Origin of the sequence: Pandoraea anhela, from assembly GCF_902459655.1 — a bacterium.
Taxonomy (GTDB): Bacteria; Pseudomonadota; Gammaproteobacteria; order Burkholderiales; family Burkholderiaceae; genus Pandoraea; species Pandoraea anhela.
The window spans coordinates 1-57,671 of record NZ_CABPSB010000021.1 but is presented as its reverse complement, the minus strand read 5'-3'; the positions used below and the strand labels follow the sequence as shown (position 1 = coordinate 57,671).

The following is a 57,671-nucleotide window of genomic DNA, read 5'->3' as shown; positions in this document are numbered from 1 at the left end:
ACCGAGTATGGCAAAATGACCCCAACCCTTCGGGTTCGTCGCGCATTTGTCCTTTATCCACAACCCCGCGCGCGACTTTCTTTCCTTTTCACCACTTGATGCGCCGTCAAGCGGCGCAAAGCGAGCATTAATGACGTCGGAACTGTCCCTTTTTCCGGGCTGGCCGCCGGCGCCCGACCCCGTTTTCTTCGCTGGGCTGGCATTGGTATTTGCCGGTCTTGCCGGGGAAATCTGTTTCCGGAGACTGCGCCTGCCGCGCATCACCGGTTACGCGGTAGTCGGGCTGGTCGGTGGCACCCTGGGTCTTTCGTCCATGCTGGACGCGCAGACGAGCGCGGCCATCCGGCTGCTGATCGATCTGGCGCTTGGCCTGCTGCTGTTCGAACTGGGCAGCCGCCTCAACCTGAAATGGATGAGAGCCAACCCCTGGATCATCGTCACCAGTGCACTCGAAGCTTTGCTCACGTTCATCGCGGTCTACGCGGTGTTGCGAGTCTTCAACGTATCGCCGCTCACGGCGGTCCTCATCGCATCCATCAGCATGGCGACCTCCCCGGCGGTCGTCATCCAGCTGAAAAACGAGCTTCGGGCCGAGGGGCAGGTGACGGAGCGTTTGCTGGCGCTGGCCGCGCTCAACAGCGTGTACGCGGTGGTCGCGGTCAAGCTGGTCTACGGCTGGATGCACCAGGCGTACCACTCCAGCTTCTGGGTCGTGCTGTTCCATCCGCTGTATCTGCTCATCGGCTCGATCGTGCTGGCGTTCGCGCTCGCCAAGGCCTGCAATCTGGTCTTCCGGAAGTTCGGTAGTCAGGACCATCACGCGTTCGTGATGCTCATCGGTCTGATCATGCTGATGGTTGCCCTGGTGCATATGCTCAAGCTGCCGAACTCGCTCACGCTGCTGCTCGCCGGGATCATTTTCAGGAATCTGGATGAGCGGCCGCAGTTATGGCCCGCCTATTTCGGCACGGCCGGATGGCTGCTGGCCGTGGTGCTGTTCGTGCTGACGTCGCTGGCGTTCCAGTGGGAATACCTCGTCCTCGGCGGACTGGCGGCGTTGGCGATCATCGTCATTCGCGGCGCGGCCAAGGTCGTGGGCACGGTGGCCGTCGCGCACCAGGCCGGTATCAGTTACAAGCAGGCCGTCGCGCTCGGGTTGTCGCTGTGCCCGATGGCCAGTCTCGCGTTCGTACTCGTCGCCGACACGTACGACATCTACCCTCAATTCGATCCGATGCTCAAGGCTGTGGTTATGTGCGCCATTGCGCTGCTGCAACTGGCCGGACCGCTGGTGGTCTATTGGGCATTGGCCCTTGTCGGTGAACGGAAGGATTAAGCCATGTCACTAGAAGCATTCATTCCCTCCAAGCCCTGCACCTTCGGGGTGGAGCTGGAGATGCAGATCGTCAATCGGCACGATTACGATCTGACCAAGGCGGCGGCCGACGTCATGCGGCTCGTCGCCAAGGAATCGCATCCGGGCGATATCAAGCCGGAAATGACCGAAAGCATGATCGAGCTTTCCACCGATATCTGCCATCACCATAGCGACGCCGTCTCCCAGCTCACCCGCGTGCGCGACGTGCTGGTGGCGGCGAGCGAGCAACTAAACGTCGGGTTGTGCGGTGGGGGCACGCACGCCTTTCAGCGCTGGAGCGAGCGCACGATCTACGATTCGCCACGCTTTCACTTTCTCTCCGAGCTCTACGGGTATCTGGCCAAGCAGTTCACCGTGTTCGGTCAGCACGTCCACATCGGTTGCCCGGATCCGGACAGCGCGTTGTACCTCCTGCACGCCATGTCGCGCTACATCCCCCATTTCATTGCGCTGTCGGCCTCGTCGCCCTACGTGCAGGGGGTGGATACCGGCTTCCATTCGGCGCGCCTGAACTCCGTTTTTGCGTTCCCGTTGTCGGGTCGCGCGCCGTTCGTGCTCAAGTGGTCGGACTTCGAGACGTACTTCGACAAGATGGTAAAGACCGGTGTGGTCGAGAGCATGAAGGACTTTTACTGGGATATCCGTCCTAAACCGGGCTTTGGCACGATCGAGGTTCGGGTGATGGATACCCCCTTGTCGGTCCATCGGGCGGCCGCTATCGCCTGTTATATCCAGTCTCTGGCCCACTATCTGCTCAACGAGCGCCCGTTCGAGCTTAGCGAAGACGATTACCTCGTCTATACGTTCAATCGCTTCGAGGCCTGCCGTTTCGGTCTGGAAGGCGCTTACGTCGATCCGCAGACCGGCGAGCGCTCGATGCTGGGCGACCACATCGCGAAGACCCTGGACCTCATCAAACCTCATGCGGTGAAACTCGAAGCCGAAGCGGCGTGTGACGACATCCGTCAGTTGGTGGCGTCCGGCAAAAACGACGCGGTCTGGTTGCGCGAGATCCACGCCGAGGCCAAGTCGCTCAACGAGATGGTTCGGCAGCAATGCCTGCGATGGGCGGCATGACCTGAAAGTCTGCCATGGTCCGCACTGGCTTTACGCGTCTGGTGCGCGATCGGTGTGAGGAAACCCCGCCTTGGCGGGGTTTTTTATTGCCTGCACGGTGAGCTGGGGGCCTCTCGGTAAGCGGTTATGCGGTTATGCGGTTATGCGGTTATGCGGTTATGCCGTTAGGCGGCACACCGCAGGATTCGCTTCCCCGTTGTGCCGCTATCGAAGGCAAAACACAGGGCAATTGCCGCCTGAGGGCCTTCAGCAGGACAACCGACGCATCGCGAGCGCTGCGTTTTCCACTGTTCGGGACGACAGCGTTTTGCCGTTTTCGCGTCGCTCGTAGCAAGGTTTTAAGGTTTTAATAGGTTTACTGTATGTATACATAGTAGTAGTTAACAAAGGCAGCCAACTCCTGTGGATAACCACAGTTAACGTTGTGTAAACAGGAAGTTGCCGGAATGAGAACTGGATGGAAAAACAGCGGGTATCCGAAGAACAACTCTGAACAGTTTTTGGCCCCTGTGGAAACATTCGCGACTTATCCCGAACCCATGCACAACTAGTTCGATAAGTTATCCAGAAAGTTATCCACAGGCGCTTAAATATTGTGCAAGACACCCCCGAAAACGGGGTTTTGTGGATAATTTTGACGTTCTCGCTTTGGCCGACCGGTTCACGGCTACAATCTCGCCACGCTGTTTTCGTGTGATCTGCCGTACGTGGTGTAAGAAGTGAATGATGTTGGTTTTGCTGACCGTAACGAGCGACATCGTCCGTACCGTCAAATTTCTCACTTCGCGTGTCCCGAAGCCTTCGCCTGCGGACCCGCCGAACAGTTCTTTCCCTTTTTTTCCGCACAACACGACCCTCGACGACTGACGACCGACGGTTGTGTTTCAAATCATTTGCGTTCTGTCCGAAACGCAGGACGGTCTGCGGCCATTCGTCGCGTCGCGAGAAACGCACACATGTCTCGAATATCGAGAGATTTTCTTAGGGGACGTAATAGGGACGCTGCGCTCGGAAAATGCATCGCTCAAGTCTGTGAGCCACGTCTGATGAGGCTTCGCGGGACAGTTGAGAATTGGTGCGGGGTACGACGCGCTTGGGCGTGCCGCAACCCGTTACACCAATTCAGCAAACGGTGTAATTCGCATGGGATGCGAAATGATTTTTTCGGTGCGATGCTTCGCTCCGCAAGTGCGCAGGACACCAATATTTTGTAAACATCCTGAGTAGGATTTGGGAGATCAGTACAAGAACTGATACGCCAAAATTCAACTCAGAACACACAATGGAATCGTGGTGGGGCGGCGTGTTCAACAGCGACTCGCCGTCGAGTATCGACACGGAAGTAGCTTAGGGTTTCCCCCGGGCGGGGCGCCAAAATATACGATGCACAAGGTAGAGACGTGTGATGCACCGCCCGTGAGTTCATTTGACAAGCTGTTTTATCGACGTATAGTTTTTAGAAATCCTAACGAAAATCATGGCTACCCCGACCCCACTTGATGAAGCGCTCTCCAAGCGCGTAACGGCAGGCTTGTTGCGCATGGGAACCGCGTTACGGAGCCACGCCTGGGAGGGCGCGGCACTGTCTGGATTGACGCCGACGCAGGGTGAGATTCTCACGCTCCTGCTCATGCGCGGCGTGCCGATGCGATTGGGCGAGATTGCAGAGGACGCCGCCCTGACATCGGCCACGGTCAGCGAGGCCGTGAGTACGCTCGAAAGCAAGGGACTTGTCGAAAAGCGACGGGATGCCAACGACGGTCGTGCGCTGGCGTTGCGTCTGACCGCGAAAGGCCGCACATCCGCCAAGCGGGCGTCGCAATGGGCGAGTTTCGTGACGACGGCGGCCGATCTGCTCAGCGAGAAGGATCGGGCCCAGCTCTACCGCATGCTCGTCAAACTCATCTCCACGATGGAGAGCCGCGGGGACATGCCGCAGCAGCGCATGTGTCTGACGTGCGAGCACTTCGAGACGGCCGCGCGTGGCAAGGGTTCGTTCCACTGCAACCATTTCAATACCACGTTCGACGATTCGCGACTCGCGCTCGATTGCAATGCGCACGTTGAAACCGACCTCGCGACGCGCAACAAAGTCTGGAAGCTCTACAGCAAGAGCTGAGTGTCGGTCCGGTGTTCGCTGTGCCCGGGCGTCATGCCTGAGCGGCGCGAATCAGGGGGAGAACGTCATCCGCGACCGGGTGACGTTTTTTTTTCGTCGGGAGTTGTCACGCACATGACCGTCGCGTGCCTGTACACTGCGCTTTTTTGCATCCACGAAACCTCATCGCATAGAGATGGCAGCCAAGCGCAGAATCGAAGTCAGGAAGTCAGGCGTGCACGGAAAGGGTGTGTATGCGGTCAAGCGTCTCAAGAAGGGGGATCGCGTGATCGAGTACAAGGGCGAGATCATTTCGTGGCGCGAGGCGTTGCGTCGCCATCCGCACGATCCCGCGCACCCGACGCACACCTTTTATTTCAGCCTGGAAGACGGTCGCTGCATCGACGGCAAAGTCGACGGCAACAATGCCCGCTGGATCAACCACGCGTGCTCGCCGAACTGCGAGGCGCGAGAAGAGGGGGAGCGCGTCTACATCTATGCGATGCGCGATATCGACGCGGGCGAAGAGCTTTTTTACGATTACGGTCTGGTGATCGACGCCCGCTATACCGCAAAACTCAAACGCGAATACGCCTGCCACTGTGGCAGCAAAGCGTGTCGCGGCACGCTGCTCGCGCCGAAGCGCTGAGCATGTGCGTGACGCACGGCGTGCCGGGAGGGATCAGCGCGACGTTCGGTCGCCGGCGAACTGGTCGATGGCCAGCGCCAGCTTGACGTCGCGTGCGGTCAGACCTTCGGCGTCGTGCGTCGAGAGGGTGATGTCCACACGGTTGTAGACGTTGAACCACTCCGGATGATGGTCCATCTTTTCCGCTTTGAGCGCGACTTGTGTCATGAAGCCGAAGGCTTCGTTGAAGTCGTGAAACGTGAAACTGCGCTGGATGGCATCGCGGCCGACGACCTGATGCCACTCGGGCAGCACTTCGGCCAGCGTGGCGCGTTCCTCGGATGAGAGTCGTGTTGTCATGGCATTCCTTTCAAAGCATGTAGTGCAAGCCGGGCGGTATCTGCGTCACCGATGCCAGCGCGGCGCCGGTGACGATCCCGTCAAGGGCCGTGAGCGGACTCGGCGGTTCCTGACGTAATGCCCGATGAGTCGGCTGGGTGCCGTCTCATCGGAGCATTGTTCCACAGGCGGGCAGTGCATGTGTGTCAGCGCTGTCCGATTGCGCGCGCCAGATCTGAAAAATCGGAATCGGCCGCCGCCGAATGCGGCGCAGATCAAGGCTGATGAATGTTTTTGGAGGTCGCGGCCCGAAAGGTTGCGGGCCGTGCCATCATGCCGGCAGCAGAATTTGCGTATCTTCGGGCCGGCGAGCGTTGGCCTCGAACGACGGCTGTTCGGCAAACGCCTTGAACAATGCCGGCAGATCGGTGCGCATGGCGTCGAACAACTGGGCAAAGTCGTCGATCACGAAGTACGTTTGCTGGAAGGTGTCGATGCGGTATTGCGTGCGCAGCACACGTTCGAGAGAGAAACCTATACGGTTCGGCGCGCGCGACGTCAGCGAGAATTCGGTTTCGCCCCGGCTCGAGACGATGCCCGCGCCGTAGATGCGCAGGCCGTCGCCGTCGCGCATCAGACCGAATTCGACCGTGTACCAGTACAGACGTGCCAGCAAGGGCAACGCGCCGAGCGACTGCGCGACCTTACCGGCGTTACCGTAGGCTTGCATGAAGTCCGCGAACACCGGGTTGACGAGTAGCGGCACGTGACCGAACACGTCGTGGAAGCAGTCGGGTTCCTGGAGGTAGTCGAGCTGATCCGGCCGACGCATCCACCATGTGGCAGGAAAGCGCCGGTTGGCGAGGTGGTCGAAGAAGACGTCGTCCGGCACGAGTCCGGGCACCGCCACGACTTGCCAGCCGGTGGCCGCCGTCAGTTTTTCGTTCAGGCGTTCGAACTCCGGCACGCGACGCGCGTCCATGTCGAGAGCGCGAATGCCGTCCATGAACGCATCGCAGACACGGCCCGGCAGCATCGCCGTCTGACGTTCGTAGAGTTGCTGCCACACCGCGTGATCCACCGCGCCGTATCGCTCGACGGGTTGATCGATGGTGAAATCGGGGCGGGTCGCGAGACCGGCGTCGAATTGCTCCTGGAGCATGGCGGTGAGGGACATGGTACGAACGTCTCAATCAAGTGGTGACAATGATTGAAAGTGTATTGCGCATGGCCCGCGAAATGGGCGCATAATGCGCCTGTGGTGAAAGTCGTTTGCATAAATTTCGCATAAAAATGTGATTTATTGCGGAGAATCGTCATGCTTGATCTGGATAGCTTCGATTTGGCCCTGTTGGACGCCTTGCAGAAGGAAGGACGGGCCACCCATCACCAGTTGGCGGAACATGTGGCGTTGTCGGCGTCGCAGATCGGCCGACGCCTGCAACGGCTTGAAGCCGCAGGCGTCATCGAGGGATACCGCGTGGTGTTGCGGCCCGAGGCATTGGGTCTGGCGGTGACGGCTTTCACGACGCTGCGTTTGCAGCACCATGGCGATCAGGTCATCGAGCGTTTCCAGGCAGAAATCGATCTGCTGCCCGAGGTGCTCGAATGTCATGCGGTTGTCGGCGAGGCGGACTACTTGCTGAGAATCGTGGTGCCGGATCTGAACGCGCTATCGGCGTTCGTCATGAAACGGCTGATGCAGGTGCCGGGCGTGGAGAACGTGCGTTCGAACATCGTGCTGAGCGCGTTCAAGCGCAGCAACGCGCTGCCGCTGAGCTATCTGTCGAACAACCGGCCGGCGCAACGCTGAGCGCAGGCGGCGTTCGCCGCCTCGCTGCCTCGTTGCCTCGCCGTGCGCGACACGACGGCCGTTCGGCCGTTGCGCCCCCTCAGTCCTCCGGCATCAGCCAGGGCTTCACGTAACGTCCGTAGATCAGCGACTGGATCAGCGCGACGGTGGAGCCGACCAGCACTTCGATCACACGCAGCATGGCGAGGCTCAGTTCTTCGTGCAGGCCCTGTCCCTGTCCGCTGAGCGCCGCCGACATCAGAATCACCACCGTAGCCGGCCCGAGACGCCAGTTCGCCGGATAGTTCTGCACCAGCATCGCGGCCAGCGTGGCGATCGTGATTCCCACGAGCATCGCGGCCAGCCCAGGTCCCATCATCAGCAAGACGATACATGCCACGATCGCCCCAGTAATCGTGTTGATCGAGCGTGCCTTGAAGTTTGTGCGTGCCTGCAACGGATCGGGTTCCGTCACGATGATGAGCGAGATCATTGCCCAGTAGGGTTCGGGAAAGCCTGCGGCCCGCAGACCGAACCACACGATCAGCGAACCGCTGAGAATCTTCACCAGATAGACCAGTGCGTTCTTCTTGGGATGGAGAAAGGCGACGGACATGACAGACGCACACAGCGATTACGGAAAGACGCCAGTGTGACATAGGGCACCGGCCCGGCTTCGATCATGCAGTGATTGACTCGACGATTGAGACGAATTCCGAGGGGATCGATCGGATATTTCCGAGCGATGCCGGGCGCGCATCCCAAACATCGAATTCCGTCCCGGTTCTGTTGGGAAACGGTTCGAGATGCCAAGGATCGCGGAGTAGAATCGTCTGACCAGAACCTGGGGAGGAGTCCGGCATGCATAGCCGAACACAACGCGTCTGGCCGGCTGCGCCGTTGGCGTGGGCGGCGCTTTGTCTTGGAATGGCGGCGATGTCGACGGCGCAGGCCGCGCGCGTCGTGAGCGTCAGCCCGCAGGGCGAGGTCGCCGGCGTCGATCAGGTGGTCGTCAAGTTCGACGAAGCGATGGTGCCGGCCGGCGACCCTCGTGCGACGGCGCCTGCGACGGTGCGATGCGCCGAGGCGTCGGTGACGGGAGACGGCCATTGGCTCGAACCCAAGATCTGGGTCTACGACTTCAAGGACGCACTGCCACCGGGAGCGAAGTGCTCCGTCGAGATGCGCAGCGGGCTTACCGCCGTCTCGGGCACCGCGCTTTCCGGTACCACGAAGTACGCCTTCAACACCGGCGGCCCGGCCGTCTCGTCTATCCGCCCGTCGTATGGTCCCATCGACGAAAACCAGATATTCATTCTGACGCTCAATGGCGCTGCCACGCCTGATAGCGTGCGTCGGAACGCGTGGTGCGAGACCGAAGGGGTCGGTGAACGCATCGGCGTGAAGTGGATTGAGGGCGATACGCGCGCCGCGCTGCTCAAGCGATTCAATCTCGACAAGTCGTCGGCGCGTGTCGTGATGCTGCAATGCAATCGCACGCTCGCCGCTGGTGCGAAGATGCACCTGGTCTGGGGCGCGGGTATCGCGACGCCGTCGGGGGTGCCGACCAGGCAGGCGCGTCGTTTCGAATACGACGTTCGCGAGCCGTTCACCGCGAGCTTCAGTTGCGAGCGTGAGAACGCCAACGTGCCGTGCACGCCGCTGCGTCCGATGCGTCTGTCGTTCAATGCTCCTGTCGCGCGCGATGTCGTGGCGAAAATTCGTCTCGAGGGTGCGGGGACTGAGCGCGCCCCGAAGTTCGCGGATTCGGATCGCGCGTCGAGCGTGACCGATGTCACATTCGAAGCGCCGTTCCCCGAGAAGGCCGACCTGACGCTTACGCTGCCCAAGGGTTTTACGGACGACAGTGGTCGTGCGCTCGATAACGCCAGTGAATTCCCGCTCAAGACCAAGACGGCGACAATGCCGCCGCTGGCCAAATTCGCTGCGGCGCCGTTCGGCATCGTCGAGCGCTTTGCCGAGCCGGGGATGCCGCCGATGTTGCCGGTCACGCTGCGCAAGGTCGAACCGGCGCTTCAAATCAGCGGGCTCGGCGTGGCGGGTGAGGCGGCGAATGGACGCACGTTGCAGTTGCGTGTGGACGATGACGCCGAGGTGCTGACGTGGATGTCGCGCGTAAGGCGCTTCGACGAAACCACGATGACGCGCAAGCAGATCGCGCAGGAAATGCCGTCGATTCTGACGGGGCCAGCGGCGAAGGAGACGTTCGGACCCAACGCGGCGGTCATCGTCGAAGACAAGGTCACGCGTTACGACACGCGAAGCCTGTCGTTGCTCTCCGGTTTGCAAGGCGTTCAGGCGCTCACGTTGCCGGTGCCGAAGGAAAAGGACCCGCGTCCGTTCGAGGTCGTGGGCATTCCGTTCCAGAAGCCGGGATTCTACGTCGTGGAACTCGCGTCGCCATCGCTCGGGGCGGCGCTGCTGGGCAAGTCGTTGCCGATGTATGTGCGCACCACGGTGCTCGTCACCAATCTCGGCGTGCACTTCAAGATGGGGCGTGAGAATGCGGTGGCATGGGTCACGACGCTCGACAAAGGGCAACCCGTCGCCAACGCCAAGGTCCGCGTGCTCGACTGCGACGGCAGTGAAGTCGCGACCGCCGTGACCGACAAGACGGGAGTGGCGAAGATCGATAAGGCGCTCGAACGTTACCGGTATTGCCAGAAGACGGGGCGCTCCGGGTATTTCGTGGTCGCGCGCACGCAGGGCAACGATCCGGATATGGCGTTCGTGTCGTCCGATTGGGATCGCGGTATCGAGCCGTGGCGTTTCCATGTGCCCACCGATGGCGGAAATTCCCCGACCGTTCGCGCGCAGACTGTCTTCGACCGCATGCTGTTCCGCGTTGGCGAAACGGTCTCGATGAAGCACTTCATTCGTCAGGAGACGATGCAGGGGCTGGCGTTGCCGGCAAGTCTGCCCTCGCAACTGACGATAACGCACGAGGGCTCGGGGCAGACCTACACCCAGCCCATCACGTGGCGTAACGGCCGGTTGGCCGAGAACACCTTCCAGATTCCGCAAGGCGCAAAGCTTGGACAGTATGCGGTGACGCTGGATTACACGGACAGCGATTCACGGCCGAAGACCTATCCGCAATCGCTCGATGCGGGGCATTTCCGCGTCGAGGCGTTCCGTCTGCCGGTGCTGGCCGGCGCGATCGGTGTACGCGACGCTGCCAAGTCGCCGCTGATCAACAAGACGGAAGCACCGGTGAACGTGCAGGTGAATTATGTCGCCGGCGGTCCTGCCGGCAATTTGCCCGTGCGGGTGTCGGCGCTCATGCGGGTGCGCGATCTGACGTTCGACGGCTACGACGATTTCAGCTTCACGCCGTATCGTCCGCCTTCGGCAGGCGCCGGACCGGACGACGAGGATCAGGGCAGTGACGAGAGTTCGGGATCGAGCGATCAAAAGCTCGTGGCGGACAAGCAGCGGCTGGTGCTCGATCGAAATGGCGCGGGCAGTCTGACGCTCAAGGATTTACCGAAGGTGGATCGTCCTAGCGATCTGGTGCTGGAGGCCAGCTTCGCCGATCCGAACGGCGAAATTCAGACGCTTCGCGGCAACGCGACGCTGTGGCCGGCCAATGTGATCACCGGCGTGCGCAGCGAAAGCTGGGTGTCGGTGACCAACAAGTTGCCGGTCAAGGCGCTGGCGCTCGATTTGCAAGGCAAGCCCAAGTCCGGCGTGGCGATGGAGGTGCGTGCCGAGGCTCGCATCACGACCAGCAGCCGCAAGCGCATGGTGGGCGGTTTCTACGCCTACGACAATCGCACGGAAGTGAAGGATCTCGGCACGGTCTGTAGCGGCAAGACGGACGAGCGCGGCCAGTTGTCTTGCGATGTCTCGCTCTCGCAGCCCGGCGAAATCACGCTGGTGGCGCAGGCGAAAGACGATAAGGGCAATCTGAGCACGTCGACGACCGGTGTCTGGGTCACGGGACGCGGCGAGGTCTGGTTCGGCGGCGACAACACCGATCGCATGGACGTGTTGCCGGAGCGTCGGGCGTACGCGCCTGGGGAGACGGCCAAATTGCAGGTCCGCATGCCGTTTCGCTCGGCCACTGCGCTGGTGGCGATCGAGCGCGAGGGTGTGATGCAGACGCGCACGATGGAGATTTCAGGCAAGGACCCGAACATCTCGCTGAAGATCGATCCGGCGTGGGGACCCAATGTCTACGTGTCGGTGCTGGCCGTTCGCGGCCGCATTCACGAAGTGCCGTGGTATTCGTTCTTCCAGTGGGGGTGGAAGCAGCCGCTCGAGTGGTTCCGCGCGTTCTGGTACGAGGGGCGCGAGTATCAGGCGCCGACGGGTCTCGTGGATCTCGGCAAGCCCGCCTATCGCTTCGGCCTGACCGAGTTGCGCGTCGGCACCGCAGGGCAGCGTTTGACCGTGGACGTGAAACCCGATGCGGCGACGTACCCGGTACGTGGACATGCCAAGGTGCGTATCAAGGTCACGCAGCCGGACGGCAAGCCGATGGCCGCCGGTGCTGAAGTCGCGGTCGCTGCGGTGGACGAAGCGCTGCTGGAACTGGCGCCGAACACCAGCTGGAATCTGCTCGACGCCATGTGGCAGCGCCGCAGCTACAGCGTGACGACGGCCACCGCGCAGATGGAAATCATCGGTCGTCGCCATTACGGCCGCAAAGCGGTGCCTGCCGGCGGCGGCGGGGGCAAGAGTCCGACCCGGGAACTGTTCGACACGCTGTTGCTGTGGCAACCGCGCGTAGTGCTCGACGACAAGGGCGAGGCGACGGTCGACGTGCCGCTCAACGACTCGCTGTCGAGCTTCCGCATCGTGGCTGTGGCGGACGATGGCAAGCCCGGGGCGTCCGCTGCGCAGGCGCTTGGCTGGTTCGGCACGGGCACCGCGACGATTCGTTCCACCCAGGATCTGCAACTGATCTCCGGATTGCCGCCGTTGGTGCGAGAGGGCGACAACTACCGCGCCCAGTTCACCGTGCGCAATACGACGCAGCACGCCATGCAGGTGCAGTTGACCGCACGGGCAACGCAACTGACGCTGGCGCCGCAGCGCGTCGATGTGCCAGCGGGCGAGTCGCGGGAGGTGGCGTGGGAAGTCACCGCGCCGACAGGCCTGGCCGACACGCGAGCGCAGCGGGTGCTATGGGAGGTCAGTGCGCAGGCACCGGCCGCCGGCGGTGCGCCTGCGGCCAGCGACGCCATCAAGGTGGGGCAGGACATTCAGCCGTCGTTACCCGCGAGTGTGCAGCAGTCGGTGCTGATGCAGGTCGAAGGCAGTCTGACGCTGCCGATGGCGCCGCCCGCCGGGGCGGTCGCCGACAGCACGGGTAAGTTGCGCGGTGGGGTGCGCATCAACATGCAGCCGCGTCTGTCGCAGGGCCTGCCGGGGGTGAAGCGCTGGTTCGAACTGTATCCCTATGCCTGTCTGGAGCAGCAGGCGTCCAAGGCGCTCGGCTTGCGAGATACGGCGCAGTGGAAGCGGGTGATGGGCACGTTGCCGTCGTATCTGGATGAAGACGGCCTTGCGAGCTATTTCCCTCCGCAGGAGGGTTTCGCCAATCAGGGCAGCGACACGTTGACCGCTTATCTGCTGGCAGTGAGCCACGAGGCGAAGGCGCTCGATCCGGCGTACGGGCTGCCGGACGACGCACTCGCCCGCATGCAGGACGGTCTGACGGCGTTCGTGGAAGGGCGTCTCACGCGTCGCTTCTGGGCGCCGCGTGACGACCTGACCATACGCCAGCTCAACGCGATCGAAGCCCTGTCGCGTTACGGGCGCGCCAACGCTCGCATGCTGAGCGCGCTCACGATCGCGCCGAACGATTGGCCGACCTCCGCCGTGATCGACTGGTACGCGATTCTGCAACGTCTGCCCGACGCGCCGCAGCGGGCCGAGCGCATGGCGCAGGCCGAGCAGATTCTGCGAGCGAGGCTGTCCTATCAGGGCACGCGCGTGGGCTTCTCGACGCAAGGCAGCGACGGCCTTTGGTGGCTCATGGTCGGTCCGGAAACCAATGCGGCACGACTGGCGTTGCTGATGAACGCCAACCCGGCGTGGAAGGACGAGATGCCGCGTCTGGTGATCGGTCTGCTGGGCCTGCAATCGCGGGGCGCATGGTCGACGACGACGGCCAACGTCTGGGGTGGTCTGGCCGTGGATCGCTTCTCGGCACGATTCGAACGGGATACGCCGAGTGGCCAGACGTCGATCCAATGGCAGCGCGACAACCAGACGAGCGGTGGCGTGCAAAGCGTCGATTGGGACAAGCTCAAGGCAGGCACGTTGCCGCCGACGGTCTCGCTGCCGTGGCTGACGAATGCTGCCGCCGGCACGGACAACGGGCGCGATGTCTTGCGTCTGGAGCAGACCGGCGCCGGCAAGCCGTGGGCGACGATCCAGAGTCTGGCCGCCGTGCCGCTCAAGGCGCCGTTCGCCGCCGGCTACCGTGTGACGCGCAGCGTTCAGGTGCAAGACGCCGCGGAGCGCTCGGGCGACAGCTTCGTGCGCGGCGCGGTGTTGCGGGTACGTCTCGATATCGATGCGCAGGCTGACATGCGCTGGGTCGTGGTGAGCGATCCGCTGCCGGGCGGTGCGACGGTGTTGGGCGGCGGACTGGGGCGCGATTCGGTGATTGCGACGCAGGGTGAGCATCGTGATGGTGCGATGCCGGCGTTCGAGGAGCGCGCGCAGGACGCTTACCGGGCGTACTACGACTATCTGCCGAAGGGGCAGCATCGCATCGAGTACACCGTGCGTCTGAACAACGTCGGCAAGTTCGCTACGCCGCCCACGCGCGTCGAGGCGATGTACGAGCCGGCGATGTATGGCGAGACGCCGAATGCACCGGTGCAGGTGGTGCCCGCCAAGCCATGATGCGCGGTCATGGGTAACGCCAGCTGCGAACATGGCAAACACGACATGATGACGAGCACCGACGAACGGGAGACGCGCTGACATGACGTCGAACAGCTTTGCGCCTGCTGCGGCGCTGCCACGAGAGGCACGCCGCTTCTGGTGGCTCGCCGCCATCGCGGGAACGGCTTATGCCCTCTCACTGCGTGGCGCGCCTTATGCGGATCAGGCCGTCGCCAAAGCGCTCCTGTGCGCATTGCTGCTCTTCGCCGCGATGTATCACCGGGAGCGACGCGAGCGCGTCTGGCTGTGTGCGGCGTTGATCCTGTCGGGCGCCGGGGACGTGCTGCTCGCCATCCCGTCGCTGGCGCAGAACTTCGTGATGGGGCTCGGCGCCTTCCTGCTGGCGCACCTCGCGTATTTCGCCTTGTTCTGGCGTCTTCGTCGCCCATGGGCGCAGGCCCCCGCCTGGCATCGCGTCGCGATTGTGGTGGTGTGGATCGCGGCGGCGCTGTCATACGCGATGTACTGGCCCGGCATGGAAGCACTCAAGGCGCCGGTAGCGTGCTACGTGATCGTGTTGGCCATGATGGCGTCGGCGGCGCTGCTGGCCGATCTGCGAGGCGAGTGGGCTGCCGTCGGAGCGTTGCTTTTCACCATATCGGACGCTCTCATCGGCACGACGACGTTCGTCGGCACGATTCCGGCGCAGGAGTACGCCATCTGGATTCTGTACGCGCTCGCGCAATTGCTGCTGGTCGCGGGGATCATGGCGGTGCGCGCGTCGCCGCAGGCGTCGCGGTGACACCGCAACGAACGCTCGGTAAAGGATGAGGGGAATGGTGGCGGGAAAAATCGCGGGAATGGTGGCGGGAATGAGCGCGGTTCCGGAAGGTCGTCGCTGGGGCGGTGCGCGTCGCGCAGTGCATGCGGTGCTGAGCGTCGTGCTGTCGCTCGGCAGTCTGGCGACCTCTGCGCCTGCGCGAGCGGTGCCGTCGTTCGACGAGGTGCGCCAGGATTGGCGGGCCTCGGACTGGATCCTGCTGGATCGCAGTGGCGAGCCGTTGCAGCGGTTGCGCGCGGATATGCGCGCGCAACGCGGCGACTGGGTGACGCTCACAGACGTATCGCCGGCGTTTCGTCAGGCGTTGATCGTCTCCGAGGACAAGCGTTTCTATGCGCACAGCGGCGTCGACTGGCGAGGCGTGGCCGCCGCTGCGTGGGGCAATCTTTGGCATTCGCGAACCCGTGGCGCGTCCACGTTGACGATGCAGCTGGCCGGGCTGCTCGACGACGATCTGCGCCCGAGCGCGCGCAATCGCTCCGTTACGCAGAAGGTCGGCCAGGCGGCGACCGCCGTATGGCTGGAACAGCGCTGGCGCAAGGACCAGATTCTCGAGGCGTACCTGAACCTCGTGCCCTTCCGGGGCGAACTCGTGGGCATTTCGGCCGTCTCGCAGACGCTCTTCGGCAAGCTACCCATCGGCCTCGATGCCCGCGAGGCGGCGCTGGCCGTCGCCTTGTTGCGCGCGCCCAATGCGTCTGCGGCGCGCGTCTCGCAACGGGCGTGCGGCATTCTGAAGGATATCGGGCAAGCGGCCGATTGCAGTGGACTGGAAGGCTATACGCAACTTGTGTTTTCACGACCTGCCAGCGTGATGACGACCCGCGATGCCGTCAATCTCGCGCCGCACTTTGCGCGTCGCGTGTTCAGCGAGCGTCGTCCGCCGGCGGGCACGCGTATCACCAGTACGTTGGACGCGAATCTTCAGCGCATGGCCGTGAGCACGCTTCAGCAGACGTTGCGGGAGCTGAGCACGCCGGGCCGTTCGCGCAACGTGCAGGACGGTGCGATCGTCGTGATCGACAACGCCAGCGGCGACATTCTGGCGTGGGTCGGCTCGTCGGGAGCGGCGTTGTCGTCGGCAGCGCAGGTCGACGGTGTGACCTCGCTGCGACAGGCCGGCTCCACGCTCAAACCGTTCCTGTATGCGCAGGCGATTGCCGAACGGCGTCTGACGGCGGCCTCCTTGCTCGACGATTCGCCCATCGACTTGCCGACAGGTGGCGGGCTGTACATTCCGCAGAACTACGACCGTCACTTCAAGGGATGGGTGAGTGCGCGCACGGCGCTCGGCTCGTCGCTGAATGTGCCCGCCGTGCGTACGCTCGTGATGGTCACGCCGCGCCGGTTCGCGCAGACGCTCGTCTCGCTCGGTTTGCCGCTCACGCAAAGCGGGGATTACTACGGCTTCAGTCTGGCGCTGGGCAGCGCCGACGTCACCTTGCTCACATTGACCAACGCCTATCGGGCATTGGCGAACGGGGGCACGGCCAGCGGCGTGAACGAACGCATGCCGGCACGTTCGCCGTCGTCGGCGAAGGACCGTGCCGACGGGCACCCGCGCACCGCTGTCTTCTCGCCCCAGGTGAGCTTCATCGTGTCGGACATGCTTGCCGACCGGCAGGCGCGAACCCGCACGTTCGGACTCGACAGTCCCCTCTCCACACGCTATTGGACGGCTGTGAAGACCGGCACGAGCAAGGACATGCGCGACAACTGGGCCGTCGGGTATTCGCGTCGCTACACGGTCGGTGTCTGGGTCGGCAATGCGGACGGCGCCCCGATGTGGGACGTCTCCGGCGTGTCCGGCGCCGCACCGATCTGGCATCGGGTGATGGACTATCTGCATCGACGTACCGCGAGTCTGCCGCCACCGGCGCCGCCGGACGTCGAACATGTCGCAGTGCAGTATGCACAGCACGTGGAACCCGCGCGCGAAGAGTGGTTTTTGCCAGGGACGTCGCAGAACACGATTGCGCTATCCGCACTCGCGACGAAAGCCCCCAGCGGTCCGCTCTGGCGTATTGCGGGGCCGACCGACGGGACCATCGTCGCACTCGATCCGGATATCCCGCCGGCGAACCAGCGACTGTGGTTTCAGGTCGCCGCGGCGTGGCCCAAAGGCGCCGTCTGGCGACTCGACGGCAAGCCGCTGGCGGGTAGTGCGCGGGTGAGCTGGTTGCCCTGGCCGGGGCGGCACACGCTCGAACTCGTCGATGCGTCCGGCACTGTTCGCGACAGTGTGCGTTTCGAGGTACGCGGTGCGACTGTCAACGACGACAAACGCATGCGCAATGCGAGCCGCTGAGCGCATGTGCGCGATGCCATGCGACGCGGCGGACCGATTCTCGACATCGCCGGATGGCACTTGTGGACGCCATGACACGAATTGTCACGATTAAATTTTGATGTGGCAGACGCGTTCTCGCGATGCGCGCTACACTGAATTCAGACTTAGCAAAAGCGTGACGCGATGTAACGACGACGAGTGAAAGCTCTGCCGCCGACGGCGCACGCCCCCGAAGCGGAGACATATCGATGATCACGCTGGATGCGCAGCAAACTGCGCAGTTGTTGCCCTATCCTCAGTTGGCCGATGGCATCGAGTCCATGCTCATGGAGATGCGTTCGGGCACCGCCCGCGCGCCCGAGCGTCTGCACTTTCCCCTGACCGAACCCGAACGCGGCCGCCGAGGCGGCGTGCTGCTCGTCATGCCCGCCGTCAATCGCGATGTGGCAATGACCAAACACATTACCGTGCATCCCGAAAACTGTCGGGCCGGGAAGCCGTCGATCATCGGCGAAGTGATGGTATTCGATCCGCATACGGGCGAACGTCTGATGTTGCTCGACGGGCCGACCGTCACAGGCCGGCGCACGGCCGCCGTTACGCTGTTCGCCGCCCGCAAATTCGCGCCGAGGCCCAAGGGGCCGGTGCTCATCGTCGGTGCGGGCGTGCAGGCGAGGGCGCATCTGGAGGCGTTCGCTGCCGGTATGGGAACGCGTCACTTCATGATCTACTCGCGCAGCCCGGAGCGGGCACATACGCTCGCGGAGCATGCGGCGACACTCGGTGTCGAGGCGACCGTCGTCGATGCCATCGAGCCGGTACTCGGCACCGTGAGCATCGTGATTACGGCGACGACCAGCAGCGAGCCCGTACTGCCCGACACCGATGCGGTGCGTTGGCGCGACGACATCTTCGTGGCGGGCGTCGGCGCGTTTCGTCCGGACATGCGCGAGTTGCCGCCGCAGTTGTGCCGCGACGCCGCCGTGCGCGGAACGCTCGTCGTCGATACGTGGGAGGTCAAACACGAGGCTGGCGACCTGTTGCACGCCGCCATCGATTGGGGACGCGCTGCGCCGTTGATGGACGCGATCATCACGCCCGACCGGTTCCGCGCGAGCGGGCCGGTGCTCTTCAAGAGCGTGGGTTACGCGCTGTGGGATCTCGCCGCCGTGCTGTGCGCGCGCGCGAATGTGGCGAAAGACGGGGTTCCGTCGGCCTGATTCCGCTCGCCCGAGCCGGTAAGCGCAGGCGGGGCCGACATCATGCCGGGAGTGCGAACGGCACGCCCGCCGATACGCCGCGCATGGTGGCGTGATCCGGCAGGTTTTGGGGGGTAATCACCTGCACGGGAAGCCCGAGCGTCGTCTCGATGAGATCGGCGCGCATTACCTCGTACGGGGTGCCCGTGGCGAGAATTCGACCGTCGGCGAGCAGCGCCATCCGGTCCGCGTGACGCGCGGCGAGATTCACGTCGTGCACGATCGCCATCGCACCGAATCCCCACGACTTGGCGAGTTCGCGCGTGAGCGCCAACAGGTGATGCTGATGTGCGAGGTCGAGCGCCGCCGTCGGTTCGTCGAGCAGCAGGTAACGCGGCACCGACGGCGCCCCGGCGCTTTCGTCCGGCCACAACTGCGCCAGCACCCGTGCGAACTGCACCCGCGCCCATTCGCCGCCCGAGAGCGTCATCACGTCGCGATGCATCAGCGATAGCGCTCCCGCCTGTTCCAGCGCGAGCATTGCGATGTCCTCATCGCTCTTGCGCTTGCTGCGCGCACCTGATGTCGTCGATCTGGTGGCCGATCCCGGAAACGGCAGCCGGCCCATCGTGACGATTTCCAGCGCGCTGAACGGGAACGACAACTGCGCCGTTTGCGGCAGCACCGCACGCAGGCGTGCCAGCGCCGCCGAGGTGTATTGCGACAGCAACGCGCCGTTGAGCGTGATGGCGCCGCGCATGTGCGCGCGCGGCGGCAATGGCTCCCCGGCCAGCGCTTTGAGCAAGGTACTTTTGCCGGCGCCGTTGCGCCCGAGCAGCACCAGCAATTCGCCGGGACGAATGTCGAGCGACAGGCCGTCGAGCACGGGGGATTCGGTGTGAGCAATCGTGAGGTCGTGAGCGCTGAGCATGGTGATGTGCCGGTGTGGTCAGTGGGCGATGCGTCGCATGAAAACCGCTCGGGTCGTCACAACCCGAACTGGCCGCGGCGTCGCCACAGCAGCATGAGGAAGAAGGGCGCGCCGAGCAGCGCTGTCAGAATACCGAGCGGCAATTCGGCGGGAGCGACCCACGTGCGGGCGACGAGGTCGGCGAGCAGCGTCAGGATCGCGCCGAAGAGCGCCGCCGCCGGCAGCACGGCGCGCGGATCGGGACCGACCACCAGGCGCACGATGTGCGGCGCGACCAGCCCGATGAATCCGATCATGCCGCTCGACGCGACCAACGCCCCTACGCACAGTGCGCAAGCCACCATCACGCGTCGCTTGACTGATTGCACGGCCACGCCCAGATGCAACGCCTCGGCTTCGCCGAGCAGTAACGCGTTGAGCGAACGGCACTGCGAGGCGAGGGCGACGATCCCCAGCGCCACGGGCCACACGATCACGGCGAGCATCGACCATTGCGCCCCGCCGAGACTGCCGAGCGTCCAGAACGTGAGGGTGCGTAGTTGCGTGTCGCTGGCGAGATAGGTCAGCAACCCGATGGCGGCGCTGGCGACGGCGTTGATCGCGATACCGGCGAGCAACAGCAGCGGCAGAGCGAGACGTCCGCGCCCGGCCGCAAGACGGTAGACCAGCGCTGTCACGCCCAGCGCGCCGACGAACGCCGCCACCGGCAGCATCCACACCCCGAGCGACGCCGCGAGTGCCGCAGGCAACAGCACGCCGCCGAGGACGATGACGCCAGCCGCGCCCAGCGCCGCACCGCTGGCCACGCCGATCAACCCCGGGTCGGCCAGCGGATTACGAAAGAGCGCCTGCAATGCCGCACCGGCCGCACCGAATCCGGCGCCGACCAGAATGCCGAGCACGATGCGCGGCAGACGAATCTGCAACATCACATTGCGCGCCTGATCCTGAGCGAAGTCGCCCGTCGCCCCCCGGAACAGCGCGGCAATGGCGTCGCCCGGCGCGATACGGTAAGCGCCGCCACACAACGCCGCAAGAACGGTCGCCGTCAGCAATCCGACGAGCAGCGTCATCACCAGCCATCGAGGCGGACGCCGACGCGCGGCGCTCTGACGGGCCAAGCCGCTGCCGGTGTAGCCTGCGCGGCCCTCTCGACCATCGCGACCATCGCGACCCTCTCGAAGGGGTGCCGGCAACCCGGCAGGCGAAGCGTCCGGTGCGACACGGGGTGGCGAAGCGGCGTTCGACATCGGCGGCCGGTGGCGGGCGGACGACGAAGGCTTCGGAATCGGAGGCGCGGCTGACATGGCGTCGTTTACTGGCGAATGGCGGGTTGCAGTCGGGGCGTCAGGGTAGCGCGGGGAGGGAGACGTCGAGCAATCACTCGTCACACCTGCCCGGCCTTGCAGACGCCGTTACGTGGTTACGCGGTTAGGCGGTTAGGCGGCATGTACGCGCCGGGCGAGATCGGCGACGGCCTGCGGCAGACGCGGGCCAAAACCGAGCAGGTACAACGCGTCGAAGCTGACCACGCGTTTGGCGCGCCCTGCAGGCGTATTCGCCAGCCCGGGCTGCGCGAGCAACGACGCGCTCGGATCGGCGGCGGACGGCCCCGCCGTGGTCGTGAGCAGCACGTCGGGCTGAGCGGCCACGGCGGCCTCCGCCGTGAGCGGCCGATAGCCGTTGAAGCCGCGCAGGGCGTTCTCGGCGCCGGCGTAGGCGAGCATGGCGTCGGCGGCCGTGTCCTGCCCGGCGACCATCACCTGATTGCCGGTGTGACCGAGGATGAACAGCACACGCGGACGTCGTGCAGCCCCGTACTGTTGCTCGACCTTGCCGCGCACTTGCATCCAGTCGGACATGAAGCGCTCGGCCATCCGCGCGCCGTCGTCGCCCAGCGTCAATGCGCCGGCGACGCCACGGATGTTGTCGCGCACCAACTCGGCGGTATAGCCGTGCTTGAAATGCCGGACCGGCACGCCGGCCGCTTCGATCTGCGTTAGCACGTTAGGTGGGCCGGCTTCCGCGCCCGCGAGGAGCAGATCCGGATGCAGCGACAGCACGCCTTCGGCGGACAACGTCCGCAGATAGCCGATCTTCGGCAGCTTGGCGGCGGCATCGGGATAGAGGCTCGTGAGGTCGTTGGCGATGACGCGTTGCTGAGCGCCGAGCGCGTAGACGATTTCCGTGAGCGCACCGCCGGCGACGATCACGCGCTTCGGCCCGTCTTTCGTCGCCGCCTGCACCAGCGAGACCGGCAGCAGCGAGCCGAGCCACGCGCCCGTCGCCAGCGTGGCGCCCGCGCTCAGCATGGTGCGGCGCGATACCCGGGGTCCGCCGAGGGTGTCGAGAGTTGATTTCACGCCGATGCCTCCGCAACGCCTTGCGAGCTTTCCACGCGAACCAGCGCGGCGCGCCAGTCTTCGCGTTCGGTCTGACCCGGTTTGCGTTCGCCGAAGAACATGGCGATCACCATGCCCGAGGCGTCGAGCAATTCGAGCGACGAGACGATGCCGTCGGCGGTCGGCTTGCGTACGATCCACGCCGTATCGATGAGGTCTTCACGCAAGTGCAGGTTGAAGCCCGGATCGAGCACGTTGACCCACGGGCCCATCACCTTGATGTTCTGCACCGGGCCGGTGTGGATCTGGATCATGCCCGCGTTGCCGACGAACACCATGATCGGCAGGTCGGTGCCGGCGGCGTCTTCGAGCAGGGCGCGCGCCGACGTGGCTGCGACACGTTTGGCGTGACCTGCGGGGGCAAGGCGCAGTGCCTGGGCGCGCGAGACGCCGTGACGCCTGAGCATGTCGAAGAACTGGTGCGTGTCGGTCATCGCCAGCCAGTCGCGCTGGAACGCCGCCGCGTCGATATCGGCATCGGGCGTTTCGGCCTTCGGCGCGTCGGCGGCTACGACATGCTGACCCGGCGTTTGATCGTCGGCGCGAAAGCGCGCGACGAGGGCCTCGAACGCGGCGACGTCGCTGTGATCGCGCAGGAACATCTTGTGCACCGCCGTGCCGGACTTGTCGAAGAATTGCAGCGAGCGACGCGGGCCGTTTTCCGCCGGCGTCTGCACGGCGTAACCATACGCCCACTGGTGGTAGAAGATGCGCAGGTCGAGGTCCTTGCCCAGACCGAGGCCCATGGTGCCCTGATGCGAGAGCTTTTCGTACTGCCCGTCTTTTTCGTGGACGGCGCCATTGTTGCGCGTGAGCGCCATGACGCGTCCGAGCGCAGGCAGCGCCTCGACGATCTCGACGAACGCCGGACGCAGGCGCACGACGTGCTCGCCGACGAAGGCCGCAACCGTCTCGCCTTCGGACACGCCGAGTGCGGCGGCGGCGTCGCGATCGCGCAGGTTCTGTTCGGTCTTCATTCGTTGAAATTCGCTGCGCAGACGGGTGACGTCGGCGAGCGCAGGGAATGCCGGGCGGGCGGAGGAAGTGGCGTTTTGAGCGTTCATCATGGCGATTCCTTGAAAGCGTATTGGCTAGCGTGAAGTGATAGTGGCTGGCATGCGCCGACGTGCGAACCGTTCGAAAAATTCGGGCGGGCAGGCGCGTCGGCGCGGTTCCGATGGTCGATCCGCAGGATCAGTACTGAAGCTTCAGGCTCACAGCCATGCTGCGGCCCGGTGCCGAATAGGCGTCCTTGACGGTCGAGCTATCGGCGAGGTTGCGAACGTCCGACCAGTTCCAGTACTTGCGGTCGAACACGTTGTAAATGCCGGCGTAGATCGTCGCGTTCTTGTTGACGTGATATCCGCCCGAGAGGTCGAGCACGATCGACGACGGCGGGGCCCAGCACTTCTGCTTCTGCTGCATGCCCGCCGTACAGGTTTTCGCGATCTGGCTCTGCGACTTAGCCGCCTGGAACATCAGATCCGCTTGCGCGAACCAGGTGCTGTTCGGCTCGTAGCGCACGCCCACGACCATCGAGAACGGGTTGACGGTGTTGAGCGGCTGGCTCGCCGCGCCGTTGTCTTCGGTCGTGCCGTGCGTGTAGGCCATGGCCGTGCGCAGGGTGACGCCCCCCTTGAGCGCCCAGGTGGCGCGGCCTTCCCAACCCTGAATGTTGGCGCGGCTGAAGTTCACGTACTGGTACACGAGCGGATCGTTCGGGCGGCCCGAGCCGCTGATGCTCTGCTGCGAGATGAAGTTGCGATACTTGCCCGCGAATACGGCGGTGCTGTACGTGACGGGACCGAGCGTGGTCGCCAGACGCCCGCGCAGACCCAGCTCGACGGTGTCGCTCGTCTCGGGCTTCAGGTCCGGATTCGCGATCGACATGTAGCCGTAGATCGGGTTCGAGAAGCCGTTGTTGACCTGATCGGGCGTGGGGGTGCGGAAGCCGCGTGCGTATTGCACATACGGAATCAGCGACGGGGCGATCTCGTACATGATCGCCAGACGCGGCGAGAACGCCGAGTCGTTCGACGACGTGGGTTGCGTCGGCTTGCCCGAACTCGTCTGCGAGACGTACAGCGGATCGTTCTGCTTCGGCGAGAGCCAGTAGGCGTCGTAGCGAATGCCCGGCGTTACCGTGAGTGCACCGTAGCGGATTTCGTCCTGCAAGAACGCGCCGAACAATGTGTAGTCGGTGTCCGGGAACGCCTTGTTCGGGAACGATTCGCCCACGCCCGGCACGGTGCCGTTGCGGTAGCTGGTCACGTAGGCGAGGCTCGCGTCGGTGCCGTACACCAGCTTGTGCGCGAGCGGACCGGTGTCGAAATGGCTCTCGGCCTGCAACGAGCCGCCGACGGTGCGCTCCTTGTAGGTGTTGTCGCGCGTGCGGTCGCCCGCGGTGCGCTTCTCGTACGAGTACTGGCTGTTCTTGGCGTCCTGGAAATAGAGCAGGGCGTGCGCGTTCTGGATGTACGCGTGCGACGCGTCGGCGAAGTCGTAATCGAGACTCACGCGGTTGCGTTCGAGCCTGTCGCTCGTGTGCAGACCGAGGGTGGTGGGCGGGTTGACGGCGGACAACACGTCCGAGTCCGTGCGGCGGCGCACGTTTTCCGCGGTGAGCTTGAATGTCGAGAACGGCGTCGCCTTGAAGACGAGCTTGCCGAGCACCGAGTCGCCGTTGGTGTCCTGCGGGTTCGCCGTCGTGCGTGCGGTGCTTGCCGAATCGTTCGTGCCCTTGCCGTCGAGCTCATGCCCCTTGTTGCCGTCGACGATCAACATGCCCTGCCACTGCTCGCCACCCCACGCCGCTTGCGCGGTCGTGCCGAAGCTGCGGTTCATCGAGTTGTAGTACGGGCGCAGCGAGAAGTAGGTCGACTTGCCGAACACGTCGAGCAGGTCCTGCGGATCCTTGGTGAGGAAGTTGACGACGCCGGTAAGACCGTCGCTGCCATAGAGCGATGACGCCGGGCCGCGCAGGATTTCGATGCGGCGTAGCAGGTCCGTGCTCATGTAATCGCCCCGGCCGGCTTCGAGCGGGCCGAACGAATACGACGACGGTAGGCGGATGCCGTCTTCGAAGAGCGCGACGCGGTTGCCTTCCAGGCCGCGTATGTTGATGCTCGAATTGCCGTCGCGACCGCCGCCGGCTGCGGCCGACGCGGGACGATACGGCGCGCGGGACACGGTCACGCCCGGCTCGTAGCGCAGCGCTTCCTTGATGTCCTGCGCCTGCTGCTCTTCGAGATCCTGATCGGTGATCACCGAAATGGACGCCGGCGTGCGTTCCGCTTCGGTCGGTGTGCGGGTGGCCGTCACGTTCACCTCACGCAGATTGGCTTCGGCGAGTTGCACCGGTGCGCCGGGCGATGCTTGCGCGAGTTGAAGGGTCTGGGTGGACTGACCGGGCCTGGCGGGCTGCGCCGAGGCGTCGGCCGGCGCCTGTTGCGCGAAAGCGGCAGGCAGCCAGAACGCGGCAAACACCGCGCCGGCGAGCGGATGCAGACGCCGACGTGGCTCGGACGCACGCTGGCGTCGCGAGGCTGAGATGCGTTGCGCCTTACCGGCGAACGAATCGATGGCGCCCGAATCCCCGATCTCCCGGCGCGTTGACATGACAAAGGCGCGGCCCCCGCCGCTCGACGACTGCTTCACTGCTGGCTCCCAGTGCAAAAAACCCCGTTGCTGGCTGGCAAGCGCTCGTGGCAATCGGCGTGCGGGCAGCGTCTCTCGACGCTTCTCGACACGCTGGCAGGCGCGGCTGGCGAAAAATCTTGCGCCACCGTGCCGTCGATGTTCGGCCTTGGGACGAAGAGCTTTAACGAACTATTAAATGAGAATCATTTGCATTTTTAGCGAAGATCCTCCGAGGCGTCAAGAGGGATGTTGCGCAATGTCATCCGACGGGAAGGGCGTGAAAGGCCGCCGATGCTGCTCGAACGTGCCTGTAGCGATGCAGACGTCGGACGTAGGGTGTCAGATCGGCAGGCTCGTGTCGAACTTGATTTCGCGCAGCACGACGCTGGTTTTGACGTTCGATACGGCAGGCAACCGGAAGATGTGCTCGTGCAAAAACGCGTCGTAGGCCTTGATGTCCGGCGCCACGATCTTGAGGATGTAATCGGCTTCGCCGGTGGTGCTGTAGCACTCGGTGACCTCCGGGCAAGAGCGGATCTCGCGCTCGAATTGCTCCGTGCCGCCTTCGGTGTGACGCGTGAGCTGCACATGCGCCAGCGCACACACGTGCAAGCCGAGCTTTTCGCGGTCGAGCAGCACCGTGTAGCGTTGGATCACGCCGCTTTGCTCCATGTCCTTGATGCGGCGCCAGCAAGGCGTGGCCGACAAACCGACGTTTTCGGACAGTTCCTGCGCCGAGCGGCGCGAATCGATCTGCAACAACCGCAAGATCTGACGGGCGAAGTTGTCGAGTAATTCCATTTTCCAAAACCGCCTTTTGCGAAATAAACGTTTCTTATTGTGCGCCAGATCGAGTGAAATAGTAAAAATCTTTCTCCTGCCTCCCCATACACTGCTTGCATCACCGACGTCGATCCGATGGATGCGCGCATCCTTTGTCCCGGCGTCGAAACGAACAGAACGAATGTCCCCGAAGCAACGCCGGTACGTCGAATCCGGGAGGATGCGACACGCTCGGCGCGGGGTTCAGGAGATACCCGATGAATGCCCCCATGCGCGCCGCGCTCGCGACGCCGACGACCCACCCGCTGGCCCATCCCGATTACCAGCTCTCCGACGCGCTCACTGCCCGTAGCGGCCAGATTTTTCTGACCGGCACGCAGGCGCTCGTTCGCATCCTGCTCATGCAACACCAGTTGGACGCCGCGCGTGGCCTGAACACCGCCGGTTTCATCAGCGGGTATCGGGGCTCGCCGCTGGGGGGGGTGGATCAGCAGTTGTGGAAGGCGAAGAAACTGCTCGACGCCGCGAACGTCAAGTTCCTGCCGGCGATCAACGAGGAGTTGGGCGGCACGGCGGTGATGGGCACGCAACGGGTGGAAGCCGACCCGGAGCGCACCGTCGAAGGCGTATTCGGCATGTGGTACGGCAAGGGGCCCGGCGTGGATCGGGCGGGCGACGCGCTCAAGCATGGCAACGCGTACGGGGCGTCGCGTCATGGCGGTGTGCTCGTGGTGGCGGGCGACGACCACGGTTGCGTGTCGTCGTCGATGCCGCATCAGAGCGACTTCACGATGATGTCGTGGAGCATGCCGGTGCTCAATCCGGCCGACATCGGCGAACTGGTCGAGTTCGGTCTCTACGGTTATGCGCTCTCGCGCTTCTCCGGCGCGTGGGCGGGCCTCAAGGCCATCTCCGAGACGGTCGAGTCCCGTGGCACCGTCGATCTCGACAAGATCCGCACGGACTGGGCCGAGCCGCTCAATTACGTCGCACCGGCGGGCGGTCTGCACAATCGCTGGCCCGATCTGCCGAGCCTCGCGCTCGAAGCGCGTCTGGCGGACAAGCTCGACGCCGTGCGTGCGTTCTCGCGCGTGAACAGCATCGACAAGTGGATTGCGCCGTCGCCCGAGGCCGACATCGGCATCGTGACGTGCGGCAAGGCGCACCTCGATCTGATGGAGACGCTGCGCCGTCTGGACATCACCGTCGACGATCTCGCGGCAGCGGGTGTACGCATCTACAAGGTGGGGCTGTCGTTCCCGCTCGACATGTCGCGTCTGGACACCTTCGTTGCAGGGCTGAAGGAAATTCTCGTGATCGAAGAGAAGGGCCCGGTCGTCGAGCAGCAGATCAAGCAGTCCCTCTACAACCGCACGACCGGCGCGCGTCCGGTCGTGCTCGGCAAGACCGACGCCGATGGCCGTGCGCTGCTCTCGGCGCTGGGCGAGTTGCGTCCGTCGCGCGTGCTGCCGGTGTTCGCTGAGTGGCTTGCGAAGCGTCGTCCGTCGCTGGACCGCCGCGAACGGGTGGTCGATCTCGTGGCGCATGAGATTTTGTCGAATGCGGCGGACGGCGTGCGTCGCGTGCCGTACTTCTGTTCCGGCTGCCCGCACAATACGTCGACGAAGGTGCCTGAGGGCTCCATCGCGCAGGCGGGTATCGGGTGTCACTTCATGGCGTCGTGGATGGATCGCGACACGACCGGCCTGATTCAGATGGGCGGCGAAGGGGTGGACTGGGCGGCGCATTCGCACTTCACGAAGCGCCCCCACGTTTTCCAGAATCTGGGCGACGGCACGTACTTCCACTCGGGCTTGCTGGCGATTCGCCAGGCGGTCGCGTCGAAGGCGAACATCACGTACAAGATTCTCTACAACGACGCCGTGGCGATGACTGGCGGCCAGCCGGTCGACGGTTCGATTTCGGTGCCGCAGATCGCACGTCAGGTGGAAGCCGAGGGTATTGCGAAGCTGGTGGTCGTGAGCGACGAGCCGGAGAAGTACGTCGGTCACGAGGGGCAATTCCCGAAGGGCACCACCTTTCACCACCGCAGCGAACTCGATGCCGTGCAGCGCGAATTGCGCGAGATTCCCGGCGCGACCGTGCTTATCTACGATCAGACGTGCGCGGCGGAGAAACGTCGTCGTCGCAAGAAAAACGAGTTCCCGAATCCGGACCGGCGACTGTTTATCAACGAAGCCGTTTGCGAGGGCTGCGGCGATTGCGGCGTGGCGTCGAACTGCCTGTCGGTCGAGCCGGTGGAGACGGCGATGGGGCGCAAGCGTCGCATCGATCAGTCGTCGTGCAACAAGGACTTCTCTTGCGTGAACGGCTTCTGCCCGAGCTTCGTTTCGGTCAAGGGCGCACAGTTGAAGAAGGCGCTCGCTGCCGCGTTCGATCAGGCGGCTTTCGAGGGACGTCTGAACGCGCTGCCGCAACCGGTGGCGCTCGCGGGCGATGCGCCATTCGACATCATGGTCACGGGCGTGGGCGGCACGGGCGTGGTGACGATCGGCGCGCTCATCACCATGGCGGCGCATCTCGAAGGCAAGAGTGCGTCGGTGCTCGACTTCATGGGCTTCGCGCAAAAGGGCGGTGCGGTGCTGTCGTTCGTGCGGTTCGCGAACACGCCGCAGGCGCTCAATCAGGTGCGTATCGACACGCAGCAGGCCGACGTGCTGCTCGCATGCGACATGGTCGTGGGCGCGAGCGCCGATGCGCTGCAAACCGTGCGTCGCGACCGTACGCGCGTCGTGGTCAACACGCATGCCATTCCGAACGCAACGTTTGTGCAGAACCCCGATGCGAACCTGCATGCCGGCGCGTTGCTGGAGAAGATGCGCCACGCGGCGGGCAATGACAAGCTCGATGCCTGTGACGCACAGGCCCTCGCGCAACGCTTCCTCGGCGATACGATGGGCTCGAACATCATCATGCTCGGTTACGCATGGCAACTGGGGCTCGTGCCGGTGCCGTTGCATGCCCTGCAACGCGCCATCGAACTGAATAACGTGGCGGTGCCGATGAACCAGTTGGCGTTGGCCATCGGTCGTCTGGCCGCGGGCGACCCTGCGGCACTGACGGAAACGACGGCGAAGTCGGCGCACGCGCCGATGCATGCGCCGGTGGCGGACGACATGACGTTCGATGCGCTCGTCGCGCATCGTGTGGACTTGCTGACGCAATACCAGAGCGCGGCTTATGCGTCGCAATTCACGGCCTTCGTGAAGCAGGTTGCCGATGCGGAGACGCGTGTGGCCGGTGCGCCGGGACGCCTGTCGCGAGCGGTCGCGCAGCAGCTCTCGCGGCTGATGGCGTACAAGGACGAGTACGAAGTGGCGCGGCTGTATGCGCAGCCGGCGTTCACCGACGCGCTGGGCGAGACGTTCGAAGGCAAGCCGGGCAGCGACTTCCGTCTCGAATTCCACATGGCGCCGCCGCTCATCGCGCGCGGCAAGCATGGCGGTGTCCCGAAGAAGGTGACGATCGGGCCATGGCTGTGGCCGGTGCTGCGGGGTATGGCGAAGTTGCGCGGTTTGCGTGGCGGTGCGCTGGACGTTTTCGGTTACACGCTGGAGCGCCGCATGGAGCGTCAGTTGATAGCCGATTACCGCACCACGCTCGACCGTGCGCTGGCGGGACTGTCGGCCGACACGCTGGCGGATGTGATCGCGCTGGCCGAAGCGCCGGCAAAGATTCGTGGCTACGGTCATGTGAAGCTGGCGAATCTGGCGATGGCCAAGCGTGTCGAGGCGACGATCGCGGGGCGGCTCGGCATCGCAGCGGCCACCGGCGACGCCGTCGAGCAGGCCCTCGCTCACGCCCGCAGCAGCGGCAAGTCGCTCAAGGGTATTCCGGTGGTGACGTCGCGCTGACGGTGGGACGCCGACGTCGGAAACGTCATAGATGAAGGAAAATGCGCACGGGGGCTTCGGCCCCCGTGGTTCATGGCGCCGCGCACGCCACGCGCGTCTCGCCGTAGGGGCGCGGCGCGAGACAACAGGGTTTCTGTACCGCGATCGGGCCGACGCGCTACCATTCAGGGTAGTGACGCTTGATTACGGAGAGGAAAATGAGTGTTTCGAAGGCGCCTGCGGATCGCAAGGTGATCCTCACGGGTGACCGTCCGACGGGTCCGCTGCATCTGGGCCACTACGTCGGTAGTCTGAAAAACCGTGTTGAATATCAGCACGAGTACAAGCAATACATCCTGGTCGCCGACGCACAGGCGCTGACCGACAACACCGATGACGAAGGCAAGGGCCGCGACAAGGTCCATCGCAATGTCTCCGAGGTGGCGCTCGACTATCTGGCCGTGGGCATCGACCCCGACGTCACGACCATCTGCGTGCAGACGTGGTTGCCCGAACTCACCGAGCTCACGTTCTACTACCTGAATCTGGTGACCGTGGCGCGCCTGGAGCGCAATCCGACGGTCAAGCAGGAAATCAGCCTGCGCAACTTCGAGCGGGACATTCCGGCAGGCTTTCTCACGTATCCGGTCAGCCAGGCCGCCGATATCACGGCATTCCGCGCCACGCTGGTGCCGGTGGGCGAAGACCAGTTGCCGATGATCGAGCAAACCAACGAAATCGTGCGACGCCTGAATCGTATGGCCAATCGCGACATTCTGACCGAAGCGAAAGCCCTCGTGCCTCCCATCGGGCGTCTGCCCGGTATCGACGGCAAGGCCAAGATGAGCAAGTCGCTGGGCAACGTCATCAACATCTCCTCGACGCCGGACGAAATTCGCGCCGCCGTGAAGAAGTGCTACACCGATCCGCTGCACCTGAAGGTCGAGGACCCGGGGCACCTGGAAGGCAACGTGGCGTTCGCCTACCTCGACGCCTTCGACGAAGACAAGGAAGGCCTGCAAGCGCTCAAGGACCACTATGTGCGCGGCGGGCTCGCGGACTCGAAGGTCAAGGCGCGACTGGAAGAGCGTTTGCAGGAAATGCTGCGCCCGATGCGCGAGCGTCGCGAGCAGTACGCCAGGAATCCGGACTATGTGTGGGACATGCTGCGCGCCGGCACCGAACGCGCGCGCGAGACCGTCTCGCAAACGCTGGACGACGTGCGCTCGGTGTTCGTCACGCCGGGCTGGAAGGCGTAAGACGAAGGCATCGGGATCATCGAGGATTCAGCCAGGCCCGCAGGTGGTGGCGAAGCGGGCCGTCGCGAATCATCACGAATATCATCACGAATCAGCACGAATCAGCACGAGTCATCACGGTTCGGTGCCGTTCGCCAAAGTGTCCTGCTTGTCGTCGCCGTTCGCATTTTTGTCCCCCAGAATCTTGCGTGCCGCCAACGTCGACAGATTCGGTGAGAGCGGCGATTCGCCGGGTGGCGAAGCGACATCCGGCTGCGGCGTCGCCATCGGCTCGCAACGCGCCATGTCGCACGTGAAACGCGCGCACGGTTCCGATTCCGGCAACGCCGGGGCCGAATCCGCGCGACTCTCCAGCCGTCTCATCAGGTCGGCGTGTCTGGCTTGCAGTTGCTGCACTTTCTGAAGCGATGACGTGATGCCGATGTCGATTTCCATGAGCTTTGATCGCCTGAGGTAGCTTTGACCCGCTGGCGAGACATAGTTGACCGATGGTTCGGGTATCCGGGGCATGATGATGGGCGTCCTGAAAAAAGTTCTGCGATGAAAAATGACAAGGGGGCTGCCGGTATTTCCGCGAAGTCTCCCCGCGCAGGCGTCTATCTGGCCTGCGGCCACTCGCGGTGACAGAGTTTCTCCTCCAGCGCGTTCTGCATCTCGTCCAGCGTGTCGATTTCGTCGTCCAGTTGCTTGAGCTTGCCGCCGATCACCACGGTCTCGTTCTTGGCTTCAGCGCATTGTCGGACGTCGATCCGCTGGTTGACCGTCTGATACAGATTGCGCACTCTCGTGATGCAGTTCGTGAGGTCGTTCCAGCCGCGATTTCGCGGGTAGCCGATGACATTGCAAATGCTGTGCGTGGTGCTGAGGACGCCGACGAAAATGGTCGCGATCTTCAGCCCGATCCCCAACCCGAGAACAGCCGGCAGCAGCGGAGGAAGCATGACCGACGCGATCCCGAGCGCTGCGGTCAGCAAACAAAGTATCGCGAGCGCGGCGATCTTCGTTTTCCAGTAACGACGGTCTCGCGGCACGGCCGCAATCGCGCGCGTGAGCGACGCATTGATGATCAGGCTCGTTCGGTGGAGCAACTGCCCGATCGTTGTGAATGCCCGGGCGACGACGCGCCGCTTCGCAAGAAGCTCGGCCGGGGTCAACGGCACGGTCGGCACGCTGGACACCCGGCGTGCTATGGCCTTGTTTTGGGTCTCCGCGCATCGCGCCGCGTCCAACGTCGCTCTCGTAAATTTGACCACTTCCTCGATACGCGACAGCGAGGTATGGGCTGCGCGAGCATACGGGGTCAGTGCACCGAGCGACGTGACGCATTGCTGCGAACCGATGGTGCGCCATGTGCCCCACGGCAACTGGCGGGAGCGGTATATCTTCCGGATCGCCATGTTGAAGTTCCTGATCAGCGGTTCGATGTCGAGCGGGTCTTCGATATGGGTGCGCAAGACGGCGTCGATTTGCGCGGCGAGGTCGTTGATCGGTTCGAAGGGTGTCGGCAGCCGGATATTCCGGGCATCGGCGCTGAGCGACTTTTCCATGGCCTTCCAGGTGGCCGCGATCGTGCCGAGTTCGGTCTCGATGGATTGCCGGAGCATTTCCAGTGAACGCGTCGTGTCACCATCGGGCAACGGCGTCACGTTTTTTTGCCGGACTTGTACGTTGTGCCAGTCGTTCGGTGACAGCGTCACGTCGCCCGGCAGCATTTGACCGACGCCGGGGGCAAGGGTAAGGGGAAGCGAAGTGAGTTTCATGGCAGACACCCTGTTCTCTGCTTTTGTGAGTCGAGCCTAAGCCCGTCGATGGGGTGTCGCTTTCAGAATTTATGCGTGCTGCGCAAGGCCGATTCCCACCGGCCGTGGCGCGTGCCGGACAAAAACGCCACGGCGTCGATGACGTCGTGGCGTTCTTTTTCGTCGAAGGCATACGACGACGTCGAGCGGCATGGCCGCCCGACGAACGGGGGGATTACGGTGTTGATTACGGCTGCTTTGCGACCTTGCCGTCCTTGAAAACCCAGCGAATCGCCTCGCCCTGACCGGTGAGCACATCGATCGATTCGAGCGGATTCCCGTCGACGACGAGCACGTCGGCCAGCGCACCCGGCGCAATCACACCGAGTTCGCCCACGCGATTCAGAATCTCCGCGCCGATGACCGTGGCCGAGCGCAGCGTCTCGGCCGCACCGAGCACGTCGGCACGAATCGTCAATTCGTCGGACTGGTATTTGTGCATGTCGCCGAGCAAGTCCGAGCCGAACCCCATCTTCACGCCCGCATCGCGATAGATGGCGAGCGACTCGCGACCGGCGCGTTGCACGCTCTCCACCTTGGCGACGGATTCCGGGGGCAGACCGAGCGACGCGCCGTCCTTGGCGAGGGCGTCGTAGGTCACGAGCGTGGGCACCACGTAGGCTCCTTTCTCCGCCATGAGCTTCGCCGTCTCGGCGTCGCACAGGTTGCCGTGCTCGATGGTGCGCACGCCGCAACGCACGGCGCGCGCGATGGCCTTCGGTGTGTAGGCGTGGGCCATCACGTAGGTTTGTGCGGCCTCCGCTTCCGCCACGGCCGCGCGGATTTCGTCTTCCGAATACTGTGTGTTGGCGATGGGATCGACCGGCGAGGCGACACCGCCCGAGGCCATCAGCTTGATCTGCGTCGCGCCCTTCTGAATCTCTTCACGCACGGCGAGGCGAATCGGATCGACACCGTCGACCACGCGGCCGATGGCGCCCGCACGGAACGCGCACGAGCACGGCTCCAGTGTGTCGCTGCGCGGACGGAAGTCGCCGTGACCGCCGGTTTGCGACAGCGCCTTGCCCGACGGGAAAATGCGCGGGCCGGGAATCACGCCTTGCTCGATGGCCTGTTGCAGCGCCCAGTCGGCGCCGCCGGCGTCGCGCACGGTCGTGAAGCCCCGGCTCAGCATGCCCTGCATGATCGGCAGCGATTTGAGCACGGTGAGCACGTTCGGCTGGCTGGCGTTCGTGCCGAGGTTCGGGTGCGACGCGAGCACGTGCACGTGGCAGTCGATCATGCCGGGCATGACGGTCTTGCCGGTGACGTCGATCACCGTGGCGCCGGCGATGTCGAGCGGCGTGGCGCTCACCGACGTGATGCGGTTGCCCTCGATGACGACATCATGGCGTTCGAGCAGACGGCCGGCGGCCGCGTCGAGCACGTTGCCGCCGCGAAGCAAAGTAACGGTCGTTGGGGACATGGGGGGAATTCCTTCGGAAAAAAACACAAGGCGCGCCGGATGAGGGCGCGCCTTGTTCGGAGAAAACTCAGGCCTTCGGCAGCGGCTTGACGAAACGCGTGCCCACAAGGCTGATGGCGGCGGCAACGATCACGTAGATCGCCGGGGCCATGTTGCTGCCCGTGCGGGCGATCAGCCACGTGATGATGAGCGCGGCGAAGCCGCCGAAGATCGTCACCGCGAAGTTGTACGCCACCGACAGGCCGGTCGAGAGCACCTTCGCCGGGAACAGCTCCGAGAACGCCGCGAGAATCGGGCCGGTATAGCACGCGATGAGCAGGCCGAAGACGATCTGGAACGTGAGCAGCGAGGGCAGGCCGGGGGCGACGTTGATGTACGTGAACATCGGCCATGCCAGCACCAGAATCAGCAGCGCCGAACCCGACAGGAACGGACGGCGGCCGATGCGATCTGCCAGACGTCCCACCACCGGCGCGAACACCAGGATCATTGCGCCGCCGACCATGCCGGCGGTGAAGCCGTACGAGGCGGGCAGGTGCAGCACACGCTGGGCGTACGTCGGCATGTAGAACAGCAGCACGTAGGTGCAGATCGTCCAGAGCACGACCATCGAGAAGCTCGCGAGTGTCTCCTTCGGGTACTGCGAGAAGACGTCGCGCAGCGGCGTGTCGGACTTTTCGGCGTGCTGGAACGTCGGCGTTTCGTCGATCTTGTTACGGATGTAGAAACCGACCGGGCCGATCAGCATGCCGACGATGAACGGCACACGCCAGCCCCACGATTCGAGCGACGCCTTGTCGAGTTCGGTCGTCACGAACGTACCCACGGCGGCGCCCAGCAGCACGGCGAAGCCGATGCTCGACTGGATCCATGCCGAGTAGTACGCGCGTTGATTCGGCGGTGCGTATTCGGTGAGGAACGCCGTGGCGCCGCCCATTTCGCCGCCGGCCGAGAAGCCTTGCAGCAGACGGGCGAGCACGATGATCAGCGGTGCGGCCAGACCGATCTGGTCGTACGTGGGTGCCAGACCGATCATCGCGGTGCCGGCGGCCATCAGCAGGATGGTGAGCGAGAGTGCGGCTTTACGGCCCACGCGATCGGAGTAGATGCCGAGCACGATGCCGCCGACCGGGCGCATGAAGAAGCCCACGCCGAAGGTGGCCACGGCCAGCAGGAACGACGACAGGTCGTCGCCCGTGGGGAAGAACTGCTTCGCAATGATGGCCGCGAAGAAGCTGTAGACGGTGAAGTCGAACCATTCCAGACCGTTGCCGATCACCGTCGCCACGATCGCGTGACGGCGCTGGCGGGCCAGGTTGTCTTGAGGCACTGCGTAGGTCGCCTGCATCTGTGTCTCCCGGAGGATGGGTGGCGTCCGTTGCGTGTCTTGCGTTCACGTCGTGCGGTAATACGCCTGCTTTTTTGTCGAATCACGTCTGTCGGCATGGCCGTGCCGGAAATCGGGAATCGTCCGGCCAGTACCGCCGTCGAACGTGCGCGGATAGGACAGAAAGTAGTTCAGACAAAATGACAGGCAAAGCGATAATTCCGCATGTTGCCATGCGCTGTACGCATGGCAACTTTTGAGACGTCACGTAACCCCTATGATGGGAAACGGGTTTCCGAGTAAATCCAGTTTCGGAAGATTCGAGCTGCGGCATGCTCGTGACGCTCGGCAGGCCACACGAGGTAGTAGCCGCCGCCCAGACTTGCCGTGGCATCGCAGGCGCGAACGAGCAGGCCCGCGTCGAGGCACGGGTCGATCATGTGCCGCCAGCCCATCACCAGTCCGCCGCCTTCGATGGCCATCTGCACGAGCAACGGATAGTAGTTCGCGCTGACCAGTCGCGGAAACTTGGGGGCGTTCACGCCCTGTAGCTCGAACCAGTCGGGCCAGTACATCCATTTGCGCTGCCCGTCTTCGATGAAGAGCAGCGTTTCGTTCACGAGATCGGCCGGAGTGAGTTTGCGCCCGTCCAGATAGGCCGGCGAGCAGACGGGAAAGACTTCTTCGTCGAACAGACGGCGACCCGAGAAGTCGGGCGGCAGGTCGTTGCGGACGTAGTACACGCCCAGATCGAATTCGGAGGCGGACAGCGACGCGATGCCGTCCTTTACGATCACGCGGATCTTGATGTTCGGATGTGCTGCGCGAAAGCGCATGAGTTGCGGCGTCATCCAGAGCACGGCGACACCGGACGAGCAGGCGACCGTGAGTTCCAGATCGCCGCGTCGTTTCATCAGATCGGCGGTGGCTTCGGCGCACTCCCCGAGCAGACGCTGAATCTGCTCGGCGTAGCGTTGTCCGGCCACCGTGAGCCGCAGCGTGCGATGCTCGCGTGTGAACAGCGCGCGCCCGAGAAACTCTTCGAGCTGCGCGATCTGCCGGCTCACCGCGCTCTGCGTGAGATTGAGCTCCGCTGCCGCCCGGGTGAAGCTCGCGTGACGCACGGCGGCGTCGAACGCAATCAGGCAGTGCAGCGGCGGCAGGGGCGAGATAGGCATATGGACGGACGGGGGGGCTTGCGCCTGATGCAAGATCAGGCGCGTTCGGGCACGTTCGGACGATCAGCGCTTGCCGACCATCTGCTCGGGACGGACCCACGCGTCGAACTGCTCGGCCGTGACATGGCCGAGTGCAAGGGCGGATGCCTTGAGCGTGGTGCCTTCCTTGTGCGCCTTCTTCGCGATCTGCGCGGCCTTGTCGTAGCCGATATGCGGGTTGAGCGCGGTCACGAGCATCAGCGACTCTTCGAGCAGCGAGGCAATGCGGGCGCGATTCGGCTCGATGCCGATGGCGCAGTTGTCGTTGAAGCTCACCGCGCCGTCGGCGAGCACGCGCACGCTTTGCAGGAAGTTGTGGATGAGCATCGGCTTGAACACGTTCAGTTCGAAGTTGCCCATCGAGCCGCCGACGTTGATCGTCACATCGTTGCCCAGCACCTGACAGCACAGCATCGTCATCGCTTCGCATTGGGTCGGGTTGACCTTGCCCGGCATGATCGAGCTGCCCGGTTCGTTTTCCGGAATCTGCAACTCACCGATACCGCAACGCGGGCCGCTGGCCAGCCAGCGCACGTCGTTGGCGATCTTCATCAGACTGGCGGCAAGCGTCTTGAGCGTGCCGTGTGCGTGGACGATGGCGTCGTTGGCGGCCAGCGCCTCGAACTTGTTCGGCGCGGTGACGAACGGCAGGCCGGTGTCCCTTGCGAGCGTGTCGGCGACCTTCTTCGCGAACTCGGGGTGCGCGTTCAGGCCCGTGCCCACGGCGGTGCCGCCGAGCGCGAGTTCCGCCACGTGCGGCAGGGCGTCGTCGACATGCTTCAGACCGTGATCGATCTGCGCGACCCAGCCGGAGATTTCCTGGCCGAGCGTGAGCGGCGTGGCGTCCTGCAAATGGGTACGGCCGATCTTGACGATGTCGTCGTAGGCGCGCGCTTTCGCATGCAGCGTGTCGCGCAACTGGCCGACGCTGGGCTTGAGGTGGTTCACGAGGGCGTCGAGCGCGGCTACGTTCATGGCGGTCGGGAAGACGTCGTTCGACGACTGGCCCTTGTTCACGTCGTCGTTCGGATGCACGAGGCGCGCTTCGCCACGCACACCGTCGAGCAGTTCGCTGGCGCGGTTGGCAAGCACTTCGTTCATGTTCATGTTCGACTGCGTGCCCGAGCCTGTCTGCCAGACGGCGAGCGGGAATTCTTCGTCATGCCGGCCGGCGACGACTTCGTCCGCCGCTTTGATGATCGCGTCGGCCTTCTTGGCGTCGAGCACGCCCAGGTCCTTGTTGACCTCGGCGGCGGCGCGCTTCACGCGAGCGAGCGCGCGCACCAGTTCGCGCGGCATCTTCTCGGTGGAGATCTTGAAGTTCAGCAGCGAGCGCTGCGTCTGCGCCCCCCATAGACGATCGGCCGGCACTGCAATTTCGCCGAAAGTATCGCGTTCCATTCGCACATCAGACATGGTCGATTCCTTGAAAGCAGAAGGGGGGAGCAATCCCCGAATTCTAGAACGTTGACGAACATCCGACACGGCACGTCGTTAGGGGACGCGCCACGTCACGGGAATGATTTGCGAGGAGGCGGGGCCTTTTCTGAGGTGTCGGACGCGCCGAACGCGAAGGCCTGAGCAGACGGGATTATGCGCCGGAATTGCGGTGCAGGGGTGCCCGGCCGGACATCGACGGCGCTGGCGTGGTGGCAATCGACGCCTCAGATGGCGCGCCGATGGCCGTCTCCCACGTTTCGCGCACGATCAGGCCCAGACGGCCGAGACCAGTTGCAGGGCGGCGGCGATGGCGGGCTCGTCGCGCCGCGACACGAGGGTGACGAATGTCAGTTCGGTCGGCACGCTCACGCCCTCGGCGATCGCCAGGCCGTGGGCGCGCGCCTCGCGCAGCGCGATCGAGTCGCGCACCAGCGACAGCCCGATGCCGGACTTCACCAGATCGAGCATCGACGGCTCCTGATCCACCTCCGCGACCTTCACGGGCGACACGCCGGCCTCGCCGAACACGGCGCTGAGCAGCCGGTTGTGGGCCGACTCCGGGGGCGTCCAGATCCACGGCAGCGCGGCGAGTTCGCGCCAGCCGCGCCGGGCGACGCGCTCGCGCCAGCCCGCCGGCGCCAGCACCTGATAGGAGAACGGCGTGAGCGTGATCGCATGAAACCGTGCGGGGTCGGGCGTGCCGATATAGAAGCCGACGTCCAGTGCGTTGCGCGCCAACTGGTGCAGCACGTCGCCCGACATGCTCTGGCGTAACGCTGTCTCGATGTGCGGATACGACTCCACCAGACGCTTCAGAAAGCCCCCCAGACGCGTGAATTCGGGGTCGAGGATGGTGCCGATGCGAAGGCGTCCGCGCACGGTTTCGCGCAACGCGCCTGCGGCCTGCTGAAGGTCGGCCAGCGCGGCGAGCATGCGCTCGGCCAACGGCAGCAGCACCTGCGCGTCGCGCGTGAGGGCGAGCCCCTGCGCCGTGCGCGTGAAGAGGGTCAGACGCAGCGCCTCCTGCAACGCCTTGACCTGAAGGCTGACCGCCGGTTGCGTCAGATGCAGCCGCTGCGCGGCGCGCGTGAGATTGCCCTCGTGGGCGATGGCGACAAAGGCGCGGAGATGGGCGAGTTCCATAGGGTGGCCGTCGGCGTGACGAGCGAGGTCGCTGGCGACCTCACGGAATCAATATAAAGGAATCTTATATTGCTTTTGATAATTTCTCATTGGATTGCTGCGCAGCGCAGCAGTACGCTTGTGGCTCATCGTCGCACGCGTCGCATGACTGCGCCGGTCGACGTGTTAGCGCAGCTGAGCGGCGGCCCCGTCGATGTCGCCAAATTCCAGGGAACGAACATGAGCAATGCTGATATTCCAACGATCCAGCACTTCATTGGCGGCCAGCGGGTGGCGGGCGACGGCGAGCGCTTCGCCGAGGTCTTCGATCCGGCGCAGGGCAAGGTCGGTGCGCGCGTCGCGCTGGCCAGCGTGCAGGATGTGAATGCCGCCGTGGCGGCCGCCAGGGCTGCGCTGCCGTCGTGGTCCGAGACCGCGCCGCTCAAGCGCGCCCGGGTGCTTTTCAAGTTCAAGGCGCTGCTCGATGCGCATCAGGACGAACTCGCGCGCATCATCACGCGGGAGCACGGCAAGGTGTTCTCCGACGCACGCGGCGAAGTCACGCGCGGCATCGAGATCGTCGAGTACGCCTGCGGTGCGCCGAATCTGCTCATGGGCAAGCACAGCGACAACATCGGCGGCGGCATCGACAACTGGCATCTGCGTCAGCCGGTCGGGGTGTGTGCCGGTATCACGCCGTTCAACTTCCCGGTGATGGTGCCGATGTGGATGTTCCCGATCGCGCTCGCCTGCGGCAACACGTTCGTGCTCAAGCCGTCGGAGCGCGATCCGTCGGCCAGTCTGCTGATCGCCGATCTGCTGCGCGAGGCCGGGTTGCCCGACGGTGTGTTCAACGTGGTGCAGGGCGACAAGGTCGCGGTCGACGCGTTGCTGGCGCACCCGGACGTCGAGGCGCTGTCGTTCGTCGGCTCCACGCCGATTGCCGAGTTCATCTACACGGAAGGCACGCGACGCGGCAAGCGGGTGCAGGCGCTGGGCGGCGCGAAGAACCATCTCGTCGTCATGCCCGATGCGAATCTCGATCAGGCGGTCGATGCGCTGATCGGTGCGGCTTACGGGTCGGCCGGCGAGCGCTGCATGGCGATTTCGGTGGCGGTGGCCGTGGGACAGGTGGCGGATCGGCTGGTCGAGGCGCTGGCGCCGCGCGTGAAGGCACTGCGTGTCGGACCGGGCGTGGACGACGCCTCGGAAATGGGGCCGGTCGTCACGGCCGCCCACAAGGCGAAGATTGAGGACTATATTGCACAAGGCGTGAGCGCGGGCGCGACGCTTCTCGTCGACGGACGCGGTTTGACGGTGCCGGGGCACGAGCAGGGATTCTTCCTCGGCGGCACGCTGTTCGATCATGTCACGCCCGAGATGCGCATCTATCGCGAAGAGATTTTCGGACCGGTGCTGGCGGTGGTGCGCGTGCCCGATCTGGCCTCGGCCATCGAGCTCATCAACGCGCATGAGTTCGGCAACGGCGTGTCGTGTTTTACGAGCGACGGCGGGGTGGCGCGCGCATTCTCGCGTCAGGTGAAGATCGGCATGGTGGGAATCAACGTGCCGATTCCGGTGCCGATGGCATGGCAGTCGTTCGGCGGGTGGAAGCGCTCGCTGTTCGGCGATCATCATGCCTATGGCGAGGAGGGCATTCGCTTTTACACCCGCTTCAAGAGCGTGATGCAGCGTTGGCCGGACAGCATCGCGAAGGGGGCCGAGTTTACGATGCCGGTGGCGAAGTGATTCAAAAATGAACCCGTGCGGGGTGGCGAGAGTCCACCCCACTCGGGTGCCGCACCAGAGCCGGCACCGCACCATGGCGAGTGCTGCGCCATCGACGGAGACATGCGGGAATGAGCAAGCAGGCGTTGCATACGGATAAGCCTTCGGAAAAACAGGAGCGCTTCGATTACGTCATCGTCGGGGCCGGGTCGGCCGGGTGCGTGCTGGCGAACCGGCTGACGCAGGACCCGGACGTCTCCGTACTGCTCCTCGAAGCGGGCGGCAAGGACGACTATCACTGGATTCACATTCCCGTCGGCTATCTCTATTGCATCGGCAATCCGCGCACGGACTGGCTGTATCGCACGCAGGCGGAAGACGGTCTGAACGGTCGCTCGCTCGCCTATCCGCGCGGTCGGGTACTCGGCGGCAGCTCGTCGATCAACGGCATGATTTACATGCGCGGGCAGCGTGAAGATTACGACGTGTGGGCCGACGCGACAGGCGACGACGGCTGGCGTTGGGACAACGTACTGCCGCTGTTCAAGCGCAGCGAAGACCACTACAAGGGCAGCACCGAGTTTCACGGCAGCGGCGGCGAATGGCGTGTGGAGAAGCAGCGGCTGTCATGGCGTGTGCTCGATTCGTTTGCCGACGCAGCCGAGCAGATCGGCATTCCGAAAACGGACGATTTCAATCGCGGCGACAACTTCGGCATCGGCTATTTCGAAGTGAATCAGCGACGCGGCGTGCGCTGGAGCGCGGCGAAGGGATTTCTGCGACCGGCGTCGCAGCGTCCGAATCTGACCGTGATCACCGGCGCGAGCGTGAGCCGTTTGCTGTTCGACGGCACGCGTTGCACGGGCGTGGCGTATCGCGGCGGCAACCAGGACTTCACGGCGCTCGCCAACGTCGAGACGATTCTGGCGGCGGGCGCGGTCAATTCGCCGCATCTGCTCGAAGTCTCGGGCATCGGCGACGGTGAGCGGTTGCGCGGTTTCGGCATCGATGTGGTGTCGCACCTGCCGGGGGTCGGCGAGAACTTGCAGGACCATTTGCAGTTGCGCACGGTGTACAAACTGCGCGGTGCGAAGACGCTCAATCTCACGGCGAACAGTCTGCTCGGCAAGCTGACGATCGGCATGCAGTACGTGTTCACGCAGCGCGGGCCGATGAGCATGGCGCCGTCGCAACTCGGGGCGTTCGCGCGCAGTCGTGACGACATTGCGCGCCCCGATCTGGAGTATCACGTGCAGCCGTTGTCGCTGGAGAAGTTCGGCGAGCCGTTGCACAAGTTCAATGCATTCACGGCGTCGGTGTGCAATCTGCGTCCGACATCGCGCGGCAGTGTGCATCTGACGTCGCCCGATGCGCGTGTTGCGCCGGGCATCGCGCCGCATTATCTGTCCACGCAGGAGGACCTGCGCGTGGCGGCCGATGCGATCCGGCTGACGCGTCGCATCGTGGGGGCGCCGGCGTTCGCGCGCTACGAGCCGCGCGAATATTTGCCGGGGCCGTCGTTCCAGAGCGACGAAGACCTCAAACGCGCGGCGGGCGATATCGGCACGACGATCTTCCACCCGGTCGGCACGTGCCGCATGGGGCGGGATGACGATGCGAACGCCGTGGTCGATTCGCAACTGCGCGTGCGCGGCGTGCAAGGCTTGCGTGTGGTCGACGCGTCGGTCATGCCGACGATCACCTCCGGCAACACCAATTCGCCCACGATCATGATTGCGGAGCGCGCGAGCGACATGATTCGCGCGGCGCGCAAGGCGGGGGTGCGCTAACGCGCAACGGTCGTTGGGAGAGCGAGCGGCGACGGCGCGGCATTGCCGTCATTTCCCCAAAAACTTACGTAGTAATACCTAATGTCCCGACGGGTGAGCGACGATAGCGCGGCGATCGCGGATCGATTTCGGCTGTCGCACATCGATTTGCGTGTGCCGCAAAAGCCTTGTCGGACAAGGGCTGTGCGCACGCTTGCCCTATATGACCGAACGTTCCGCAATGCGTGTGCGCATGCGCGTTTCGAAGGGTGCGAAGCTTAGTGCAAATCCCAATGATCGCGTTGCAGCAAACCCCACACAATAACGATTCCTTATGAGCGACCGAACCAAGAATTCGGCGTCGCATCGGGGACGCGGGGCACGTTGCCGACGACGCAAACCATAGCGTCATCTGCCTGCCTTGCGGTTGTCACAGACGATGGTGCCCAGGCTTGCGGCATACGCCCCGTGCTTCGCACCGCCAACCAGGAATGTGGCAGGAGACATGGCGAACAACGATTTCATTCTCGAAACCCGGGGACTCACCAAAGAGTTTCGTGGCTTCACCGCGGTGAACGGGGTCGACCTGCGCGTCGCGCGCGGCACTATTCACGCCTTGATCGGCCCGAACGGCGCCGGCAAGACCACCTGCTTCAACCTGCTGACGAAATTCCTCGTGCCCAGCGCCGGGACGATCACCTTCAACGGCGAAGACATCACGCGCGAAGCCCCCGCGCAAATCGCCCGTCGCGGCATCATCCGCTCATTTCAGATCTCCGCCGTGTTCCCGCACCTGACCGTGCTCGAGAACGTGCGTATCGGTCTGCAACGCAATCTGGGCACGTCGTTCCACTTCTGGAGCAGCAGCCGCACGCTGCGTCAACTCGACGCCCGCGCGATGGAATTGCTCGCGGAAGTCGGTCTCACCGAATTCGCGCAGACGCTCACCGTCGAACTGCCCTACGGCCGCAAACGTGCACTCGAAATCTCGACCACGCTTGCTATGGAGCCCGAACTAATGTTGCTCGACGAGCCTACGCAGGGCATGGGGCATGAAGACGTCGATCGCGTCACGGCGCTCATCAAGAAAGTGTCGGCGGGCCGCACGATTCTGATGGTCGAGCACAACATGAATGTGATCGCCGGCATCTCCGACACCATCACCGTGCTCCAGCGCGGCGAGGTGCTCGCGGAAGGACCGTATCACGAAGTCTCGAAGAATCCGCAGGTGATGGAAGCCTATATGGGCACGGCGGACGGCGAATTGCAGGGAGCCCACGGGTGAGGACGGCTATGTACGGTAACGGTGGCAATCAGGGAGGCGAGCGCGGCAAGAACGGGACGAATGTCCCTGCGCTGGAAGTTGAAGGCCTTCAGGCCTGGTACGGCGAATCGCACATCCTGCATGGCGTGGATCTGACGGTCGGTCGTGGCGAAGTCGTCACGCTGCTCGGGCGCAACGGTGCCGGGCGCACCACCACGCTGCGCGCGATCATGGGCCTGACCGGCCAGCGTCAGGGATCGATTCGCATCGCGGGTGAAGAAACGATTCATCTGCCGACGTACAAGGTCGCGCATCACGGTGTGGGGTATTGCCCCGAGGAGCGCGGCATTTTCGCCAGCCTGTCGTGCGAGGAGAACTTGCTGCTGCCGCCGTACATCGGCATGAGCGGCAATCGTCGCGAAGATGGCGGGCGCGGCATGTCGCTCGACGAAATCTACGACATGTTTCCGAACCTGAAAGAGCGACGCCACAGTCAGGGCACGCGTCTGTCGGGCGGTGAACAACAGATGCTGGCCGTCGCGCGCATTCTGCGCACCGGCGCCGACCTGCTGTTGCTCGACGAAATCTCCGAAGGCCTCGCGCCGGTGATCGTGCAGACGTTGGCCCGCATGATCACCACGCTCAAAGCGCGTGGCTACACCATCGTGATGGTGGAACAGAATTTCCGTTTTGCGGCTCCGCTGGCCGATCGCTTCTATGTGATGGAGCACGGCAAGATCGTGGAGCGCTTCAGCGCTCCGGAGCTGGAGACGAAGATGCCGGTGCTGCACGAGTTGTTGGGCGTATGAGGTGAGCTACCCGGTGGGCCTGCGGGTCGGGCATGCCGGGCGATGGACCCAGGCGATCAAATCCACGAAGGAGACGAAGATGACGATGCGGATGAAGGCGTTGGCCGTTGCGGCTGCGTTCGGTTTTGCGGCAATGGCCTCGCAGGCCCAGGCCGATGGCAATACGGTGAAGATCGGTTTCATCACCGATATGTCGGGCCTGTACACCGACATCGACGGGCAGGGCGGTGCGGAAGCCATCAAGATGGCCATTGCCGACTTCGGCGGAAAAGTGCTCGGCAAGCCGGTGGAACTGGTCACCGCCGATCACCAGAACAAAGCCGACGTCGCAGCCTCGAAGGCGCGCGAATGGTTCGATCGCGGTGGCGTGGATATGCTCATCGGCGGTACCAACTCGGGGACCGCTCTGGCGATGAACAAGGTCTCGGCCGAGAAGAAGAAGGTCTACATCAACGTCGGTGCCGGCTCCGACGCGCTCACTAACGATCAGTGCCAGCCGTACGGCGTGCACTACGCCTACGACACCGTCGCGCTCGCGCGCGGCACGGGCTCGGCGGTGGTCAAAGCGGGCGGCAAGTCGTGGTTCTTCCTGACGGCCGACTACGCGTTCGGTCATGCACTGGAGAAATCCACGTCCGACGTGGTCAAGGCCAACGGCGGCACGGTGGTCGGCCAGGTGCGTCACCCGCTCTCGGCGTCGGACTTCTCGTCCTATCTGCTTCAGGCGGGCAATTCCAAGGCGCAGGTGCTCGGCCTTGCGAACGCCGGCGGCGACACCATCAACGCGATCAAGGCGGCGAAGGAGTTCGGTATCAAGGGCAAGATGCAGATCGCCGGTCTGCTCGTGTTCATCAACGACATTCACTCGCTCGGGCTGGATAACACCGAGGGCATGTACCTGACCGATAGCTGGTACTGGGACAAGAACGACAAGACCCGCGCCTTCGCCAAGCGTTACTTCGAGAAGATGAAGAAGATGCCGTCGAGCCTGCAAGCCGGCGACTACTCGGCAGCCACGACCTATCTGAAGGCAGTGCAGGCCGCCGGCACGACCGACGCCGACAAGGTCATGGAGCAGTTGCACAAAATCAAGATCGACGACATGTTCAGCAAGGGTTACATCCGGAAGGACGGCACGATGGTCCACGACATGTACCTGATGCAAGTGAAGTCGAAGGCCGAATCGAAGTCGCCGTGGGACTACTACAAGGTCGTTGCGACGATTCCGGGCGAGAAGGCCTTCACCACCGAAGCCGAATCGACCTGCAAGCTCAAGTAAGCGTAGCAACCGCATAGCGTAGTTATCAGGTCACGATGCACCGATAGCGGCGGGACGTCTGTCCCGTCGCGACCTTTCTGCCAGAGAATCGATTTCGATGGAATTACTAGGCATCCCCCTGCCGGCGCTGTTGAGCCAACTGCTGCTGGGACTTGTGAACGGCTCGTTCTACGCCATGCTGAGTCTCGGCCTGGCGGTGATTTTCGGTCTGCTCAACGTGATCAACTTCGCGCACGGCGCGTTGTTCATGCTGGGGGCCATGCTCGCCTGGATGGGCGGCAACTATCTCGGCCTCAATTATTGGGTCATGCTGATTCTCGCCCCCATCGTGGTGGGTGTCATCGGTATCGTCATCGAGCGCACCATGCTGCGCTGGATCTACAAGCTCGATCATCTTTACGGCCTGCTGCTGACGTTCGGCATCACGCTCGTGCTCGAAGGCATATTCCGTTCGATTTACGGTGTCTCCGGTCAGCCGTTCGACGCCCCCGAGGCGCTCTCCGGCGCGACCAACCTCGGCTTCATGTTCATGCCGAACTACCGCGCGTGGGTGGTGGTCGCCTCGCTCGTGGTGTGTTTCGCAACGTGGTTCATCATCGAGAAGACCAAGATCGGTGCGTATCTGCGCGCCGGCACGGAGAACCCGAAGCTCGTGGAAGCATTCGGCGTGAACGTGCCGCTGATGATCACGCTTACGTACGGCTTCGGTGTCGCGCTCGCCGCGTTCGCCGGTGTGCTCGCGGCCCCCGTCATCCAGATCTCGCCGCTCATGGGACAGTCGATGATCATCACCGTGTTCGCGGTGGTCGTGATCGGCGGTATGGGCTCCATCATGGGCTCGATCGTCACCGGCCTGATGCTCGGCGTGATCGAAGGCTTCACCAAGGTGTTCTACCCGGAAGCCTCGGCGACCGTGGTGTTCTTCATCATGGTGATCGTGTTGCTGCTGCGCCCGGCTGGGCTGTTCGGCAAACAAAAGTAAGGGGCGGACAATGCAACAACCGATACAACAACGTGTGCTGTATGCGCTTTTGCTGCTCGCGCTGATCGTCGCGCCGTTCGCGGGCGCCTATCCGGTCTTCGTCATGAAGGTGCTGTGCTTCGCGCTTTTCGCCTGCGCGTTCAATCTGCTGCTGGGCTTCACGGGGTTGCTCTCGTTCGGACACGCGGCGTTTTTCGGCAGCGCGGGTTATGTCACGGGGTACGCGATTCGCAATCTCGGCTTCACGCCGGAAGTGGGCATTCTCGCGGGGGTGATCGCCGGGGCGGTGCTGGGGCTGGTGATCGGTTTGCTCGCGATCCGGCGTCAGGGCATCTACTTCGCGATGATTACGCTGGCGCTCGCGCAGATGCTCTATTTCTTTTGTCTGCAAGCGCCGTTCACCGGCGGCGAAGACGGTCTGCAAGGCGTGCCGCGCGGCGCACTGTTCGGCCTGCTGCCGCTCGATTCGGATCTCACGCTTTACTACGTCGTACTCGCCATCTGTGCGGCGGGCTTCCTGCTCATCATGCGTATCGTGCATTCGCCGTTCGGACAGGTGCTGGGGGCGATCAAGGAGAATGAGCCGCGCGCCATCTCGCTCGGTTACGACGTCGATCGTTTCAAGTTGCTGGCGTTCGTGCTCTCGGCAACGCTCGCCGCACTCGCCGGGTCGACCAAGACCCTGGTGCTCGGCTTCGAGACGCTCACCGACGTGCACTGGACGATGTCGGGCATGGTGATCCTGATGACGCTGGTCGGCGGTCTGGGGACGATGTTCGGCCCGGTGGTGGGCGCCGTGGTGATCATCGTGCTGGAAAACAAGCTCGGCGATATCGGCGCCTGGCTGGCCATGGCTACCGGTGTGACGTGGTTCCAGACACTCGGCGAGTCGGTGACCATCGTCATCGGTGCGATCTTCATCATCTGCGTGCTGTCGTTCCGGCGTGGTCTGGTCGGTGAACTCACGGCGCGCAGCCGGTTCTTCCGGGCGATGTCGCAGTCGTCGTAAATCGGGACACCGATGGCCGGAAATGTCCGGAAATGGCCGGAAAATGGGCAAAAACTGGAAGACGGCATCGTGGCGAATGCACCCGACTGGGGCGCGTACTCGTCACCCTGGCGCATGAATGTCAGAAAAAACCTAATTCGTAGGGGTAAATGCTGACTTGTGGTGCATTGGGTGCTCCTTTATTCTCTCCCTCAGTTCGCGTCACGGCAGGATATAGGGGCGAGGAACGAGGAGACAACAAGCGCGAAAACGCGCACCGCCAAAAAAGAAAGCCCTGTCGGAGAAAACTTCGACAGGGCTTTTTATATTGTGCTTCGGCACATCATTGCTTCACCGCTTCGCAAGGCCTTGTCTTCGACTGCACGCCGCACCGCCCGTACCCCCGCATCCTCTGCATCCTCTGCATCCTCTGCATCCTCTGCATCCTCCCGCACGGCTTGCCTCCCTGTCGCTACCGTCCCTGAAGTCAGCGCATTCGACGCGTGTGCATCCGGATGGCGACTGGCTCGTCGACCTGCGCACGATGCTTTCGGTTTCATTCCTCGTACCCCATATCGATGCGTGCCGGACCGTTTTTACGCCGTGTTGCGAGAATGGCACCGTTTTTGTACGCGCAATGCGGAATAAAAACGCTATGCTCGCCGTTTTCGTCTGGCGGCCCCTGAGGCGCGGGACGGTCAGGGTCGCCGGGATGTCGTGTATGGGGAATGTATGTTGACGAGTTGGGCGCTGAGCGATTTGTTGATGCTCGCGGGCGGAGCGTTTCTGGCCGGTCTGATCGACGCCGTGGTCGGCGGCGGCGGACTGATCGCCGTGCCGACGCTGTTCGCCGTCTTCCCCAACGCGGCGCCGCCGCTGCTGTTCGGCACGAACAAAATGGCGGGCATCTGGGGCACCGCCTCCGCCGCGTTGCGCTATGCACGCGGCATTCAACTGCGCTGGGCCATCGTAATGCCCGCGACCGCAGCGGCATTCGTCTTTTCGTTCTGCGGTGCGTACGCCGTGACGCACGTGCCTGCCGATGTGCTTCGCAAGGGGTTGCCGTTCCTGCTGGTGGCCGTGGCAGTCTACACCCTGCGCAAGAAGGATTTCGGGACGGTCCACGCCCCTGTGAAGGGCGGGACAGGGGTGACCCTGATGGCAATCGCCGTGGGCGGCGCCATCGGCTTCTACGACGGTTTCTTCGGACCCGGCACGGGCAGCTTCCTCGTGTTTCTGTTCGTCCGTCTTTTCGGGCAGGACTTCGTCAACGCGTCGGCGTCGTCCAAGATCGTGAACGTGGCGACCAATCTGGCCGCGCTCTTGCTCTTCGGCATGGGCGGGCATGTGTGGTGGCAGGTCGGTGCGGCCATGGCCGTGATGAACGTGCTGGGCAGTCTGATCGGCAGCCGTCTCGCGCTCAAGTACGGCGTGGGTTTCGTGCGGCGCATGTTTCTGGCCGTGCTCGCCGTGCTGATCGTGAAGACAGGCTACGACGCCTTTTTGCGTGGTTGAGGTTGCGCACCCGAGGCGGATGGCGGCATGCTCGCTGTGGCGGATGCCACAGGTGGGGAAACCGCACTTTACGAACTGGCGTCCGTGCCCGTAAGATGGGCGACAATTTACCGACTGAGCGGTCGGTTAATGTGGCGACGGCGGGGAGCCCCTGTCACACGGACGGCCGCGTAGACCTGTCGAAAAAACGAATTCGAGATTTTTGTGAGGAGACCCAAATGAAACTGAAGTTGCTGTGCATGGCCTCGGCCATGATGCTCGTCGCGGGCGTTGCGAACGCTCAGGTGAAGATTGGCGTGTCGCTGTCGGCGACCGGTCCGGCGGCTTCGCTGGGCATCCCCGAAAAGAACACGATTGCCCTGATGCCCAAGACGATCGACGGCCAGTCGGTGCAATACATCGTGCTCGACGACGCGACCGACACGACGACCGCCGTCAAGAACATGCGCAAGCTGATCAGTGAAGATCGCGTGGACGCCGTGATCGGCTCGACCGTCACGCCGAACTCGCTGGCAATGGTCGACGTTGCCGCCGAGACGAAGACACCGGTGATCTCGATGGCCGCAGGCGCCGCCATCGTGGAGCCGATGGACGAGAAGCGCACCTGGGCGTTCAAGACCCCGCAGAACGACATTCTCATGGCGACCGCCATTGCCGAGCACATGTCCAATAACGGTGTGAAGACGGCCGCGTTCATCGGCTTCGCCGACGCTTACGGCGAAGGCTGGCTCAAGGAATTCCAGAAGGCTGCCGATCTGAAGAAGATCAAGATCGTGGCGACCGAGCGCTTCAACCGCGCCGACACGTCGGTGACCGGCCAGACGCTCAAGATCATGGGCGCGAACCCGGACGCCGTGCTGATCGCCGGTTCGGGCACGCCGGCCGCCCTGCCGCAGCGCTCGCTCAAGGAGCGCGGCTACAAGGGCAAGCTGTATCAGACGCACGGTGTGGCGAACAACGACTTCCTGCGCGTTTGCGGTAAGGACTGCGAAGGGACGTACCTGCCGGCTGGCCCGCTGCTCGTCGTTGAGCAACTGCCGAACGACAACCCGGTGAAGAAGTCGGCCGCTGCCTATAAGGCGACCTATGAAAAGGCCTACGGTGCCGGGTCGATCTCGACCTTCGGCGGCCACGCGTGGGATGCCGGTCTGCTGCTGCAAAAGACCATCCCGGCCGCACTGAAGAAAGCCAAGGCGGGTACGCCGGAGTTCCGTGCAGCGCTGCGCGAAGCGCTCGAAAACGTGAAGGACATGCCGGGCACTGCCGGCATCTTCAACATGAGCAAGAACGATCACAACGGTCTGGATCAGCGCTCGCGCGTGATGGTGCAAATCGTCGACGGCAAGTGGAAATTGGCGAACTGATGCGCGTCGGGGCTGCCTATAGCATGCAGGCATGCCCCGCTGTCACATCAGATGCCTCTGCGGTATCAGCGCCCGGTTTGACGAGACGGGCCGGAAGAACGGGCGTTCGCGCCCGTTTTTTTTGAGCGTGGTAGTTTCGCGCGTCGCAAAGAGACGGCAGGACATGCATTGGCGAGCGGCACACCAGAGGCCGCATTGTCCCAACCTGATCGCCGCAGCCGGGGGGCTGAACGGACGATCCTTTCGAGCGTAAATCCATGACGGGTGAATTCGAACACCGCAACTTATCCTTGTTGTTGCTGCAATCGCGTGAAGCGGTGATGGGCCTTTTCCGTCCCTTGCTCAATTGCTACGACATCACGGAACAACAATGGCGCGTCATACGGGCCGTCAACGATAGCGAATCCGGGGAGATGGAAATCGGGCAGGTCGCGCGCGAGTGCTGCATCCTGAGCCCCAGCCTGTCGGGCATGCTCGAACGTATGGAGGCGTCCGGGCTCATCATGCGTCGCCGGGTCGCGGCCGATCAGCGTCGCGTGATGGTGTCGCTCACGCCGTCGAGCCGAGCCCTGTGCAAGAAGCTCGGGCCGCTGGTCGAGGCGCGCTATCGGTATCTGGAAGATAAGGTGGGGCGCGACACGCTCGCCGAAATCTACCGGCTGCTCGACGTGGTTCGCGAAGCGTTGCCGCCGGAAGTGCTGGCCGACGCGCCGTCGCTCCCGACCAAGCCGCGCCGCCGTCGCAAGGCGGCCTGAGCGGGCGGGACCGTCGGCAGCAAAGTCGGCAGCACAGTCGGGTGGCCACGCAGCACCGCGCGTGACCGGTGAGGACGCACGATGCAGACCCGAGGAGGCACCTCGGCGTGCGTCGGCTTGGGTTGGCGAGTGGGGGCAAGGGTGGGCACCGCCGGAGACGGAAGCCGTCATCTCAGTAATCACCCGAGTTTTACCAATGCATAACGATTTATACAATTCATAATTCGCTGCGCTGCGACACGGGGAACGTGCGAGGTGTATCGATGTGAAGGGGAACGGGGTGGCAGCGCGCTGCGCCGTGCATCACACCGGCTGTCTCGCCAGCCGGTACAAGAAGTACTCAAACGAAGTGAGAGGAGCATGGATCTTTCGATTGCAGCCATCCTGGCGCAGGACGGCATCACCACGGGTGCGATTTATGCCTTGCTGGCATTGGCGCTCGTGTTGGTGTTCTCCGTCACCCGCGTCATCTTCATTCCGCAGGGCGAGTTCGTGTCGTATGGCGCGCTCACGCTGGCGGCACTCCAGACACAGAAGTTTCCGCTCACGAGCTGGCTGCTCGTGGCGATGGGCATCTGCACGTTCATCGTGGAGACGGCCGGCGTGCTGCGTCACAGCGAGCGTCGCAAACTGGCTGGACGCCTCGTGCCGGTGCTTGCGGGCAAATATCTGGTGTTCCCGATCGCCGTGTTCTTCGTGGCGAAGGCGCTCACACCGATGACCTTGCCCATGCTCGTGCAGATCGCGCTCACGCTGCTGCTCGTCGTGCCGATGGGGCCGATGCTTTACCGTCTGGCGTATCAGCCGCTCGCCGAGGCGAGCACGCTGTTGCTGCTGATCGTCTCGGTCGGCGTGCACTTCGCGCTGACGGGGCTGGGGCTGGTGATGTTCGGTGCCGAGGGGTCGCGCACGCAGGCGTTCTCGGACGCAAGCTTCAACATCGGCTCGGTGATGGTGTCCGGACAGAGCTTGTGGGTGGTTGGCGTATCCGTCGTGATGATTCTGGCGCTTTACTTCTACTTCGACCGTTCACTCTCGGGCAAGGCGTTGCGCGCCACGGCCGTGAACCGTCTGGGTGCGCGTCTGGTGGGTATCGGCACGGTGCAGGCCGGCCGGCTGGCGTTCACGCTGGCGGCGGTGCTGGGGGTGCTGTGCGGCATTCTGATCGCACCGATCACGACCATCTATTACGAATCGGGCTTCCTGATCGGTCTGAAGGGCTTCGTGGGCGCGATCATCGGTGGTCTGGTGAGTTACCCGGTCGCGGCGCTGGGCGCCATTCTCGTGGGCCTGCTGGAGTCGTATTCGTCGTTTTGGGCGAGTGCGTACAAAGAGGTCATCGTCTTCACGCTGATCCTTCCGGTGCTGCTGTGGCTGTCGCTCACGAGCAAGCATGTGGAAGAAGACGAGGAATAAGCCGGGGCGGACCACAGAATGAAAAACAAATACTTCCTGATTTTCCTGGTGCTGCTGGCGGTGCTGCCGGTGTTGCCGGCACCCGTGCGTTTGCCTGAGTATTGGGTGACGCTGCTCAATTACATCGGCCTGTACAGCATCGTCGCCATCGGCCTCGTGCTGCTGACCGGCGTGGCGGGCATGACGTCGTTCGGACAGGCGGCGTTCGTCGGTCTGGGCGCTTATGCGACCGCGTATCTGACGACGGCTTACGGGGCATCGCCCTGGCTCGGCCTGGTCGTCGGTGTGGCGATCACGGCGGGTGCAGCGCTCATCATCGGCGCGATCACGATGCGTCTGTCCGGCCACTTCCTGCCGTTGGGCACGATTGCGTGGGGACTGGCGCTGTACTACCTGTTCGGCAACCTCGAATTCCTGGGCAAGTACGACGGCCTGAACGACATTCCGACCATCAATCTGTTCGGTCTGGAGTTGGCGAGCGGGCGTCAGATGTACTATCTGATCTGGATCGTGGTCGTGCTGGCGGTGGTGTCGATCAAGAACCTGCTGGACTCGCGTCCCGGCCGTGCCATTCGCGCGCTCAAGGGCGGCGGCGTGATGGCCGAGGCGATGGGCGTGAACACGGCGTGGATGAAGGTCGTCGTATTCGTCTATGCGGCGGTGCTCGCAGCGATTTCGGGCTGGCTGTACGCGCATTTGCAGCGTGCCGTGAACCCGACGCCGTTCAACCTGAACCACGGCATCGAATATCTGTTCATGGCGGTGGTCGGTGGTGTGTCGCATGTGTGGGGCGCGGTGCTGGGCGCGGCGATCCTTACGGTGCTCAAGGACTACTTGCAGAACATTCTGCCGGTGCTGCTGGGCGCGAACGGCAACTTCGAGACCATCGTCTTCGGCATCTTGCTCGTGTTGCTGCTGCAATATGCGCGCGACGGCGTGTGGCCGTTCTTCGGCAAAATCTTCCCGGCGCGTCGTGTCGCGAAGGCGCCGGCGCAGGCGCAAGCGCTGGGGCATCGTGCGAAGCCCGCTGTCGGCGAAGTCGTGCTCAAGCTGGAGAAGGCGCGCAAGGAGTTCGGTGGTCTGGTCGCGGTGAACGACGTGTCGTTCGAGGTCAAGGCAGGTGAGATCGTCGGTCTGATCGGTCCGAACGGGGCGGGCAAGTCGACCACGTTCAACCTCGTCACGGGGGTGTTGCAGGCGACGCGCGGCGAAATCTCGTTCCTGGGCGAGCGTATCGACCGTCTGCCGTCCCGCGAGATCGTCAAGCGCGGCATTGGGCGGACCTTCCAGCACGTGCGTCTGATGCCGCATATGAGCGTGCTCGAGAACGTGGCGATCGGCGCGTATCTGCGTGACAAGAACGGGCTGCGTCGCCGTCCGCAGGGTGGTGTGTGGTCCAGCGTGTTGCGTCTGGATCGTCAAGAAGAAGCCATGCTGTTGCACGAAGCCAGGTTGCAGATCGAACGTGTCGGGCTTGGCGCTCACATGTACGACGAAGCGGGCAGCCTGGCCCTCGGTCAGCAACGTATTCTGGAAATTGCGCGTGCGCTGGCGTGCGACCCGACGCTGCTGCTGCTCGACGAGCCGGCTGCCGGTCTGCGTTATAAAGAGAAGCAGGCGCTGGGCGATCTGCTCAGGAAGCTCAAGGACGAGGGCATGAGCGTGCTGCTGGTCGAGCATGACATGGACTTCGTGATGAATCTGACGGATCACCTGGTGGTGATGGAGTTCGGCACCAAGATTGCGGAGGGGCTGCCGGAAGACGTGCAGAAGAACCCGGCGGTGCTCGAAGCGTACCTTGGAGGGGTGGAGTGATGGCTAACGCGATTCTTGAGGTCAGGGACCTCGCCGTCGCATACGGCAAAGTCGAGGCGGTGCATGGGGCGCATCTTCGGGTCGGCGCGGGGCAGATCGTCACCGTGATCGGTCCGAACGGTGCGGGCAAGTCGTCGATGCTCAACGCCATCATGGGGGCGCTGCCGCATAACGGGTCGAGCAAGGGGAGCGTGGCGTATCTCGGTCAGGAGATGTCGGCGTTGTCCATCGAGGCGCGTGTCTCGCGGGGCATGTGTCTCGTACCGGAGAAGCGCGAGTTGTTCTCGACGATGACCGTCGAGGACAACCTGTTGCTCGGGGCATATCGTCGCAAGAAGGCAGGGGAGAAGAACTTCCTGGACCAGATGGAAGTGGTCTACGCGCTTTTCCCGCGTCTGAAGGAGCGTCGTGTGCAGCAGGCGGGGACGCTGTCGGGCGGCGAGCGTCAGATGCTGGCCGTGGGTCGTGCGCTGATGGCCAAGCCGCAGCTGCTGATGCTCGACGAACCGAGCTTGGGGTTGGCGCCGCTGATCGTGAAGGAAATCTTCCATATCATCAACGACTTACGCAAGACTGGAGTGGCCACGCTCCTGATCGAGCAGAACGCCCGTGCGGCCTTGCAAGTCGCTGACTATGCCTACGTCATCGAAACGGGTGAGCTGGCGCTGGAAGGTCCTGCACAGGAGCTGGCAAGCAATCCGAAGGTCATCGAGACTTACCTCGGGTTGGCGAAGAAGGCGGCCTGACGCATCCGCCCATTCGCATTGGCTGTAGAGAAGCCCGCCGCTCGGCGGGCTTTTTCTTTTCCGGCGGGGCAATGGTTGGCGAACGGTCGTTCGAAGGGGGGGGCTATCGGAGAGCGACAGGGTGTATGCGGCTTATCCGTCCCCAATTTTCTTGGGCCGGAGCGGGAAGTGATCCCGATTGTGTGCTAAGTCACTTATTCACAGTTGCTTGTGGATATGTGTGGGTAACGCAAATCTATGGCGCACCGCCGCAACAAGGGGTTACGGGATTTTTTCGAATTTCGAGTGAAATTGACGCGCCAGGTTATCCACAGAAAAGCAAATTCCTGAAATCGTATTTCGACGGATGGCGGGGGATGTGGATAACGCGACGGATCGAGAGATGTGCGCCTGGTGGAGAAGTGTGCTTTCGACTTCGTTTTGGTAGGTTTTGTTTCGCTACCGATTTTTGTTTCACGTGAAACCTGGGTTTGGGGCGCGGTGGTTCTCCTCTCAAAACCACATTCCTATTGTCGCGGCGTAATGGTTGCATTGCGCCGTGGAGATCGACGACGCCCCTGCGCGCCAACTTTAAAGTCGCTCCGTCAGCGCGCCCGGTTCTCGACACGCAAGCTTCCCGATGAAAGGCGTAGACGCAGCGCTTGTTGCGCTCTCGTCATATTTTTCCGGGAGCCATGCCGGAACCCTTGGGTGATCAGAAACCACGTGCTTCTTTTCGGCAGACGGGCAATCGATCCCGCGCCCATTCGCCTTCACGTGTGAAGAACCAGCGTTCTTGTTTCACGTGAAACAGGACGGCGAATGTGTGGTGACGAAGCAGAAGCGTGAGTCAGAAGTGTGAGTCGAGGCCCCGTGCCGGGCAACTGAAGATAACGGGACAGTGCGCGTAACGCGTCGTGCATGTTTCACGTGAAACGCAGTGCTTTTGAGGGCGGCGCTTGGACGCCGCGTAGGCTTTCGCGGGAGAGAGGGGAGTGTGCCCACTTCGACGTTTCACGAGAAACATCCGTGAAGCAGGGCGCTAACTAGAGAACCGTCGACTTGGCGGGGGCAAAGCTCGTTCCGAGATCATGCCGAACGTTTTCCGCCTCACGGCGGTGGGGTAGCCCATATGCGTGTGAGGGTCGAGTCAGGGCCTGACGTACGGTTGAGAATTTGCAGCGCCTAAACATCGCGGAGGACCTGACTCGGAAAGTCCTTGGATGTTTCACGTGGAACATTCGCCCGAACAGCCGTCGATCGTCCATTGGAAATCCGCTTGGCGAAGATTGCTGGTGCCCTGACGGAGTGACTTTAAGTTGGAACGTAGTCAGGGTGCCGGCGATCTTCGCTGCCCGGAAGTGAAGGAGAGTGAGAGAGTTGTTGGCGGGTGTGGTGTTTGAGGGAAGCGTGAGGCCACCGGTGTAAATCAAATCAGTCGTTCCCTCGAAATGTTTCACGTGAAACACCCACCGAAACTGCCATCGGTCGTCCATTGGAAATCCGCTTGGCGAAGATTGCCGGTGCCCTGACGGAGTGACTTTAAGTTGGAAC

At 63.5% G+C, this 57,671-nt stretch carries 40 protein-coding genes; 24 read left to right on the top strand and 16 right to left on the bottom strand.

Annotation, left to right across the window (positions count from 1 at the left end):
* Positions 1-130 precede the first annotated feature (130 nt).
* From PAN31108_RS22135 to PAN31108_RS22120, 4 genes are all read left to right on the top strand, one after another.
* The gene (locus PAN31108_RS22135) at positions 131-1,336 is read left to right on the top strand and encodes a cation:proton antiporter (RefSeq protein ID WP_150670920.1); all 1,206 of its coding nucleotides are present in this window, start codon (positions 131-133) and stop codon (positions 1,334-1,336) included.
* 3 nt (positions 1,337-1,339) lie between these two features.
* Complete coding sequence (locus PAN31108_RS22130) at positions 1,340-2,455, top strand: YbdK family carboxylate-amine ligase (RefSeq protein ID WP_150670919.1); 1,116 nt, start codon at positions 1,340-1,342, stop codon at positions 2,453-2,455.
* 1,477 nt (positions 2,456-3,932) lie between these two features.
* A complete protein-coding gene (locus tag PAN31108_RS22125; protein WP_174995100.1) occupies positions 3,933-4,574 on the top strand; it encodes a MarR family winged helix-turn-helix transcriptional regulator in 642 nt (213 codons plus the stop codon).
* 175 nt (positions 4,575-4,749) lie between these two features.
* The gene (locus PAN31108_RS22120) at positions 4,750-5,202 is read left to right on the top strand and encodes an SET domain-containing protein (RefSeq protein WP_150670918.1); all 453 of its coding nucleotides are present in this window, start codon (positions 4,750-4,752) and stop codon (positions 5,200-5,202) included.
* A gap of 33 nt (positions 5,203-5,235) precedes the next feature.
* Here PAN31108_RS22120 and PAN31108_RS22115 read toward each other — a convergent pair whose 3' ends face one another.
* Both PAN31108_RS22115 and phhA read right to left on the bottom strand, forming a co-directional pair.
* On the bottom strand, positions 5,236-5,541 hold the full coding sequence (locus PAN31108_RS22115; protein ID WP_150670917.1) for a 4a-hydroxytetrahydrobiopterin dehydratase: 306 nt from the start codon (positions 5,539-5,541) through the stop codon (positions 5,236-5,238).
* A 310-nt stretch (positions 5,542-5,851) separates the two neighbouring features.
* Positions 5,852-6,697 (bottom strand): phenylalanine 4-monooxygenase, encoded by an 846-nt coding sequence (gene phhA / locus PAN31108_RS22110; RefSeq protein WP_174995099.1) that lies wholly within the window; start codon positions 6,695-6,697, stop codon positions 5,852-5,854.
* Between the two features lie 141 nt (positions 6,698-6,838).
* On the opposite strand from phhA, the gene PAN31108_RS22105 reads away from it, so the two are divergent.
* Positions 6,839-7,333: an Lrp/AsnC family transcriptional regulator gene (locus PAN31108_RS22105; protein ID WP_069341081.1), complete on the top strand. Its 495-nt coding sequence runs from the start codon at positions 6,839-6,841 to the stop codon at positions 7,331-7,333.
* Between the two features lie 79 nt (positions 7,334-7,412).
* On the opposite strand, the gene PAN31108_RS22100 is transcribed toward PAN31108_RS22105, so the two are convergent.
* Positions 7,413-7,928, bottom strand: coding sequence for an FUSC family protein (locus tag PAN31108_RS22100; RefSeq protein WP_150670916.1), 516 nt, complete (start codon positions 7,926-7,928; stop codon positions 7,413-7,415).
* Positions 7,929-8,173: 245 nt separating this feature from the next.
* Here PAN31108_RS22100 and PAN31108_RS22095 point away from each other — a divergent pair, with 245 nt between their 5' ends.
* The 4 genes from PAN31108_RS22095 (at position 8,174) to PAN31108_RS22080 (ending at position 18,530) form a co-directional block, all read left to right on the top strand.
* Positions 8,174-14,197: an Ig-like domain-containing alpha-2-macroglobulin family protein gene (locus tag PAN31108_RS22095; RefSeq protein WP_150670915.1), complete on the top strand. Its 6,024-nt coding sequence runs from the start codon at positions 8,174-8,176 to the stop codon at positions 14,195-14,197.
* Positions 14,198-14,279: 82 nt separating this feature from the next.
* A complete protein-coding gene (locus tag PAN31108_RS22090; protein ID WP_150670914.1) occupies positions 14,280-14,981 on the top strand; it encodes a lysoplasmalogenase in 702 nt (233 codons plus the stop codon).
* Positions 14,982-15,051: 70 nt separating this feature from the next.
* Positions 15,052-17,328, top strand: a complete 2,277-nt coding sequence (pbpC, locus tag PAN31108_RS22085; RefSeq protein WP_150670913.1) for a penicillin-binding protein 1C — start codon at positions 15,052-15,054, stop codon at positions 17,326-17,328.
* A 230-nt stretch (positions 17,329-17,558) separates the two neighbouring features.
* Complete coding sequence (locus PAN31108_RS22080) at positions 17,559-18,530, top strand: delta(1)-pyrroline-2-carboxylate reductase family protein (protein ID WP_150670912.1); 972 nt, start codon at positions 17,559-17,561, stop codon at positions 18,528-18,530.
* A gap of 40 nt (positions 18,531-18,570) precedes the next feature.
* On the opposite strand, the gene PAN31108_RS22075 is transcribed toward PAN31108_RS22080, so the two are convergent.
* The 6 genes from PAN31108_RS22075 to PAN31108_RS22050 all read right to left on the bottom strand — a co-directional run bounded on the left by PAN31108_RS22075 (position 18,571) and on the right by PAN31108_RS22050 (position 26,282).
* Positions 18,571-19,440 (bottom strand): heme ABC transporter ATP-binding protein, encoded by an 870-nt coding sequence (locus PAN31108_RS22075; RefSeq protein WP_150670911.1) that lies wholly within the window; start codon positions 19,438-19,440, stop codon positions 18,571-18,573.
* Positions 19,441-19,496: 56 nt separating this feature from the next.
* Positions 19,497-20,513 (bottom strand): FecCD family ABC transporter permease, encoded by a 1,017-nt coding sequence (locus PAN31108_RS22070; RefSeq protein ID WP_150670910.1) that lies wholly within the window; start codon positions 20,511-20,513, stop codon positions 19,497-19,499.
* Between the two features lie 366 nt (positions 20,514-20,879).
* Positions 20,880-21,752 carry a heme/hemin ABC transporter substrate-binding protein gene (locus PAN31108_RS22065; protein WP_150670948.1) on the bottom strand — a complete coding sequence of 291 codons (873 nt, stop codon included), beginning with the start codon at positions 21,750-21,752 and terminating at the stop codon, positions 20,880-20,882.
* A gap of 47 nt (positions 21,753-21,799) precedes the next feature.
* Positions 21,800-22,909, bottom strand: coding sequence for a hemin-degrading factor (locus tag PAN31108_RS22060; protein ID WP_150670909.1), 1,110 nt, complete (start codon positions 22,907-22,909; stop codon positions 21,800-21,802).
* Positions 22,910-23,036: 127 nt separating this feature from the next.
* On the bottom strand, positions 23,037-25,460 hold the full coding sequence (locus PAN31108_RS22055) for a TonB-dependent hemoglobin/transferrin/lactoferrin family receptor (protein WP_150670908.1): 2,424 nt from the start codon (positions 25,458-25,460) through the stop codon (positions 23,037-23,039).
* A gap of 360 nt (positions 25,461-25,820) precedes the next feature.
* Entirely contained in the window at positions 25,821-26,282 is a 462-nt protein-coding gene (locus PAN31108_RS22050; protein ID WP_044457521.1) for an Lrp/AsnC family transcriptional regulator, read from the bottom strand.
* Positions 26,283-26,521: 239 nt separating this feature from the next.
* Here PAN31108_RS22050 and PAN31108_RS22045 point away from each other — a divergent pair, with 239 nt between their 5' ends.
* Together PAN31108_RS22045 and trpS are read left to right on the top strand one after the other, a co-directional pair.
* On the top strand, positions 26,522-30,139 hold the full coding sequence (locus PAN31108_RS22045) for an indolepyruvate ferredoxin oxidoreductase family protein (protein WP_246184088.1): 3,618 nt from the start codon (positions 26,522-26,524) through the stop codon (positions 30,137-30,139).
* Positions 30,140-30,336: 197 nt separating this feature from the next.
* On the top strand, positions 30,337-31,377 hold the full coding sequence (trpS, locus tag PAN31108_RS22040) for a tryptophan--tRNA ligase (RefSeq protein ID WP_150670907.1): 1,041 nt from the start codon (positions 30,337-30,339) through the stop codon (positions 31,375-31,377).
* A 114-nt stretch (positions 31,378-31,491) separates the two neighbouring features.
* On the opposite strand, the gene PAN31108_RS22035 is transcribed toward trpS, so the two are convergent.
* The 7 genes from PAN31108_RS22035 to PAN31108_RS22005 all read right to left on the bottom strand — a co-directional run bounded on the left by PAN31108_RS22035 (position 31,492) and on the right by PAN31108_RS22005 (position 39,729).
* A complete protein-coding gene (locus PAN31108_RS22035) occupies positions 31,492-31,812 on the bottom strand; it encodes a hypothetical protein (protein WP_150670906.1) in 321 nt (106 codons plus the stop codon).
* A gap of 161 nt (positions 31,813-31,973) precedes the next feature.
* Complete coding sequence (locus PAN31108_RS22030) at positions 31,974-33,137, bottom strand: hypothetical protein (RefSeq protein WP_150670905.1); 1,164 nt, start codon at positions 33,135-33,137, stop codon at positions 31,974-31,976.
* Positions 33,138-33,363: 226 nt separating this feature from the next.
* Positions 33,364-34,602 (bottom strand): metal-dependent hydrolase family protein, encoded by a 1,239-nt coding sequence (locus tag PAN31108_RS22025; RefSeq protein WP_150670904.1) that lies wholly within the window; start codon positions 34,600-34,602, stop codon positions 33,364-33,366.
* A 67-nt stretch (positions 34,603-34,669) separates the two neighbouring features.
* Positions 34,670-35,950, bottom strand: a complete 1,281-nt coding sequence (locus PAN31108_RS22020) for an MFS transporter (RefSeq protein ID WP_150670903.1) — start codon at positions 35,948-35,950, stop codon at positions 34,670-34,672.
* Positions 35,951-36,204: 254 nt separating this feature from the next.
* The gene (locus tag PAN31108_RS22015) at positions 36,205-37,107 is read right to left on the bottom strand and encodes a LysR substrate-binding domain-containing protein (protein WP_150670902.1); all 903 of its coding nucleotides are present in this window, start codon (positions 37,105-37,107) and stop codon (positions 36,205-36,207) included.
* A gap of 63 nt (positions 37,108-37,170) precedes the next feature.
* Positions 37,171-38,562 (bottom strand): class II fumarate hydratase, encoded by a 1,392-nt coding sequence (gene fumC, locus PAN31108_RS22010; RefSeq protein WP_150670901.1) that lies wholly within the window; start codon positions 38,560-38,562, stop codon positions 37,171-37,173.
* 291 nt (positions 38,563-38,853) lie between these two features.
* Positions 38,854-39,729, bottom strand: coding sequence for a LysR family transcriptional regulator (locus PAN31108_RS22005; protein ID WP_150670900.1), 876 nt, complete (start codon positions 39,727-39,729; stop codon positions 38,854-38,856).
* Between the two features lie 219 nt (positions 39,730-39,948).
* Between PAN31108_RS22005 and PAN31108_RS22000 the strand changes: the two genes are divergently transcribed.
* The 13 genes from PAN31108_RS22000 (at position 39,949) to PAN31108_RS21940 (ending at position 56,138) form a co-directional block, all read left to right on the top strand.
* Positions 39,949-41,457 (top strand): CoA-acylating methylmalonate-semialdehyde dehydrogenase, encoded by a 1,509-nt coding sequence (locus tag PAN31108_RS22000; RefSeq protein ID WP_174995098.1) that lies wholly within the window; start codon positions 39,949-39,951, stop codon positions 41,455-41,457.
* 110 nt (positions 41,458-41,567) lie between these two features.
* Positions 41,568-43,226 carry a GMC family oxidoreductase gene (locus tag PAN31108_RS21995; RefSeq protein WP_150670899.1) on the top strand — a complete coding sequence of 553 codons (1,659 nt, stop codon included), beginning with the start codon at positions 41,568-41,570 and terminating at the stop codon, positions 43,224-43,226.
* Positions 43,227-43,710: 484 nt separating this feature from the next.
* Positions 43,711-44,490: an ABC transporter ATP-binding protein gene (locus PAN31108_RS21990; protein ID WP_150670898.1), complete on the top strand. Its 780-nt coding sequence runs from the start codon at positions 43,711-43,713 to the stop codon at positions 44,488-44,490.
* An 8-nt stretch (positions 44,491-44,498) separates the two neighbouring features.
* The gene (locus PAN31108_RS21985; RefSeq protein ID WP_150670897.1) at positions 44,499-45,278 is read left to right on the top strand and encodes an ABC transporter ATP-binding protein; all 780 of its coding nucleotides are present in this window, start codon (positions 44,499-44,501) and stop codon (positions 45,276-45,278) included.
* Positions 45,279-45,363: 85 nt separating this feature from the next.
* A complete protein-coding gene (locus tag PAN31108_RS21980) occupies positions 45,364-46,557 on the top strand; it encodes an ABC transporter substrate-binding protein (RefSeq protein ID WP_150670945.1) in 1,194 nt (397 codons plus the stop codon).
* Between the two features lie 97 nt (positions 46,558-46,654).
* Positions 46,655-47,539 carry a branched-chain amino acid ABC transporter permease gene (locus PAN31108_RS21975; protein ID WP_150670896.1) on the top strand — a complete coding sequence of 295 codons (885 nt, stop codon included), beginning with the start codon at positions 46,655-46,657 and terminating at the stop codon, positions 47,537-47,539.
* Between the two features lie 10 nt (positions 47,540-47,549).
* Positions 47,550-48,548 (top strand): branched-chain amino acid ABC transporter permease, encoded by a 999-nt coding sequence (locus PAN31108_RS21970; protein ID WP_150670895.1) that lies wholly within the window; start codon positions 47,550-47,552, stop codon positions 48,546-48,548.
* A gap of 711 nt (positions 48,549-49,259) precedes the next feature.
* On the top strand, positions 49,260-50,042 hold the full coding sequence (locus PAN31108_RS21965) for a sulfite exporter TauE/SafE family protein (RefSeq protein ID WP_150670894.1): 783 nt from the start codon (positions 49,260-49,262) through the stop codon (positions 50,040-50,042).
* Positions 50,043-50,260: 218 nt separating this feature from the next.
* The gene (locus PAN31108_RS21960; protein ID WP_150670893.1) at positions 50,261-51,406 is read left to right on the top strand and encodes an ABC transporter substrate-binding protein; all 1,146 of its coding nucleotides are present in this window, start codon (positions 50,261-50,263) and stop codon (positions 51,404-51,406) included.
* Between the two features lie 257 nt (positions 51,407-51,663).
* On the top strand, positions 51,664-52,161 hold the full coding sequence (gene hpaR / locus PAN31108_RS21955) for a homoprotocatechuate degradation operon regulator HpaR (RefSeq protein WP_150670892.1): 498 nt from the start codon (positions 51,664-51,666) through the stop codon (positions 52,159-52,161).
* Between the two features lie 360 nt (positions 52,162-52,521).
* Entirely contained in the window at positions 52,522-53,577 is a 1,056-nt protein-coding gene (locus PAN31108_RS21950; RefSeq protein WP_150670891.1) for a branched-chain amino acid ABC transporter permease, read from the top strand.
* An 18-nt stretch (positions 53,578-53,595) separates the two neighbouring features.
* Positions 53,596-55,392, top strand: coding sequence for a branched-chain amino acid ABC transporter ATP-binding protein/permease (locus PAN31108_RS21945; RefSeq protein WP_150670890.1), 1,797 nt, complete (start codon positions 53,596-53,598; stop codon positions 55,390-55,392).
* Complete coding sequence (locus PAN31108_RS21940; RefSeq protein WP_150670889.1) at positions 55,392-56,138, top strand: ABC transporter ATP-binding protein; 747 nt, start codon at positions 55,392-55,394, stop codon at positions 56,136-56,138. Before PAN31108_RS21945 ends, PAN31108_RS21940 begins: the two co-directional genes overlap by 1 nt.
* Positions 56,139-57,671 lie beyond the last annotated feature (1,533 nt).

Coding starts and splice junctions, on each gene's coding strand:
- PAN31108_RS22135 (WP_150670920.1), top strand. CDS start 131: ATGACGTCGGAACTGTCCCTTTTTCCGGGCTGGCCGCCGGCGCCCGAC.
- PAN31108_RS22130 (WP_150670919.1), top strand. CDS start 1,340: ATGTCACTAGAAGCATTCATTCCCTCCAAGCCCTGCACCTTCGGGGTG.
- PAN31108_RS22125 (WP_174995100.1), top strand. CDS start 3,933: ATGGCTACCCCGACCCCACTTGATGAAGCGCTCTCCAAGCGCGTAACG.
- PAN31108_RS22120 (WP_150670918.1), top strand. CDS start 4,750: ATGGCAGCCAAGCGCAGAATCGAAGTCAGGAAGTCAGGCGTGCACGGA.
- PAN31108_RS22115 (WP_150670917.1), bottom strand. CDS start 5,541: ATGACAACACGACTCTCATCCGAGGAACGCGCCACGCTGGCCGAAGTG.
- phhA (WP_174995099.1), bottom strand. CDS start 6,697: ATGTCCCTCACCGCCATGCTCCAGGAGCAATTCGACGCCGGTCTCGCG.
- PAN31108_RS22105 (WP_069341081.1), top strand. CDS start 6,839: ATGCTTGATCTGGATAGCTTCGATTTGGCCCTGTTGGACGCCTTGCAG.
- PAN31108_RS22100 (WP_150670916.1), bottom strand. CDS start 7,928: ATGTCCGTCGCCTTTCTCCATCCCAAGAAGAACGCACTGGTCTATCTG.
- PAN31108_RS22095 (WP_150670915.1), top strand. CDS start 8,174: ATGCATAGCCGAACACAACGCGTCTGGCCGGCTGCGCCGTTGGCGTGG.
- PAN31108_RS22090 (WP_150670914.1), top strand. CDS start 14,280: ATGACGTCGAACAGCTTTGCGCCTGCTGCGGCGCTGCCACGAGAGGCA.
- pbpC (WP_150670913.1), top strand. CDS start 15,052: ATGAGCGCGGTTCCGGAAGGTCGTCGCTGGGGCGGTGCGCGTCGCGCA.
- PAN31108_RS22080 (WP_150670912.1), top strand. CDS start 17,559: ATGATCACGCTGGATGCGCAGCAAACTGCGCAGTTGTTGCCCTATCCT.
- PAN31108_RS22075 (WP_150670911.1), bottom strand. CDS start 19,440: ATGCTCAGCGCTCACGACCTCACGATTGCTCACACCGAATCCCCCGTG.
- PAN31108_RS22070 (WP_150670910.1), bottom strand. CDS start 20,513: ATGACGCTGCTCGTCGGATTGCTGACGGCGACCGTTCTTGCGGCGTTG.
- PAN31108_RS22065 (WP_150670948.1), bottom strand. CDS start 21,752: ATGCTGAGCGCGGGCGCCACGCTGGCGACGGGCGCGTGGCTCGGCTCG.
- PAN31108_RS22060 (WP_150670909.1), bottom strand. CDS start 22,909: ATGATGAACGCTCAAAACGCCACTTCCTCCGCCCGCCCGGCATTCCCT.
- PAN31108_RS22055 (WP_150670908.1), bottom strand. CDS start 25,460: ATGTCAACGCGCCGGGAGATCGGGGATTCGGGCGCCATCGATTCGTTC.
- PAN31108_RS22050 (WP_044457521.1), bottom strand. CDS start 26,282: ATGGAATTACTCGACAACTTCGCCCGTCAGATCTTGCGGTTGTTGCAG.
- PAN31108_RS22045 (WP_246184088.1), top strand. CDS start 26,522: ATGAATGCCCCCATGCGCGCCGCGCTCGCGACGCCGACGACCCACCCG.
- trpS (WP_150670907.1), top strand. CDS start 30,337: ATGAGTGTTTCGAAGGCGCCTGCGGATCGCAAGGTGATCCTCACGGGT.
- PAN31108_RS22035 (WP_150670906.1), bottom strand. CDS start 31,812: ATGGAAATCGACATCGGCATCACGTCATCGCTTCAGAAAGTGCAGCAA.
- PAN31108_RS22030 (WP_150670905.1), bottom strand. CDS start 33,137: ATGAAACTCACTTCGCTTCCCCTTACCCTTGCCCCCGGCGTCGGTCAA.
- PAN31108_RS22025 (WP_150670904.1), bottom strand. CDS start 34,602: ATGTCCCCAACGACCGTTACTTTGCTTCGCGGCGGCAACGTGCTCGAC.
- PAN31108_RS22020 (WP_150670903.1), bottom strand. CDS start 35,950: ATGCAGGCGACCTACGCAGTGCCTCAAGACAACCTGGCCCGCCAGCGC.
- PAN31108_RS22015 (WP_150670902.1), bottom strand. CDS start 37,107: ATGCCTATCTCGCCCCTGCCGCCGCTGCACTGCCTGATTGCGTTCGAC.
- fumC (WP_150670901.1), bottom strand. CDS start 38,562: ATGTCTGATGTGCGAATGGAACGCGATACTTTCGGCGAAATTGCAGTG.
- PAN31108_RS22005 (WP_150670900.1), bottom strand. CDS start 39,729: ATGGAACTCGCCCATCTCCGCGCCTTTGTCGCCATCGCCCACGAGGGC.
- PAN31108_RS22000 (WP_174995098.1), top strand. CDS start 39,949: ATGAGCAATGCTGATATTCCAACGATCCAGCACTTCATTGGCGGCCAG.
- PAN31108_RS21995 (WP_150670899.1), top strand. CDS start 41,568: ATGAGCAAGCAGGCGTTGCATACGGATAAGCCTTCGGAAAAACAGGAG.
- PAN31108_RS21990 (WP_150670898.1), top strand. CDS start 43,711: ATGGCGAACAACGATTTCATTCTCGAAACCCGGGGACTCACCAAAGAG.
- PAN31108_RS21985 (WP_150670897.1), top strand. CDS start 44,499: ATGTACGGTAACGGTGGCAATCAGGGAGGCGAGCGCGGCAAGAACGGG.
- PAN31108_RS21980 (WP_150670945.1), top strand. CDS start 45,364: ATGCGGATGAAGGCGTTGGCCGTTGCGGCTGCGTTCGGTTTTGCGGCA.
- PAN31108_RS21975 (WP_150670896.1), top strand. CDS start 46,655: ATGGAATTACTAGGCATCCCCCTGCCGGCGCTGTTGAGCCAACTGCTG.
- PAN31108_RS21970 (WP_150670895.1), top strand. CDS start 47,550: ATGCAACAACCGATACAACAACGTGTGCTGTATGCGCTTTTGCTGCTC.
- PAN31108_RS21965 (WP_150670894.1), top strand. CDS start 49,260: ATGTTGACGAGTTGGGCGCTGAGCGATTTGTTGATGCTCGCGGGCGGA.
- PAN31108_RS21960 (WP_150670893.1), top strand. CDS start 50,261: ATGAAACTGAAGTTGCTGTGCATGGCCTCGGCCATGATGCTCGTCGCG.
- hpaR (WP_150670892.1), top strand. CDS start 51,664: ATGACGGGTGAATTCGAACACCGCAACTTATCCTTGTTGTTGCTGCAA.
- PAN31108_RS21950 (WP_150670891.1), top strand. CDS start 52,522: ATGGATCTTTCGATTGCAGCCATCCTGGCGCAGGACGGCATCACCACG.
- PAN31108_RS21945 (WP_150670890.1), top strand. CDS start 53,596: ATGAAAAACAAATACTTCCTGATTTTCCTGGTGCTGCTGGCGGTGCTG.
- PAN31108_RS21940 (WP_150670889.1), top strand. CDS start 55,392: ATGGCTAACGCGATTCTTGAGGTCAGGGACCTCGCCGTCGCATACGGC.